Source organism: Massilia sp. IC2-477 (genome assembly GCF_020707265.1).
GTDB lineage: Bacteria > Pseudomonadota > Gammaproteobacteria > Burkholderiales > Burkholderiaceae_D > Telluria.
The window spans coordinates 625,708-681,435 of record NZ_JAJFEQ010000001.1 but is presented as its reverse complement, the minus strand read 5'-3'; the positions used below and the strand labels follow the sequence as shown (position 1 = coordinate 681,435).

General features: G+C 65.5%; 53 protein-coding genes and 1 riboswitch (2 of these 54 cut by a window edge). Of the genes, 20 read left to right on the top strand and 33 right to left on the bottom strand.

All coding sequences use genetic code 11. The features are described from left to right. The 5 genes in view from kdsB to LK542_RS03055 are tightly spaced (at most 31 nt apart) and all read right to left on the bottom strand, a layout consistent with a single transcriptional unit that may run on beyond the window. A protein-coding gene (gene kdsB, locus LK542_RS03075) for a 3-deoxy-manno-octulosonate cytidylyltransferase (RefSeq protein WP_227810750.1) crosses the window boundary here: on the bottom strand, positions 1–676 show its 5' portion. The gene continues 77 nt to the left of window position 1, outside the view; 676 of the gene's 753 nt are visible here — the first part of the coding sequence; its start codon is at positions 674–676; its stop codon lies beyond the left edge, outside the window. A gap of 4 nt (positions 677–680) precedes the next feature. Next, positions 681–851: a Trm112 family protein gene (locus LK542_RS03070; RefSeq protein WP_227800500.1), complete on the bottom strand. Its 171-nt coding sequence runs from the start codon at positions 849–851 to the stop codon at positions 681–683. Continuing rightward, on the bottom strand, positions 832–1,860 hold the full coding sequence (gene lpxK / locus LK542_RS03065; RefSeq protein ID WP_227810749.1) for a tetraacyldisaccharide 4'-kinase: 1,029 nt from the start codon (positions 1,858–1,860) through the stop codon (positions 832–834). Before lpxK ends, LK542_RS03070 begins: the two co-directional genes overlap by 20 nt. Before the next feature lie 31 nt (positions 1,861–1,891). After that, on the bottom strand, positions 1,892–2,335 hold the full coding sequence (locus LK542_RS03060) for a biopolymer transporter ExbD (RefSeq protein ID WP_227810813.1): 444 nt from the start codon (positions 2,333–2,335) through the stop codon (positions 1,892–1,894). Further along, positions 2,335–2,943, bottom strand: coding sequence for a MotA/TolQ/ExbB proton channel family protein (locus LK542_RS03055; protein ID WP_227810748.1), 609 nt, complete (start codon positions 2,941–2,943; stop codon positions 2,335–2,337). Before LK542_RS03055 ends, LK542_RS03060 begins: the two co-directional genes overlap by 1 nt. 1,247 nt (positions 2,944–4,190) lie before the next feature. Between LK542_RS03055 and xseA the strand changes: the two genes are divergently transcribed. The 3 genes from xseA to LK542_RS03040 all read left to right on the top strand — a co-directional run bounded on the left by xseA (position 4,191) and on the right by LK542_RS03040 (position 6,751). Further along, positions 4,191–5,564 carry an exodeoxyribonuclease VII large subunit gene (xseA, locus tag LK542_RS03050; RefSeq protein ID WP_227810747.1) on the top strand — a complete coding sequence of 458 codons (1,374 nt, stop codon included), beginning with the start codon at positions 4,191–4,193 and terminating at the stop codon, positions 5,562–5,564. Between the two features lie 89 nt (positions 5,565–5,653). Next, positions 5,654–6,232 carry a superoxide dismutase gene (locus LK542_RS03045; protein ID WP_227810746.1) on the top strand — a complete coding sequence of 193 codons (579 nt, stop codon included), beginning with the start codon at positions 5,654–5,656 and terminating at the stop codon, positions 6,230–6,232. A gap of 153 nt (positions 6,233–6,385) precedes the next feature. Continuing rightward, the gene (locus LK542_RS03040) at positions 6,386–6,751 is read left to right on the top strand and encodes a VOC family protein (protein ID WP_227810745.1); all 366 of its coding nucleotides are present in this window, start codon (positions 6,386–6,388) and stop codon (positions 6,749–6,751) included. 2 nt (positions 6,752–6,753) lie between these two features. On the opposite strand, the gene LK542_RS03035 is transcribed toward LK542_RS03040, so the two are convergent. After that, positions 6,754–8,154, bottom strand: coding sequence for a S9 family peptidase (locus LK542_RS03035; RefSeq protein WP_227810744.1), 1,401 nt, complete (start codon positions 8,152–8,154; stop codon positions 6,754–6,756). A 327-nt stretch (positions 8,155–8,481) separates the two neighbouring features. Here LK542_RS03035 and LK542_RS03030 point away from each other — a divergent pair, with 327 nt between their 5' ends. Both LK542_RS03030 and LK542_RS03025 read left to right on the top strand, forming a co-directional pair. Further along, positions 8,482–10,893, top strand: coding sequence for a TonB-dependent receptor (locus LK542_RS03030; RefSeq protein ID WP_227810743.1), 2,412 nt, complete (start codon positions 8,482–8,484; stop codon positions 10,891–10,893). Between the two features lie 26 nt (positions 10,894–10,919). Next, complete coding sequence (locus tag LK542_RS03025) at positions 10,920–11,675, top strand: GDSL-type esterase/lipase family protein (protein WP_227810742.1); 756 nt, start codon at positions 10,920–10,922, stop codon at positions 11,673–11,675. A 13-nt stretch (positions 11,676–11,688) separates the two neighbouring features. Here the strand turns inward: LK542_RS03025 and LK542_RS03020 are convergent, their stop codons facing one another. Next, on the bottom strand, positions 11,689–12,582 hold the full coding sequence (locus tag LK542_RS03020; RefSeq protein WP_227810741.1) for a LysR substrate-binding domain-containing protein: 894 nt from the start codon (positions 12,580–12,582) through the stop codon (positions 11,689–11,691). Positions 12,583–12,672: 90 nt separating this feature from the next. On the opposite strand from LK542_RS03020, the gene LK542_RS03015 reads away from it, so the two are divergent. Further along, positions 12,673–13,743: a tartrate dehydrogenase gene (locus LK542_RS03015; RefSeq protein ID WP_227810740.1), complete on the top strand. Its 1,071-nt coding sequence runs from the start codon at positions 12,673–12,675 to the stop codon at positions 13,741–13,743. Between the two features lie 119 nt (positions 13,744–13,862). Here the strand turns inward: LK542_RS03015 and LK542_RS03010 are convergent, their stop codons facing one another. Further along, positions 13,863–15,848: a S9 family peptidase gene (locus LK542_RS03010; protein WP_227810739.1), complete on the bottom strand. Its 1,986-nt coding sequence runs from the start codon at positions 15,846–15,848 to the stop codon at positions 13,863–13,865. A 204-nt stretch (positions 15,849–16,052) separates the two neighbouring features. Here LK542_RS03010 and LK542_RS03005 point away from each other — a divergent pair, with 204 nt between their 5' ends. Beyond that, positions 16,053–16,742, top strand: a complete 690-nt coding sequence (locus LK542_RS03005) for a response regulator transcription factor (protein WP_227800487.1) — start codon at positions 16,053–16,055, stop codon at positions 16,740–16,742. Between the two features lie 201 nt (positions 16,743–16,943). On the opposite strand, the gene LK542_RS03000 is transcribed toward LK542_RS03005, so the two are convergent. The 3 genes from LK542_RS03000 to LK542_RS02990 form a co-directional block, all read right to left on the bottom strand. Next, positions 16,944–17,642 (bottom strand): hypothetical protein, encoded by a 699-nt coding sequence (locus LK542_RS03000; RefSeq protein WP_227810738.1) that lies wholly within the window; start codon positions 17,640–17,642, stop codon positions 16,944–16,946. After that, on the bottom strand, positions 17,642–18,496 hold the full coding sequence (locus LK542_RS02995; RefSeq protein ID WP_227800485.1) for a MipA/OmpV family protein: 855 nt from the start codon (positions 18,494–18,496) through the stop codon (positions 17,642–17,644). Before LK542_RS02995 ends, LK542_RS03000 begins: the two co-directional genes overlap by 1 nt. A 70-nt stretch (positions 18,497–18,566) precedes the next feature. Continuing rightward, on the bottom strand, positions 18,567–19,790 hold the full coding sequence (locus tag LK542_RS02990; protein WP_227810737.1) for a protease complex subunit PrcB family protein: 1,224 nt from the start codon (positions 19,788–19,790) through the stop codon (positions 18,567–18,569). 324 nt (positions 19,791–20,114) lie between these two features. Here LK542_RS02990 and LK542_RS02985 point away from each other — a divergent pair, with 324 nt between their 5' ends. From LK542_RS02985 to LK542_RS02970, 4 genes are read left to right on the top strand one after another with little or no spacing between them, the layout of a single operon-like run. Then, positions 20,115–21,416 carry an ATP-binding protein gene (locus LK542_RS02985; protein ID WP_227810736.1) on the top strand — a complete coding sequence of 434 codons (1,302 nt, stop codon included), beginning with the start codon at positions 20,115–20,117 and terminating at the stop codon, positions 21,414–21,416. 19 nt (positions 21,417–21,435) lie between these two features. Continuing rightward, positions 21,436–21,981 carry a lipopolysaccharide transport periplasmic protein LptA gene (lptA, locus tag LK542_RS02980; protein WP_227810735.1) on the top strand — a complete coding sequence of 182 codons (546 nt, stop codon included), beginning with the start codon at positions 21,436–21,438 and terminating at the stop codon, positions 21,979–21,981. Beyond that, on the top strand, positions 21,978–22,283 hold the full coding sequence (locus LK542_RS02975; protein ID WP_227800481.1) for an antibiotic biosynthesis monooxygenase: 306 nt from the start codon (positions 21,978–21,980) through the stop codon (positions 22,281–22,283). Before lptA ends, LK542_RS02975 begins: the two co-directional genes overlap by 4 nt. Continuing rightward, positions 22,280–22,864: a DUF6151 family protein gene (locus LK542_RS02970; RefSeq protein WP_227810734.1), complete on the top strand. Its 585-nt coding sequence runs from the start codon at positions 22,280–22,282 to the stop codon at positions 22,862–22,864. The genes LK542_RS02975 and LK542_RS02970 overlap by 4 nt, the downstream gene beginning before the upstream one ends. A 3-nt stretch (positions 22,865–22,867) precedes the next feature. Here the strand turns inward: LK542_RS02970 and LK542_RS02965 are convergent, their stop codons facing one another. The 4 genes from LK542_RS02965 to LK542_RS02950 form a co-directional block, all read right to left on the bottom strand. Further along, positions 22,868–23,224: a hypothetical protein gene (locus tag LK542_RS02965; protein ID WP_227800479.1), complete on the bottom strand. Its 357-nt coding sequence runs from the start codon at positions 23,222–23,224 to the stop codon at positions 22,868–22,870. After that, entirely contained in the window at positions 23,221–23,883 is a 663-nt protein-coding gene (locus LK542_RS02960; protein WP_227800478.1) for a thiol:disulfide interchange protein DsbA/DsbL, read from the bottom strand. The genes LK542_RS02965 and LK542_RS02960 overlap by 4 nt, the downstream gene beginning before the upstream one ends. Positions 23,884–24,129: 246 nt before the next feature. Next, entirely contained in the window at positions 24,130–25,017 is an 888-nt protein-coding gene (locus LK542_RS02955) for a cobalamin-binding protein (RefSeq protein WP_227810733.1), read from the bottom strand. Further along, complete coding sequence (locus LK542_RS02950) at positions 25,017–26,999, bottom strand: TonB-dependent receptor (RefSeq protein WP_227810732.1); 1,983 nt, start codon at positions 26,997–26,999, stop codon at positions 25,017–25,019. Before LK542_RS02950 ends, LK542_RS02955 begins: the two co-directional genes overlap by 1 nt. A 65-nt stretch (positions 27,000–27,064) precedes the next feature. Next, a riboswitch (cobalamin riboswitch) is annotated at positions 27,065–27,302 on the bottom strand. A gap of 123 nt (positions 27,303–27,425) precedes the next feature. On the opposite strand from LK542_RS02950, the gene LK542_RS02945 reads away from it, so the two are divergent. Genes LK542_RS02945 through LK542_RS02935 form a run of 3 tightly spaced genes read left to right on the top strand, consistent with a single transcriptional unit; the run spans position 27,426 to position 31,406 of the window. After that, positions 27,426–29,642, top strand: a complete 2,217-nt coding sequence (locus tag LK542_RS02945; RefSeq protein WP_227810731.1) for a M1 family metallopeptidase — start codon at positions 27,426–27,428, stop codon at positions 29,640–29,642. Continuing rightward, on the top strand, positions 29,639–30,556 hold the full coding sequence (locus LK542_RS02940) for a hypothetical protein (RefSeq protein ID WP_227810730.1): 918 nt from the start codon (positions 29,639–29,641) through the stop codon (positions 30,554–30,556). The genes LK542_RS02945 and LK542_RS02940 overlap by 4 nt, the downstream gene beginning before the upstream one ends. 49 nt (positions 30,557–30,605) lie before the next feature. After that, complete coding sequence (locus LK542_RS02935; protein WP_227810729.1) at positions 30,606–31,406, top strand: class III extradiol ring-cleavage dioxygenase; 801 nt, start codon at positions 30,606–30,608, stop codon at positions 31,404–31,406. A 138-nt stretch (positions 31,407–31,544) separates the two neighbouring features. On the opposite strand, the gene ylqF is transcribed toward LK542_RS02935, so the two are convergent. The 5 genes from ylqF to LK542_RS02910 form a co-directional block, all read right to left on the bottom strand. After that, positions 31,545–32,492, bottom strand: a complete 948-nt coding sequence (gene ylqF / locus LK542_RS02930) for a ribosome biogenesis GTPase YlqF (protein ID WP_227800472.1) — start codon at positions 32,490–32,492, stop codon at positions 31,545–31,547. A gap of 270 nt (positions 32,493–32,762) precedes the next feature. Beyond that, positions 32,763–33,950: a hypothetical protein gene (locus tag LK542_RS02925; RefSeq protein WP_227810728.1), complete on the bottom strand. Its 1,188-nt coding sequence runs from the start codon at positions 33,948–33,950 to the stop codon at positions 32,763–32,765. 28 nt (positions 33,951–33,978) lie between these two features. Next, positions 33,979–34,854 carry a hypothetical protein gene (locus LK542_RS02920; RefSeq protein ID WP_227800470.1) on the bottom strand — a complete coding sequence of 292 codons (876 nt, stop codon included), beginning with the start codon at positions 34,852–34,854 and terminating at the stop codon, positions 33,979–33,981. Between the two features lie 120 nt (positions 34,855–34,974). Next, on the bottom strand, positions 34,975–35,868 hold the full coding sequence (locus LK542_RS02915; RefSeq protein WP_227810727.1) for a hypothetical protein: 894 nt from the start codon (positions 35,866–35,868) through the stop codon (positions 34,975–34,977). 74 nt (positions 35,869–35,942) lie between these two features. Then, positions 35,943–36,872 carry a histone deacetylase family protein gene (locus LK542_RS02910; RefSeq protein ID WP_227800468.1) on the bottom strand — a complete coding sequence of 310 codons (930 nt, stop codon included), beginning with the start codon at positions 36,870–36,872 and terminating at the stop codon, positions 35,943–35,945. A 165-nt stretch (positions 36,873–37,037) separates the two neighbouring features. Between LK542_RS02910 and LK542_RS02905 the strand changes: the two genes are divergently transcribed. The 5 genes from LK542_RS02905 to LK542_RS02885 all read left to right on the top strand — a co-directional run bounded on the left by LK542_RS02905 (position 37,038) and on the right by LK542_RS02885 (position 42,925). Continuing rightward, positions 37,038–37,958 (top strand): MoxR family ATPase, encoded by a 921-nt coding sequence (locus LK542_RS02905; protein ID WP_227810726.1) that lies wholly within the window; start codon positions 37,038–37,040, stop codon positions 37,956–37,958. Positions 37,959–37,963: 5 nt separating this feature from the next. Beyond that, positions 37,964–38,950, top strand: coding sequence for a DUF58 domain-containing protein (locus LK542_RS02900; RefSeq protein WP_227810725.1), 987 nt, complete (start codon positions 37,964–37,966; stop codon positions 38,948–38,950). Further along, entirely contained in the window at positions 38,947–40,968 is a 2,022-nt protein-coding gene (locus LK542_RS02895; protein ID WP_227810724.1) for a DUF3488 and transglutaminase-like domain-containing protein, read from the top strand. The genes LK542_RS02900 and LK542_RS02895 overlap by 4 nt, the downstream gene beginning before the upstream one ends. Beyond that, positions 40,965–42,140, top strand: a complete 1,176-nt coding sequence (mltB, locus tag LK542_RS02890; RefSeq protein WP_227810723.1) for a lytic murein transglycosylase B — start codon at positions 40,965–40,967, stop codon at positions 42,138–42,140. The genes LK542_RS02895 and mltB overlap by 4 nt, the downstream gene beginning before the upstream one ends. 449 nt (positions 42,141–42,589) lie before the next feature. Next, positions 42,590–42,925 (top strand): hypothetical protein, encoded by a 336-nt coding sequence (locus LK542_RS02885; RefSeq protein ID WP_036216124.1) that lies wholly within the window; start codon positions 42,590–42,592, stop codon positions 42,923–42,925. A 152-nt stretch (positions 42,926–43,077) separates the two neighbouring features. On the opposite strand, the gene cysM is transcribed toward LK542_RS02885, so the two are convergent. Both cysM and LK542_RS02875 read right to left on the bottom strand, forming a co-directional pair. Then, positions 43,078–43,980: a cysteine synthase CysM gene (cysM, locus tag LK542_RS02880; RefSeq protein WP_227800463.1), complete on the bottom strand. Its 903-nt coding sequence runs from the start codon at positions 43,978–43,980 to the stop codon at positions 43,078–43,080. 253 nt (positions 43,981–44,233) lie between these two features. After that, a complete protein-coding gene (locus LK542_RS02875) occupies positions 44,234–45,625 on the bottom strand; it encodes a M20/M25/M40 family metallo-hydrolase (RefSeq protein ID WP_227810722.1) in 1,392 nt (463 codons plus the stop codon). A 47-nt stretch (positions 45,626–45,672) separates the two neighbouring features. On the opposite strand from LK542_RS02875, the gene LK542_RS02870 reads away from it, so the two are divergent. Continuing rightward, the gene (locus tag LK542_RS02870; RefSeq protein ID WP_307728884.1) at positions 45,673–46,104 is read left to right on the top strand and encodes a DUF2200 domain-containing protein; all 432 of its coding nucleotides are present in this window, start codon (positions 45,673–45,675) and stop codon (positions 46,102–46,104) included. Positions 46,105–46,164: 60 nt separating this feature from the next. On the opposite strand, the gene LK542_RS02865 is transcribed toward LK542_RS02870, so the two are convergent. The 11 genes from LK542_RS02865 to pheA form a co-directional block, all read right to left on the bottom strand. Beyond that, entirely contained in the window at positions 46,165–46,521 is a 357-nt protein-coding gene (locus tag LK542_RS02865) for a helix-hairpin-helix domain-containing protein (RefSeq protein WP_227810720.1), read from the bottom strand. A 99-nt stretch (positions 46,522–46,620) separates the two neighbouring features. Then, a complete protein-coding gene (gene rfaE1, locus LK542_RS02860) occupies positions 46,621–47,598 on the bottom strand; it encodes a D-glycero-beta-D-manno-heptose-7-phosphate kinase (protein WP_227800459.1) in 978 nt (325 codons plus the stop codon). Beyond that, positions 47,598–48,773, bottom strand: coding sequence for a lipopolysaccharide assembly protein LapB (gene lapB / locus LK542_RS02855; RefSeq protein ID WP_227800458.1), 1,176 nt, complete (start codon positions 48,771–48,773; stop codon positions 47,598–47,600). Before lapB ends, rfaE1 begins: the two co-directional genes overlap by 1 nt. A 32-nt stretch (positions 48,774–48,805) precedes the next feature. Then, positions 48,806–49,123, bottom strand: coding sequence for a lipopolysaccharide assembly LapA domain-containing protein (locus LK542_RS02850; RefSeq protein WP_227800457.1), 318 nt, complete (start codon positions 49,121–49,123; stop codon positions 48,806–48,808). Between the two features lie 189 nt (positions 49,124–49,312). Beyond that, positions 49,313–49,618 carry an integration host factor subunit beta gene (locus tag LK542_RS02845; RefSeq protein WP_027864826.1) on the bottom strand — a complete coding sequence of 102 codons (306 nt, stop codon included), beginning with the start codon at positions 49,616–49,618 and terminating at the stop codon, positions 49,313–49,315. Between the two features lie 19 nt (positions 49,619–49,637). Further along, positions 49,638–51,344 carry a 30S ribosomal protein S1 gene (gene rpsA, locus LK542_RS02840; RefSeq protein WP_227810719.1) on the bottom strand — a complete coding sequence of 569 codons (1,707 nt, stop codon included), beginning with the start codon at positions 51,342–51,344 and terminating at the stop codon, positions 49,638–49,640. Between the two features lie 317 nt (positions 51,345–51,661). Beyond that, entirely contained in the window at positions 51,662–52,324 is a 663-nt protein-coding gene (gene cmk, locus LK542_RS02835) for a (d)CMP kinase (protein WP_227800455.1), read from the bottom strand. Between the two features lie 42 nt (positions 52,325–52,366). Further along, positions 52,367–53,698, bottom strand: a complete 1,332-nt coding sequence (gene aroA, locus LK542_RS02830) for a 3-phosphoshikimate 1-carboxyvinyltransferase (RefSeq protein WP_227800454.1) — start codon at positions 53,696–53,698, stop codon at positions 52,367–52,369. Then, on the bottom strand, positions 53,695–54,597 hold the full coding sequence (locus LK542_RS02825) for a prephenate dehydrogenase/arogenate dehydrogenase family protein (protein WP_227810718.1): 903 nt from the start codon (positions 54,595–54,597) through the stop codon (positions 53,695–53,697). Before LK542_RS02825 ends, aroA begins: the two co-directional genes overlap by 4 nt. Continuing rightward, on the bottom strand, positions 54,598–55,701 hold the full coding sequence (gene hisC / locus LK542_RS02820; protein ID WP_227810717.1) for a histidinol-phosphate transaminase: 1,104 nt from the start codon (positions 55,699–55,701) through the stop codon (positions 54,598–54,600). It abuts the gene before it with no gap. Between the two features lie 25 nt (positions 55,702–55,726). Beyond that, positions 55,727–55,728: a 2-nt sliver of a prephenate dehydratase gene (gene pheA, locus LK542_RS02815; protein ID WP_227810716.1), read on the bottom strand. The gene runs 1,069 nt beyond the window's last position; a 2-nt sliver of its 1,071-nt coding sequence is all that appears in the window; its start codon lies beyond the right edge, outside the window; its stop codon straddles the right edge of the window (only 2 of its three bases are visible, at positions 55,727–55,728).

Below are 55,728 nucleotides of genomic sequence, written 5' to 3'. Positions count from 1 at the left end.
TGTGGACGGCGATCGGGTAGCCATGCCAGAGCACACGCAACTGTTCCAGCGCCTCGATGGTTTCGAGGGGCGAGCTTTCCAGCGCCGGATAGGCCTGGAGGAAGGCGTTGCTGTAAGCATAGAGACCAACGTGGCGCAACGGCGCATACCCTGCCGGCAGCGATTCCTTTGACGCGGCGAAGGCGTCGCGGTTCCAGGGAATCGTGGCGCGCGAGAAGTACAGGGCCCTGCCCGCCTTGTCGAGCACGACCTTGACCACGTTCGGGTTGAACACGTCCGCGACGTCGTGGATCGGATGGGCAACGGTGGCCATCGGCACGCCGTCGCGGATGCGCGCGGCGCAGGCGGCCAGCAGGCTTGGGTCAATCAGCGGCTCGTCGCCCTGCAGGTTGACCACGACTTCCTCAGGCGCCAGGCCCAGCTGTTGGGCGACTTCCGCGATGCGGTCGGTGCCCGAGGGGTGGTCGGCGCGCGTCATGCAGGCTTCGATGCCGTGCGCCTGGCAGGCAGCCAGGATATCCGGGTGATCGGTAGCAACGATGATGCGCGAGGCGCCCGATTCGCGCGCACGCTCGGCGACGCGCACGACCATTGGCTTGCCGCCGAGGTCGGCCAGCGGCTTGTTCGGCAGGCGGGTCGAGGCAAGGCGCGCCGGGATGATGACGGTAAAGCCCATCGAGTTACACCGGTTCGATCTTGCGCGCCTGGTCAGCCCACATGATCGGGATCCCGTCGCGAACTGGGTAGGCAAGGCGGTCCGGGCTGCAGGTCAGTTCCTGCGCCTTCTTGTCGTACTGGAGGGGGCCCTTGCACAGCGGGCAGACCAGGATATCAAGCAGTCGAGCGTCCACGACATTTCTCCACGATTTGTTCGGCCAGCGCGGGATCGATCCGCGCCGTCACCGGCACGACCCACAGCCGCGGGTCGTCCTTCAGGTTATTAAGTTGCCGACATTTTACTGCATCCTTCTCCGTGATCAGGATGACATCGGCGTCGACGCCGTCAAATGGGCGGTCGAGGAAGTCGTGGTGGTCGGGCAGCGGCAGTTCACGAAAGCTCAGGCCGGCGCCGCGCAGCATTGCGAAGAAACGCCCCGGATTGCCGATCCCGGCTGCGGCCACGATGCGCCGGCCCTGCAGGCGCGCCAGCGGCAGGCAGGCTTCCGGACGGTTCAGGGGTTCGGCGAAATCGCCCGCCAGTTGCATGCGGAAAGCTTGGCCGCCCACCGAGCGCGCTAGCTGCGGCGTGATCTCGGGCGCGTTCACGACGGTGAAATCGCGCCGGCGCGAAGGCGGCTCACGCAGCGGGCCGGCCGGCAGCAGCCAGCCGTTGCCGACGCCGCGGCCGTCGAACAGGACGATCTCAAGGTCGCGCCCCAGGGCGTAGTGCTGCAGGCCGTCGTCGGTGATCAGCACGTCGACCTCGGGGTGCGCGGCCAGCAGCGCCCTGCCCGCCTCCGCGCGCTTGCGTCCCACCACGACCGGACAGCCGGCGCGCGCAGCAATCAGGAGCGGCTCGTCGCCCACCTCGCGCGCATCGGACTGCGGCGTGACTTCACGCGCTGCGCTTTCCGCACCGCCATGGCCGCGCGAGATCACGCCGGGACGCATGCCGGCCCCGCGCAGGCTTTCCGCCAGCCAGATCGTCAGCGGGGTCTTGCCGGTGCCGCCGATAAAGATATTGCCGACCACGATCACGGGCACCGGCAGGCGCTCGCTCTTCTTGATGCCGAGGCGGTAGAGCAGCACGCGGACGGCGGCCAGCAGCCGGAAGATCAAGGCGAGCGGCAGCAGCGCCAGCGCCAGCGGGCCGCGGCGCAGCCAGGCGCGTGTGAGGGTCGATTCGAGCTTGGAAGACATGCGGGGGCGGACGCTTGCGCGTCCGCTGGTGTTATTTTTTGGCGCCGGTCTGGGCGGCGAAGGTCAGCTTGTCGTAGCCCGCCACGCGCGCCGCTTCCAGCACGTTGATCACCATCTGGTGCATCGCGAACTGGTCGGCGTTGACGATCACCACCGGGTCGTTGGCGGCCTGGCCGTTCGGACCGCCGCTGCGGGCCGCGTTCTTCAGGTCTTCAGCCAGGCCGGCGACGCTGTGGAAGGACACCGGCACATTGTTCACCGTGTAGTTGCCCTTGGCGTCGATCGTGACGTTGATCTCGAACGGGCGCTCCTGCACCTTCTCGGCGTCGGCCGTGGGCAGGGTGATCTGCAGTTCGGTGAACTTGCTGTAGGTGGTCGAGACCATCAGGAAGATGAGGACGACCAGCAGCACGTCGATGAACGGAATCAGGTTGATCTCCGGTTCCTCGCGCTGGCGGCCGCGGCGGAAGTTCATCATTTGCGGGTCCCGTGCACGACGTCGACGAATTTCACGGCCTGCAGTTCCATCTCGACGATGAAGCTGTCGACCAGGGCGCGGAAGTGGCGGTAGAACACCAGGGCCGGCATCGCGATGGCCAGGCCGAAGCCGGTGTTATACAGGGCCACCGAAATACCATGCGCCAGCTGGGCCGGATTGTTGCCGCCGGTCGGGTTCTGGGCGCCAAAGATCTCGATCATGCCGACCACGGTGCCGAACAGGCCCATCAGCGGGGCCAGCGAGGCGATGGTGCCGAGGGTGGTCAGGAAGCGCTCGAGGCCGTGGGCGACGCCGCGGCCGGCTTCTTCGATGGATTCTTTCATGACGTCACGCGGCGCGTCGACGTTGCGCAGCGCGGCGGCCAGCACGGTGCCGAGCGGCGAGTTGGTTTCGAGCTTGTCGATCACGTCCGGAGTGACCTTGCCCGCGCGGTGGACACGGATCACTTCATCGAGCAGCTGCTTGGGGAGGATCTTCTCGCGCCGCAGGTAGATCAGGCGTTCCACGATCAAGGCGACAGCGACGATCGAGGCGATCAGCAAGAGCCAGATGGGCCAGCCTGCAGCTTGGAAAATGGCGAGCAAGAGAAACTCCTGAGGTAAAGAAATCAATTCAGCAATGTAACAAGTTGCCAGCAGTGCGGCAAGTGCAGTCCGGAACTGTTCTGCACAAGTTCTGTGGATAAAAATGTGCGCAAGCGCCCTGGTTGAAAGCAAGGTCGTTGATTACAAAGGAGATTTTCCGCGTGCGCAAGAAAATGGCAGCGAGGATGGCAGCCGGGCTCGACTTTAGTTCTCCGTATTGATCCAGCTCAAGGGTTCGCAGTTACGAACAAATTCTGTGGACAAAATTGTGTGCAATGGCCTTAAGCGAGGCTTAAGTATCTGATTTACATAGGGAAAGTTCTAAGGCGTAAAAAACAGGCAGTGTTGCAAGCTGTACTCAGCAATGGGGTTATGTGCGGTTTCTCACATTTTTTGTGGACAAAAGTGTGAGCAAGGGCGCATTTCAGATGCTAAGTGATTGATCCAAAACAAAAAACCACTACTGCACAAAATTTAATCACTCAGCAATAAAACAAGGTGTTGTGCGCAACTCTGCGCTTGCATGCACTACTTATTTTGCCTCGAGAGCATGGAGGCAAAGAAAATTCACATCTGCACATTTTTTGTGGATAAAGATGTGATGAAGCCTGTACGGGTTCTCTTAAGCCATTGATTTCACAAGCTTTAGACGCCGCTGCTACCAAAACATGCACCATGGGCTTGTCCTAGGTTACTGGCGGCCCGAGCGTGCTTTCCACAGTCAGATTCGTGTTCCAATACTTCTGGACCGCAGCCTTGTTCACACTTTTTGTGGACAAAATTGTGCGCAAGGAGGGCAAGCCAACACTAAGCCATTGATTTGTAAGTGTAAACTTTCCACGCGTCATTTTTAAGCACCTGAGCTCGTGCACTTTCTTCATTCGCGTCCAGTCCTGAGTACCCTGCCTCTTATCCAGCACTACTCACATTTTTTGTGGACAAGAATGTGCCCAAGCCACGCATATGCATGCTAAGTCCTTGATGCGTAAGGGATGGGTAGGGGGAGCAAGTTTCTTGGGCAGTCTCCGGTCTTATGGATGAGTTGCCCACAGTTTTTGTGGATAAGCCCAGCCCAGGACGTGATGCCCCATCCGTAAGACCTTGATCCATAAGCCTTTTCAATAGAATGCATTGAAAAACGGCAACTTTGCATCGACAGTGGAAACTGCGCACGTTTGGCACGCCAGGCTTGTCGATTTCGTCAAGATATGACATAAGCATCAGCTTTGCCCGACAACGAAGCAGCCATGGAATACCGAAGCGACGCCGATCCCGCCTATGCCGCCCCAGCCGTCCTGAGCGTGACAGCCCTGAACCAGCAGGTCGCGCGCCTGCTGGAACGGAGTTTTCCACTGGTGTGGATCAGCGGCGAGATCTCGAATTTCACGCGCGCCAGTTCCGGCCACTGGTATTTCACGCTGAAGGACGATGCCGCCCAGGTGCGCGCCGTCATGTTCCGCAGCCGCGCCCAGTACGCCGGCTTCAATCCGCGCGAAGGCGACAAGGTCGAGGTGCGCGCCCTGGTGACCCTGTACGGCGCGCGCGGCGACTACCAGATCAATGTCGAGACCATCCGTCGCGCCGGCGTCGGCCAGCTGTATGAAGCCTTCCTGCGCCTCAAGGACAAGCTCTCGGCACAGGGCTTGTTCGACGCCGAGCGCAAGCGGCCGCTGCCGCTGTTCCCGCGCACCATCGGCATCGTCACCAGCCCGCAGGCCGCAGCCCTGCGCGACGTGCTCACCGCCCTGCGCCGCCGCGCACCGCACGTGCGGGTGATCCTCTACCCTGCCCCGGTCCAGGGCCAGTTCGCCGCCGACAAGATCGCCGAAGCCATCATGACCGCCTCCCGCCGGCAGGAAGCCGACGTGCTGCTGGTCTGCCGCGGCGGCGGTTCGATCGAGGACCTGTGGAGTTTCAATGAAGAGTGCGTGGCGCGCGCCATCGATGCCTGCGCCATTCCCGTGGTGTCGGGCGTGGGCCACGAGACTGACGTCACCATTGCCGACTTCGCCGCCGACGTGCGCGCCGCTACCCCGACCGCCGCCGCCGAACTGGCGGCCACGCCGCGCGCCGACTGGCTCGCCTCGCTCGAGAGCGACGCCCAGGACCTGCGCCGCGCCATGCGCCGCACGCTGTCTGAGGCCAGCCAGGGCCTGGACGGCTACAGCCGGCGCCTGTTGAGCCCATCGGCCCAGATCCGTCACCAGCGCGTGAAGCTGCTGTCGATGGCGGCCGCGCTGACGCACGCGGTGCGCACGCCTGTGAACCGCCAGAGCCTGGTGCTGGCCCAACTGCAGCAGCGCTGGATGCGCCACCGCCCCGACATGCGGGCGATGCGCGCGCAGTTGCTGGCCGACGGCCGCCACCTGAACGCCAGCCTGTGCAACGCTGTCAAACGGCGGCGCGACGCACTGGAGGCGCTGTCGGCCCAGCTGGAACTGCTGAACCCGCAGCGCACGCTCGAACGCGGTTATGCCATCGTCAGTAACGCCAAGGGCGAGGTGCTGCGCGACCCGGGCCAGATCAAGGCGCGCAACAAGCTGAGCGTGCGCCTGGCCGGTGGTACCGCCGTGATCGGCGTGTCCTCCGTGCAGGGTGCGCCGGGTGACGCACCTGAGTAACTGGCCAAGCATGCAACATCGCGCCATCCGGTTTAGAATAGCGCGGTTTTGGAACAAAACCCGTCCAACCAACGCACAAGGAATAGAACATGGAACATACCCTGCCGCCACTGCCGTATGCTAAGGATGCCCTGCAGCCGCACATCTCGGCCGAGACCCTGGAATACCACCACGGCAAGCACCACCAGACCTATGTCACCAACCTGAACAACATGATCAAGGGCACGGAGTACGAAAACCTGTCCCTGGAAGAGATCATCAAGAAGTCGACCGGCGGTGTGTTCAACAACTCGGCCCAAGTGTGGAACCACACCTTCTTCTGGAACTGCATGTCGCCGAACGGCGGCGGCGCGCCGACCGGCAAGGTGGCTGAAGCCATCAACGCCAAGTGGGGCTCGTTCGACAAGTTCAAGGAAGAGTTCAACAAGTCGGCACTGGGCAACTTCGGTTCCGGCTGGACCTGGCTGGTGCAGAAGGCCGACGGCAGCGTCGACATCGTCAACACCTCGAACGCCGGCACCCCGCTGACCACCTCGGACAAGCCGCTGCTGACCGCCGACGTCTGGGAGCACGCCTACTACATCGACTACCGCAACGCCCGCGCCAAGTTCCTGGAAGCGTTCTGGAACGTCGCCAACTGGGACTTCGTGAACCAGAACCTGGCCTGAGCCATCCTCAGCGCGTAGCTCTGCCAACAGCCCGCCCAGCGGGCTGTTGTCCGTTTACAAGGCCTTGTTCCCAGCTCTGGTACATTTCTGCAGGGCGCAATCATGAGGTATTGCGGCGCAGTCATATAAGCAGACTACTTCCTGGGAGAAGCAATGGGCATTCGGGGCGCAGACAATCAAATCGACAATATCGAGTTCAACGTCCTCGATATTGCTCGGAGCAAGAAGTTCTATGGCGAGGTATTCGGCTGGACTTTCGTCGATTATGGCCCTGCCTATACCGAATTCACAGACAAGCGGCTGACAGGCGGCTTCACGACGGGAGAGCCTGTCCGGCCAGGCGGCCCCTTGATCATCCTCCACTGTGAGGATTTAACACAGGCTGAAACCAGGATCAGGAACGCAGGAGGCCACATTAGCCGCGAGGTCTTTTCATTCCCCGGCGGACGACGCTTCCATTTCATCGATCCGGACGGCTATGAGCTCGCGGTGTGGTCGGCAGCGGACCCATCGGACTGACGCTATTTCATGCTGCCGCCTTGCCCGACCGTCGCCAGGATCCAGGCGCTGACCGTGTTCAGCGCAAGCGGTGCGATGCTCTCTTCGATCTCCGCGTATTCCGATGCGGCGCCGGTGCGTGCGGTCTGGAACAGGTGGTTCAGGGCCGGCAATTCTTCCACGACGGCGCGCGGGTTGTGCGCCAGCGCGGCGCGGATCGCGGACAAGTCCAGCTCGGCCGGCACCTGCAGGTCGCGCTCGCCGTTCAGGGCCAGGATCGGCTGGCGCACGGACTGCAGGACGGGGCCGGGTTCATGACGCAAGAAATTGTGGAACCAGGGCGTGGTGAATGCCCTGGCGCGGACCGCGGCCGTACCTGGCGGCAGGATGCCCTTGCGTTCGCCCTCCTCCATGACCTGGCGCGCCTTGTCGCCGGCCACCTCTGGCCGCGCCTCGGCCACAATCGCCGCGAACACCGCGCGGTTCAGCGCACGCTCCCGGTCCACTGCCTCGGCGGATGCGCCGGCAGCACTGGCCGCCAGGGCGAGCTGCTCGACCATCAGCAGCTCGCCGCGCACGCCGGGGCCCGCCAGCATCACGACAAACGCCAGCTTCGGATCGCGCGCCGCCACCATCGGTGCGATCATGCCCCCTTCCGAGTGACCGACCATGCCGATCCGTGTTGCGTCGACTTCGGGACGGGCGCGCAGGAAGGCGACCGCCGCCTCGGCATCGCTGGCGAAATCGTCGGTCGTCGCGCTCTGGTATACGCCACCCGATTTGCCGACGCCGCGCTTGTCGTAGCGTAGTACCGCGATGCCGCGGCTGCTCAGGTGGTCGGCCAGCACCAGGAACGGCTTGTGCCCGAGGATCGTCTCGTCGCGGTCGATGGGGCCGGAGCCGTGCACCAGCACCACCGCCGGAAACGGGCCCTTGCCGCGCGGGACCGTGAAGCTGCCGGCCAGCGCATGGCCACCGCCTGCCGGATTGGCGAAGCCGACATCGAGGCTGGTGTAGCTCGCCTGGCGCGCGGCGATCGCTTCCAGCTGCGGACGGCGCAGCTGGCCCGCGGTGGCCTCGCTGCGCTCCAGGCGCAGGGGCACGGTCTGGCCGTTCTGGCTCCAGCTACCGATCCAGGCCTTGTCCTGCTCGCTCCAGCGCGCCGTGAAGCCGGCGTTCAGCGGCAGCAGCTTGAAGCCGAGCTGCTCTGCGCCGACCTCGAGCTGATCCACTTTCGTCGTGAAACCCTGCTGCGGCACCTTGAGCGTGCCTTCCCACTTGCCGTCCGCCGTCTTGCCGAACTGGAGGAACAAGCGCAGGGAATTCGCGATGCTGCCCTTCCAATGGCCGCTGGCGTCAACCGCGTGAGCGGGACTTGCAGCCAGGGTAAAGGCGGCCACCAGGCCCAGGAGTGTCGATTTCATCCGTGGTCTCTTTCTTGTGCTTCGATGGCGCCAGCTTAGCCCGGCACCCATCCAGCCTCAACAAGAATCGGACGAATTCCAGGTCCACACGCTAGTACGAAACTTGTTGACAAGAAAAGCAGTTCGTACGATCCTCGCTAAAACGTTGCAGTAAATCGTTTTAGTAAGCGTGTTGGCTGAGGTGCTGTATGCGCCTCGTTCGTGAAGTCACCCGCATGCATATCACATGCAAAAAATTTTCCCTATTTACTAAAACGTTGCAGTACAACGTTTTATAGGCTTATTTGCATTCTGCTGTCGTCACAAAACCAAATAATGGAGACAACCATGGCAGTCCAGCAGCGATATCCGCAACTCCGCACCTCCCTCACACCGATCGCCGCCGCCCTGGCGATCCTGCAGTTCGCCACACCCGTGCACGCCCAGGAAGCGCCCGCCCCCGCCGATGCGCCGCAACTCGAAACGGTGGTCGTCTCGGCCAACCGGCGCATCGAGAAGCTCGAAGACGTGCCGATGTCGATTTCCGTGTTGACTGAAGAGGCGCTCACGCGCAACAACGTCCGCGAGTTCGACGATATCGTCAACCTGTCGCCTGCCCTGACGATCTCGCACGGCACCCAGGTGGGCACCAACAGCATCAACATGCGCGGCATCGGCACCACCTCGAACAACATCGGCATCGAAGGCGATGTCGCGATCATCGTCGACGACATGCCCTATGCCCAGGCACAGCAGGCGTTTCGCGACCAGGCCGACGTGGCGCGCATCGAGATCCTCAAGGGCCCGCAGAGCACGATGTTCGGCAAGAGCGCGATTGCCGGGGCCGTGGTCATTACCACCAAGCCGATCGGCGCCGGTCCGATGAAAGGCAAGCTGTCGCTGTTCAAGAGCAGCGACGACGAATACCGGGTCGCCACCTCCGTCAGCGGGCGGGTGTCCGAGAAGCTCGGCTTGCGCGTGTTCGCCAGCAAGACCAATTTCCCGGGCCTGTTGCATAACCTCACTACCGACAGCATGCAGAACGGCTCGGGCGGCAAGACCTTCTTCGCCAAGCTGCAATGGCAGCTCACCCCGGACCTGGACGTGCAGATCTCGCCGCGCTACGACCATTCGCTCAGGACCGGCAACACGGCCGCGATCACCTCGATCGGACCGGGTGTCGGCTACCTGTACAACAGGAACTACACGGCGCTGTCGAACATCCAGGTACTGCGCGGGATCGCCGTCACCCCGTTCAACACGACCATCCGCAACGACTCCCCGACCGGTCTGGATGCCTCCGACCGCGGCGTCGGCGTGCGTATCAACTACCAGTTCCCGGAAGCCTCGCCGCTGGCCGGCCATGCGCTCACCTCGATCACTTCGATCGACAAGAACCGCTCGAACGATTTCCGCGACAACGACAACATCGACCTGATCTCCACCTTCTACCAGGTGGACCATTCGGGCAAGCCGTCCGGCATCGCCGAGCCGCCGATGATCAACGGGACCCTGGACACCAAGATGTCGAGCCAGGAACTGCGCCTGACCTCACCCGACAGCGGCGCGCTGCGCTACCTGGTCGGCCTGTGGCTGGCGCGCACCAGCGTCGACCGCTACTACCTGCGCGGCAATCCCTTCGTCAAGGAGACCAACTGGACCAACTACCACACCACCTCGGCCAGCCTGAACCGCGCGATCTACGCCAACGGCAGCTGGGACTTCATGCCGCGCCACACCCTCACGGCGGGCCTGCGCTTCACGCGCGAGTCGAACGATTACATGTTCCACACGATCGACAGCCTGTCCTCGAGCGCGCCCAACAATGTCCACACCGGCTCGCACCTCTACACCGCCCCACGCCATCACGAGAACTACGTCACCGGCAAGCTCGGTTATGGCTACAAGCTCACGCCGGAGACGATGGTGTACGGCACCGCGTCGACCGGCACCAAGGGCGTGGCCTACGACATGACGAGCGGCGCCAACAACGTCAACGTGTTCAAGCGCCTGCCGCTGGCGCCCGAGGAAGCCACCAGCTTCGAGGCCGGCTTCAAGGCCAACCTCTGGAACAACCGGGCCACGTTGAACGTGGCGCTGTTCAAGACCAGCTTCCGCGACTACCAGACCTCGGCCACCGAGCGCTTCTCGGACGGCAGCCAGGCCAGTGTCCTGTACAGCATCCCGAAGGTGCAGACCCAGGGCTTCGAGCTGGACGCCACGGCGCTGCTGGCGCGCTCCTTCCTGCTGACGGCGAACCTGGCCTTCACCCGCGCCACGGTGGAGGAATGGACGCAAGGTCCCTGCTATAGCGGCGCCACCGACTGCACCGTGCCGAACCAGCTGGTGCCGGGCGCCTTCCTGCGCGACGCCAGCGGCGGCATGATGCCGAATTCGCCGAAGTGGAAGATGAACCTGGGCGGCGAATACACGCTGCCGCTGGCGATGCCCTACAGGATGGCCATCAACGCCAACTGGCGCGCCCAGTCCAAGGTGCAGGGCGCGATCAGCCAGGACCCGAGCCTGCAACGGCCCGGCCACGGCATCGTCGACCTGGGCGCGTCGATCGCCGACAGCCGCGGAAAATACAAGTTTTCGGTCGGGGTCAAGAACCTGTTCGACCATCATTACGCGGCCGGTAATGTCGGCTCCTTCCTGAACTTCCGGCAGGTGTCGGGGCCGGACATCCGCTCGTATGGCTGGCAACCGGCGCGTGACGCGTTCCGCTATTACACTGCCCGGCTGGACGTGAATTTCTGAAGCGTTTTAAACAAGGAACCCATGAGATGAGTGTCACCACATTGCGCCGCCTTGCCTTTATCCTGTGCCTGGCAAGCTGCCAGGTATTCGCCCAGGGATACCCCGACGAGAACCCGTCGCTGCCGTACGCAAAACAGGACGACGGCAAGTTCCTCAGGAAGCACGGGGTCAACCTGGCGCGTGCCAAAAGCGGACCGGTCGGGCTGCTGTTCATCGGCGACTCGATCACCGACAACTGGCGCAAGGCGCCGCACATCTGGGACGCGTACTACGGCAAGTACCAGGCCGCCAACTTCGGCATCGGCGGCGACCGCACCCAGCATGTCATCTGGCGCATCGAGCACGGTGAGCTGGACGGGATCGCGCCGAAAGTCACGGTCCTGATGCTGGGCACGAACAACAGCCTGCATAACAGCGCAGCCGAGATCGCGGCGGCGAACCGCAAGATCATCGGCATGATCCGCACCCGCCTGCCGCACACCAAGGTGCTGCTGCTCGGCGTATTCCCGCGCGGGCCGCGCGACCGTTTCGGCGGACCGGTCACGCCTGCGCTGGTGGCGGAAGCGGCCACGCGGATGGCCACGATCGACGCATTGAATAGCGAGCTGGCGAAGATGGACGACGGCAAGACCGTGCGCTACCTGGACATCTCCAGGGCGTTTCTCGGCCAGGACGGCAAGATCCCTTTCTCCATCATGCCCGACCAGCTGCATCCGGGCGCCGCTGGCTATCAGATATGGGCGGATGCCATGCAGCCGCTGCTGGATGAGATGATGAAGTAAGTGAAGCACACCCTCACCCCTGCGCCAGGTGCCGGCGCAGGAAGTCCACGCATGCCCCCACCCTGCTGGAACCGGCCAGGCGCTGCGGATACACGGCCCACACGCTGGCCGGCTGCGTGTACTCGGGCAGCACCTGCAGCAGCCTGCCATCGTCCAGGTAGCCCTGCGCATCCCACAGCGAACGGAGTACGATGCCGGCGCCTTCGACCGCCCAGCGCAGTGCGATCTCGCCGTGGTTGGTCGACAGCGCGCCCGAGACCCGTACGGTCTCCTCGCCGTTTTTCCCGTGCAGGCGCCAGCTGCCGAGCGGGTGGTCGCGTTCCTTGATCGGCAGGCACTGGTGGCCGGCCAGTTCCTTCAAGGTCTTGGGCATGCCGTGGCGGGCGATGTAGGCTGGCGCCGCGCACAGGATGCGGTGGTTGTCCATCAGCTTGCGCGCCACCAATTGCGGCGGGATGGTGTCGCCGATGCGCACGTCCAGGTCGAAGCCCTCGGCCACCGTGTCAACCAGGCGGTCGAACACCTCGAAGCGGATCTGCAGCTTCGGGTAGCTGGCCGCCAGCTGCGCGATCACCGGCGCCACCGCGATGCGCCCGAAGCCGAAGCTGCTGCAGATGCGCAGCTGGCCGGCAGGCTCGCTGCGCCGGTCCGACAGCGCATCGAGCATGTCGTCGAGCTGCTCCAAGATGCGCAGGGCGCGGCCATAGACCTGCTCGCCGTCCTCGGTGATCACCACGCGGCGCGTGCTGCGTTCGAACAGGCGCACGCGCAATCCGTCTTCCAGCACCCCGATGCGCTTGCTGACGAACGCGGGCGACATCCCCAGCTCGTCGGCTGCCCCGGAAAAGCTGCCCTTGCGGACCACGGCCACCAGCACCCGCAAATCGGCGTTCTCAATATTGTTCACGATTCGTGTTTAATGAAGCTACGGTGCGGACGATTATAAACGGAGTGTTTTCTTGATAAGCTGATGCAAGTCGATTATCGGAGAAGCACCATGAAGACACACAAGATCGCCGTCATCGCCGGAGACGGCATCGGCAAGGAAGTCATGCCGGAAGGCTTGCGCGCCCTTGAGGCGGCGAGCAAGCGCTTCGGCATTGGGCTGGAGTTCGTCCACTTCGAATGGGCCAGCTGCGACTACTACCTCCAGCACGGCAAGATGATGCCGGACGACTGGAAGCGGCAGCTCGACGGTTGCGAGGCGATTTTCTTTGGCGCCGTCGGCTGGCCGGACACGGTGCCCGACCATATCTCGCTGTGGGGATCGCTGCTGAAATTCCGCCGCGAGTTCGACCAGTACGTGAACCTGCGTCCGGTGCGCCTGATGCCCGGCGTTCCCTGCCCGCTCGCGAACAAGCAGCCGGGCGATATCGACTTCTACGTGGTGCGCGAGAACACCGAAGGCGAATACTCGGCGGTCGGCGGGCGCATGTTCGAAGGCACCGAGCGCGAGCTGGTGCTGCAGGAAGCGGTCTTCACCCGCCACGGGACCGACCGCATCCTGAAATATGCCTTCGAGCTGGCCCAGCGTCGCCCCAAGAAGCACCTGACCGCCGCCACCAAGTCGAACGGCATCGCGATCTCGATGCCCTACTGGGACGAGCGCGTAGCCGCGATGGGAGAAGCCTATCCCGAGGTCCGCTGGGACAAGTACCACGTCGATATCCTGGCCGCGCGCTTCGTGCTGTCGCCGGAACGCTTCGACGTGGTGGTGGCCTCGAACCTGTTCGGCGACATCCTGTCCGACCTCGGGCCGGCCTGCACCGGCACGATCGGCATTGCGCCCTCGGCCAACCTGAATCCGGAGCGCAGCTTCCCTTCGCTGTTCGAACCGGTGCACGGCTCGGCGCCGGACATCTACGGCAAGAACATCGCGAACCCGATCGCCATGATCTGGTCCGGGGCGATGATGCTGGAGTTCCTGGGCTACAAGGATGCGCACGATGCGGTCGTGAGGGCGATGGAGCATTGCCTGGTGAACGGGCCGCGTACGCCAGATATGGGTGGGACGGCGAATACGACCGACGTGGGGAAAGCGATCGCCGGATACCTGGAAAGCGCCTGAGTTTCGTAGGGTGGGCGGGGTGATTTCGGGCAATGCCCGGAATTACGAACGCCCACCCGGTCGCACATCACCGCGTGGGCGGCATAGCCGCCCACCCTACAGCGACGGACGCCGCAGTGTTATTTCAGCAGATAGGTGTTAAAGAAGTCGATCGTCGAATAAAACAGATAATCGGCATTCGCCTTCTTGCCAAAGCCGTGCCCTTCATCGTTGGCCGTCATGTACCACACCGGCGTGCCGTTCTTCTTCACCGTGGCCACGATCTGGTCCGCTTCCTGCCAGGGCACGCGCGGGTCGTTCTTGCCCTGCACGACGAACAGCGGCTTCTTGATCTTCGCCGCGTTGTTGGCCGGCGCCGTCGCCTCCATCCACTTGCGCATGTCGGGATCGCGCTCGTCGCCGTACTCCACCCGACGCAGGTCGCGCCGGTAGCTTTCGGTGCGCTCGAGGAAGGTGACGAAGTTCGAGATGCCGACGATGTCGACCGCCGCCGCAATGCGGTCCGCGTACATGGTCGATACGGCGAGGGTCATGTAGCCGCCGTAGGAGCCGCCCGCCACCGCCACGCGTGCGGCGTCCATGTCGGGCTGGGTGGCGATCCAGTCGAGCAGCGCGCCGATGTCCTTCACCGAGTCTTCCCGCAGTTTGCCGTTGTCCAGCTTCAGGAAGCTCTTGCCGTAGCCGGTCGAGCCGCGCACGTTCGGGTAGATGACGATCAGGCCCATCTCGTCCGTGTAGTAGTTGTTCCGGCCCAGGAAGCCAGGCGTCGACTGCCCTTCCGGCCCGCCGTGGATGTTGATCATCACCGGCCGCTTGCCCGGGAATTTCGCGGCATCGGGACGGTAGACGAAGCCCGAGATGCTGCGGTTATCAAAAGACTTCCAGCGCACCAGGGACGGTTCGACGAAGCGGTTCATGTCGACATCCATCTTCTCGTGCTGGGTCCAGCGCGTGACGGCGCCCGTCTTCGCATCGACGCTGTACACCTCGGACGGACTGCGCGCCGAGGACAGCGACAGCGCCAGGTTGCGGCTGTTGCGGTGCCATTCGATGCGGCCGATGACGCCCATCGGCAGCTTCGGCTGCGCCAGCTGCTTGTGGTCGCGCGTGCTCATCATGCGCAGCACGCTGCTGCCGTCTTCGTTGGCCACGAAGGCCAGCAGCCTGCCGTCGTCGGACAGGTCGATCTCGTCGATGTCCCAGTTGATGTCGGGCGTCAGCACGGTCTCCTTGCCGCTCGCCAGGTCGAGGTAGACCAGGCGGCGGAATTCGGAACCGCGGTCGCTGGTCGTGTAGACACCTTTGCCGTCGCGCGAGAACACCGGGTCGCTGTAGGCCACCTTCTCGCCGCCCTTTTGTGTCAGCAGCCGGCTCTTGCCGCTCGCGACATCCATCAGCCACAGGTAGGTCTCGTTGGCCGACACGTACTCGAGGTAGGCCAGCTGCTTGTCGTCCTGCGAGAACGAGAACGAGCCCCAGCCGCCGCCGGGCAGTTCGGCCAGCACACGCGCTTGCTCGGGCTGCGCCGGGTCGACGATGCTGATGGTCGAGTTGATCTGGTCGTTCGAGCCCTGGCGGCCCACCGGCACCGTCACGTACAGCAGCCGGCCTGATTTTTTCGCCCAGGCGGTGTCCTGCACGCGCCGGTTGTCGGGCGTGATCGGGATCGCCTCCTGGCTGGACGCCTTCATGCCGACGTCGCGTCGGTAGGCGCGGAACACCTCGTTGCCGCCGCTGTCGCGCCCGAACACGTAGAACTTGCCCTGGCGCGGCTCGTACTGGGCGCTGCGCACCGGCTCGGCATAGTCGGTCATCAGCTCCAGCGGGGCGCCGGGCTTCGCCACGCGGAACAGCTGGGGCGTGTTGTTGTGGCGGCGCGAGACGATCATTTCGAGCTTCGTCGGGTGCCAGGCCGCGTACGAAGTCGGCTTGAACTCGTTGTACTTCGCCACCTGGGCAGCCAGGCTGGCGCGTATCGGCGGAACGTTTTCCAGCACCATCGCGGCCGGCGGCGCGACGGTGGCTTCCTGGGCCATGGCGGCGCCGGCGGCGAAGAAGATCGAAGCGAACAGGGTCAGCCCGAGCGGGCAGCGTACAGGTCTCATCCAGTAATCTCCAATGGCTTGGGTTTGTGCTTGGGACAGCAAATCAACTCTACTCCGGCAGAGTGCGACGAACAAGGAGTAAGATATTCCGGCCGAGTATTCATCCAGCATTGTCATCAAACTGTACGCAAATGTCCCCCCTTTGTAGGGGCTGTGCTTACGAGCAACGAGTCTTATACAATCTCGGACTAAGGAGAAACAAGCATGTACCGAGTGATGTTGGTGGAAGACGATGCGCGTTTGGCGGAGCTCGTCACCGAATACCTGTCCGGCTATGAATTCGCGGTGGACCTCGTCACCCGCGGCGACCAGGCGCTGGAACGATTCAAGGCGCTCTCGCCCGACGTGGTCGTGCTCGACCTGATGCTGCCGGGCCTGGACGGCATGGTGGTGTGCCGCCAGATCCGCGAGATGTCCGAGGTGCCGATCCTGATCCTGACCGCGCGCGAGGATTCCTACGATGAAGTATCGGGTCTGGAACAGGGCGCCGACGATTTCGTCAACAAGCCGGTGCAGCCGCGCGTGCTGCTGGCGCGCCTGCGCGCGCTGATGCGGCGCACGGCCCAGGCCAAGGGCGGCCTCGACACCCGCGTGCTGCAGTTCGGCGCGCTGCGCATCGTCACCACCGACCGCAGCGTCGTGTGGCGCGGCGAGCCCTGCGTGCTGTCGAATACGGAATACAAGCTGCTGCTGGTGCTGGCCGAAGCCGCCGGCCGCGTGCTGTCGCGCGACGCCCTGCTCAAGAAGATGCGCGGGATCGAGTTCGATGGCCTGGACCGCAGTATCGACAACTGCATCTCGAAGCTGCGCCGCAAGTTCGAGGATGCGGAGTCGGAAAAGATCAAGACGGTGTGGGGCGAAGGCTACCTGTTCTCGCCTTCGGCGTGGAATTAGCTGGTAGGTCGGTAGGGTGGGCGGGTCTCCCGCCCACGCGGTCAACGATCGCCAGCACGTCTGCGGCGGTTCGTGCAACAGCTACCACCGCGTGGGCGGGGGAACCCGCCCACCCTACAAAACTGATTGGTGGTCCGTAAGGTGGGCGGATCGTGATCTGGTCCACAGGACCAGATCACCCCGCGCGGTCAACGAAAGCGGCTATTCGAACAGGGGCACGATGGCCAGCGGCGCGCTGTAGGTGATCAGCTGCGCCTGATCGGGCCCGAAGCGGTAGTTCACGGAAGGCAGGTCGGCGTCGACATCGCCTGCGAAGGCCGGCGCCAGGCTGACGCCCAGGGCCTGCTCGCCTTCCGCGCGGCGCAGCTTGACCGAGGTCTCGACGCCTTTGCGCGGGAACACCATGCGCACCCCGACGCACTGGCGCGAACGCGCGCCGGCATCCACGTAGCGGGCGTAGGCGAGCGCCTGTTCGCAGGCCGTGCGCAGCTCGGCGGTGTCGTAGATGTTGTCGGCCTGGGGCGCGATCGTCACCCGGGAGCGCAGGCCGAACGGGCCGATCCGGCGGTTCGGCGCCAGCACCGCGTTTTCATCGTAGGCCGCCTTCACCAGCGGCAGCACACCCCGCCCCAGCGCGTCGAGCGCGAGGCTGGTCTGGACCGTCTTCCCTGTCAGGACCAGCTGCACGCCCTCGCCCAGTGCGCCCTTCTCGCGCGGCACCAGCTGCAGGTGGTTCTGCAGCAGGCTCTTGGCGCCGCCATATTTTTCGAACACCACCACCGCGCGGTAGGCGTCGCGGTAGCTCGCCCACTCCGACGCGGGCGCGAGCGCCTGCGCCACGGCCAGACTGGCCGAGCTCAGGAGCATTACGCATGCGGTGGCGTGTGCGAGTCGCATCATCAGAACCGGTAAGCGAAGGCGGTCGAAACCGTCACATTGGTGGGCCGCTCGACGAGCGGGCTGCGGCGCGCGTCACCCGCCAGGCGGGTGGCTTGCACGCTGGAGGTCAGCATCCACGAAGGCGACAGCGCCCAGTTCCAGCGCGCGCCGATGCGCACGTCCTTCACGCCGCCGTCCGGACGGTAGCTGCGGTGGCCGGTGGTGGCGGCCTCGCGCGCACTGACGCCGAAATAGCTCTGCTGGTAGGCGCGGTTGGCGAAACTGACGCCGGCCGACACCGACACCGTATGGTGCGGGGCCAGCTGCATCGCCAGGCGCTGGACGCCGATCTCGCCGCGCACGCCGTTGCGGTCGTTGCCGGCGCCGGCCAGCACGCTGCTGGTCAGGCGCCATTCGGGGGCCAGGTAATAGTTGAAGAAGGCGCCGGCCTCGGGACGCGCCTTGATCTCGTCCATGCCGGCCAGTGGATTGTCAGACCGGAAAGTTTCGAGGACCTTGGTGGGCGCAAGGGTCGAGCTGGGCCCCGCCTCGACGCCGCCAACGCGGCCGCCGGTGCCCGATTCGGTGCGGCGCGGATGAACGGCCAGCAGCGGGCCGTATTCGACCGTGGGGCTGGAGGACAGGTGCATCCCTGCGCTCATGCCCGAAATGAACACGCCATTGCTCCACTGGACCTGGAGCACCGGCAGTACCGACGTCTTCCTGCTGTCCGCCCCCTCGTACCGCGGCGCCGACACGACGCCCAGCCCCGCATACATATCGCGGCTGCCGTCGGGCATCGGGTTGGTGGTCGGCGTCTGCGCGCTTGCGGCGCTGCCCGAGACTGCCAGGACCAGGGCGAAAAGCTTTTTCATGTGTTCAAGGCTCGAGAGTTCGGCGATCGAATATTTTACGTCGAGCAAGCCGAACTCTCACGCATTGTTACTATCGGGATCGAATTTCCGACACGAATTCTACCGGCGCCTCGCTGCGGTTCACGACTACCAGGTGGGCCGGGTAGACGATCGCCTGGCCGCAGACGGCGCCCGAGCCCGGCTCGATATCGGTAATACCGACCTTCAGCTTGCCGTCCTGGAAGCCCACGCTGGCGATCCCGCCACCGTAGCAGAGGTTCGGCTTGGGACCGCGGAACACCCCGATCACCATCTTCTGGCTGAAATCGACCTTCGGCAGGGCCACGCCGGCGCCGGCATGCTCGGCCCACAGGGCGGCCCAAGCCGCCTCGTCGCGAACCACGACGTTGCGCTGGGTGTGGAGATTGGTGCGGACTTCCCTGCCGATCGTTTCAAGGTTGAAGTACGGCGAGTTGATCCTGCGGAACTCGACCGGGACATCGACTTTCGGCACGGCGACGACGCGCATCGGCTGGGTGACGACCGCCAGGCAGGTTGCCACCGGCGACATGTCGCGGTATTCGTACTCGACCAGCAGCTTGCCGTCCTTCGCACCGACATACACGACGTCGAAGGTACCGCAGTCGATCTTGCCGTTGCCCGCGAACACGGCCACCAGCATATTGTTCGTGAAATCGAATTGCGGCGCCGCGATCCGGGTCTTGCTGTGTTCGGCCCACAGGGCGCTCCAGGCGGCCGCGTCCTTGATCACGACTTCGCGCGGGGTCTCGATGTTCGAGAAGGCGTCGCTCACCACGGTCTTGAAGGCGACCGGGCTGCCCGACTTCGGCAGGAAGCTGACGCGCTCGACCTTGTGAGCGGCGCCGAGGCCGAGGTCGGCCTTGTCCAGGTTCTTCGAGATGGTGTCGAACAGCGGACGCAGGCTTTCGTCGCTGCAGCTGGTGCGCGGGCCGGCGAAGCTGTCGCTCGACGTGCACAGGACGGCCTGCGGCGTCGGCCCCATCAGGCTCACGCTCCAGGAAGCGTCGTAGCAGCCGTAGTCGGCGCGGTCCGACACGACATACTTGCTGTCGACGACATACAGATTGTTGCGGGTCGATGCGCAGTCTGCTTCCTGCGCCATCTTGATGTACTCGGAAACGACCGGAACGCCGCCATTCGGTTCGCCGACGGCGATCCCCTGCCCTGCCTGCTGGTTCTTCATGACGGCGGTGTCATCGCCACCGCCACCGCAGGCTGCCAGGGTCATGCCGACCACGGCGGCAGTGACAACAGTGCGTCCAACCATGCTCATCTTGTTCTTCTCCAGACTAGCCGGTGCTGGCTGCGCACCGATCGTTTCCTTGGGAATAAAAAAACCCGCCGACACTCGCATATCAGGCGGGCAAACGGAAAACCAGATAAACCAAAACCTGATGTATGAGCATAGTAAGAATTCCCCGGATTTCATTCCCCCTCGATCTGTCGAGGAATTGTCATCAATTTGTAAGGCAGTGGAAAGCTATCCAAAGTGGTATCAAAGAGGTACAACATTGCTGATTGCTCCTATACAATGCAGCCAAGGAGAAACTATGTATTGCGCAGCAATCCGTAACCGCCAGTCATGCAGGATGGGCACGTGAACCGGATCTTCTTCCGCTTCTTCGTGCTGGTCATGCTGTCGATCACGGCGGCCACCTTCGTGATCTACTTCGCTTTCAGCCGGCTGTTCGGGGATCCGCTCGAGGACATCGCACGCCGCCAGGCGGCTGCGCAGATTTTCCTGCTCGAACAATATGTCGACCAGGCCCCGCCCGACGAGTGGCTGGCCCGCCTGAACAATGTCCGGATCGTCTCCGACGTGCGCTACGACCTGATTCCCCTGGCGGAGGCCCGCAATGCCTTGCCGGGCGGGCGCCGGGTCCAGCTGGACAACGGCGAGATCGTGCTCGACGCGGCCAGCCGCAGCTTCTACCGGCGCGTCGACCTGGAGGGCGAGCGCTACATCGGCAGCCACGAAGAAGTGCTGCGCGCGCAGAACCTGCCGGTCGACATCGACCAGGCGCTCAAGATGGAAGCATTGCGCTACGTGATCGTGGCGGTGGCCCTGCTGGTGCCGATCGCGCTGTGGTCGCGCACGCACTGGCAGGGATTGCAGTCGCTGTCGCGCGTGGCCGACGAATTCGGCAGCGGCAAGCTGACCGCACGCGCGCTCATGAAGCCCTCGGCCGCGGTCTATCCGCTGGCCGAACGCATCAACCACATGGCCGAGCGCATCGAAGACCTGCTGGAAGCGCAGAAAAGCCTGCTGCACTCGGTGTCGCACGAGCTGCGCACCCCGATCGCGCGGCTGGAGTTCGGCCTCGAGCTGCTGGACGCCCGCGCCAAGGACCCTGACCTGAGCAAGCGCGTGCGGGCCATGGAAGGCGACCTGCGCGAACTGAATTCGCTGGTCAACGAACTGCTCGACATGAGCAAGCTGGATAGCGCCCGCAACCTGCAGGCCGAGCCGGTCATGCTGGCCGAGGTGCTGCAGGAATGCACCCAGATGCTGCCGCCCGCGGAGCACACGCTCGAGTGCAGGCTGGACGAGGAACTCGGCGAACTGGAACTGGACCGGCGCCTGCTCGCGCGTGCCGTCTGCAACCTGCTGCGCAATGCCCAGAAGTACGCCAGCGGCCGCATCCTGCTGGCGGCCACCCGCACCGAGGGAGGCGTGGAGATCACGGTGGACGACGACGGCCCCGGCATCCCGGAAGAAGAGCGCGAAAAGGTGTTCGAGCCGTTCTACCGCCTCGACCGCAGCCGCGACCGCGCCACCGGCGGCTTCGGCCTCGGCCTGTCGATCGCGCGCAAGGCGGTGGCCCTGCACGGCGGCAGCCTGCGCGCCGACAGCTCGCCGCTGGGCGGCGCGCGCTTCGTGATCCACCTTCCCACCTGACAGGAACCCGACACCGCCCATGAAACGATTCCTGCCGGCCCTGCTTCTCGCCGCAACCCTCCCGGCAGCGGCCGAGAAGGCCGACGTCTACAGGCAGACCACCATCAAATGCGATGAATGCCGCTTCGACAGCGTCACCGGCAAGGCGAACATGGCCGGCAATATCATCATCACGCGCGGCACCCTGCGTATCGAGGCCGACCGTGGCGAGGCGCTGCGCTCGCCCGAGGGCTACCAGAGCGCCGCCGTGCAAGCCGATCCGGGCCGCAAGGTGCGCTTCCGCCAGAAGAGCGACGGTCCGGGAGAAGTGTGGATGGAAGGCGAAGCCAGTCGCGTCGAATACGACGAGCGCAGCGGCATGGTCAAGCTGTTCGACGAGGGCCGGGTGCGCCGCGTCGTCGACGGCACGGCAGGCGACGAGATCCAGGGGGACGCCATCATCTACAACCTGCGCACGGAAATGATCGACATCCGCCCGCTCGCTCCAGGCAGCCGCGGCACCATCATCCTGCAGCCCAAACGCAAACCGCCGGCAGCCGCCGTCGCCACCACGGAGAAACCATGATCCTCGAAGTCGCCACCCTCGACGTGCGTCCCGGCCAGGAAGAAGCATTCGAAGCCGCTTTTCGCCAGGCTTCAGGCATCATCGCGGGCATGCCGGGCTACGTGTCGCACCAGCTGCAGCGCTGCCTGGAACGGCGCAGCCGCTACGTGCTGCTGGTGAACTGGCGGACGCTGGAAGACCACACGGTGGGCTTTCGTGGTTCGCCCGGCTACCAGGAGTGGAAGGCGCTGCTGCACCATTTCTACGATCCGTTCCCGACGGTCGAGCATTATTCGATGATCCTGGATGGAGGCCCACTATGACAATCACATTGCGTTGCCGCTGCGGCCAGCTGCGCGGCCAGGTCGACAGCCGGCGCGTGGCCGCGCGCGCGGTCTGCTATTGCAAGGACTGCCAGGCCTATGGCCACTTCCTCGGCACCGGCGTGCTGGACGCCGCGGGCGGCACCGAAGTGGCCGCCACCCTGCCGGCGGCGGTGCGCTTCGAGGCCGGCCTCGAACACCTGGCCTGCATGTCGCTGGGTCCCAAGGGCCTGTACCGCTGGTACGCCAGCTGCTGCCGCACCCCGATCGGCAACACGCCGCGCGACCCGAAGACGTCTTATGTAGGGTTGGTGCGAGCTTGCCTGGCGGAGTCCGACGAACAGCTCGCGCGCGAGCTGGGCCCCTTGCGCTGCCGGGTCGAGACGCAATCGGCCACGGCGCCCGTGAAGTCAGGCGGCCTGAGCACGGCTGGCGTGGTGTTCAAGGTGGGAGTGATGCTCGTAAAGGCGCGCCTGGGAGGCGGCTATCGGGAGAACCCCTTCTTCCGGTCCGCCGCTGGCGAACCGGTGAAGGAGGTGCAGGTATTGTCGCTGGAAGAGCGCAAGGCGCTGACCCCGTAGAGCTCAGCGTTCGGCCTCGCGCCGGGCGGGATAACGCGAGACGTATTCGTATTCTCCGCGCACGTGCGTGACCCCGACCCACAGGTGTTCCCACCAGTGTTCGCGCGAGCGCACGGTTTTCAGGCAGGTCTTGTCGACGCCGCCCTTGAACAGCGGGTCGACGCACTGGTTGGTCATCAGGGCGTAGCGCTGGTTCTCGGCATTGACGAGGGCGATCGCCAGCCAGATGGCGATCCCCGCAAAGAAGATCGCCAGCCCCCACGCCACGTGGTTCACGTAGCTGGTCTCAAACAGGTCGTCCTCGTTGGGCCGGGACCCATCGTACATCTTGAGGACTTCGCGTTCGACGTCATTGCTCATTTCGAGGCGGCTGCTTTCTTGACCAGTGCGTCCATGACTTGGGTGGTTGCCTGCATGGTCGGCTCCAGGCCCTGGATCTTGTTCGATTCCGAGACCTGGCCCGGCGACACCACGTACTTGCCATCGATGATGATGGTCGGGGTGCTGCTGACCTTGTAGTTCTTCGAGATCGCCTCGAGGCGGCGCAGCTTGGTGGTCACGCCGAACGAGTTCCAGGTTTCCATGAACTTGGCGCGGTCCAGGCCATTCTTGGCGGCCCACTCGATGATCGCGTCATCCTTCATCAGGCGCTGGCGCTGGACGTGCACGGCCTGGAACACGCGCGGGTGGTATTCCTCCAGCTTGCCCATCGCCTCCAGGGTCAGGAACAGGTGCGCTTCCGGATCGGCCGGGCCCTGGAACGGCAGGTGGATGCGGCGCATGACGATGTTGTCGCCCTGCTTCTTGATCCACTGGTTCAGCGTCGGCTCCAGCGCGTTACATGCCGGGCAGTGGTAAGCGAAGAATTCGATGACCTCGACCTTCTTGCCCGTCGCCTGCACCGGCTGCGGCGCACTCAGGGTCTGGTAATCGACGCCGTTCTTCGGGTCGGCAGGCGACGCGAACGCGGTGCTGGCGACCATGGTGGCGGCGATGAGGGCGAAACGCAGAGAACGCATAGGTATCCTTCCAGAATAGATTGAGCAAACGCCGGGAGATTACCACTTTTTTGGGTCCCCTTACGGGGGAAGGCGGGAATTTTGCATTTGCTTACGGGTTTAACGAGGGCGATACGGGGAATTGTTAAGTTGGTGGCTAAGCTGCAAACTTGGATCCCGGCCTGCGCCGGGATGACGGTTTTAAAGCTAACACAGCAAGCAGAACGTCGTTCCGGCGCAGGCCGGAACCCAATTTCCCTGCCGAAGTCACTTCGGCCTGCGCTGCCGCACCCCTTCCAGCATCTCGCACAACTGCGCAGCTCCCTCGATGGTGCGCGGCCCCGGACGGGTCAGCAGTTCGCCGTTTACCGTCAGCAGATTGCCGCGCTTGACGGCCGTCATCGTCTTGTACGGCTCCCACAGCTTCAGGCCCGGGTTGGCGGGATCAATGCGCTTGCCCGCCATGATCGCTTCCGGGTCGGCCGCCAGCACCGCTTCCAGGCTGACTTCCGGCGCCACCACTTTCAGCGCGCCGAACACGTTGCGTCCGCCGCAGACGCGGATCGCATCGCTGGCGATCTGGGCGTCGTTGAGGGTGTACAGCGGCTGATCCCAGATCTGGTAGAACACCGTCACAGGGGCGCGGCCTGCGTAACGCCCTTCCAGCGCGGCCAGCCTGGTGCGCAGCGCCGTGGCTGCCCCGGTGGCGGTAGGCCCCGTGCCCAGCAGCTGGCCGAGGCGCTCGACGTTGTCGGCCACCTGGGCCAGCCGGCGCGGCTCGCTGTGGAAGACCGGCACGCCCAACGTTTCGAGCTGGGCGATCTGGCGCGCCGTGTTCCCGCTGTGCCAGACCACGATCAGGTCGGGCTTCAGGGCCAGCACCCGCTCCATGTCGATCACGCTGTTGCTGCCCACCAGCGGGATTTTCTTCGCCGCTTCCGGGTAGTCGCTGTAATTCATGGCGCCGACCACCTGCTTCCCACCGCCGGCGGCGAACAGCAGCTCGGTGGCGTGGGGCGCCATCGAGATGACGCGGCGCGCCGGCTGCTGCACCGTGACGCGGCGGCCGGCGTCGTCGACCACGGTCACCGCGGCCTGCACACTGCCGGCCGCCAGGGCCAGCAGTGCTGCTGCGTAAGCCAGTCGCGCGCGCATCAGAAGTCGTAGCGCAGCGACAGCTTCAGCTGGCGGCCATCGCTCGGGTAGATGCCCGAGCGGCAGCCGAAAGCGTTACTGTAGTACTGGCGGTCGGCCAGGTTGAGCGCGCTGAAGGCCGCTTCCCAGCCGCCCACGCGATACGCGTAGCGGGCGTCGAGCGTCGTGTAGGACGGGATGCGCGCGCCGCAGCTGTTGGTGAAGTCGCTGCCGTAGCGCTGGCTGTCGACCCACTGGGCGCCGAGGTCGGCGTTGTGGCCGCCGCGGGTCCAGCCCAGGCGCGCGGTAACGACGTTCTTTGGCACCAGTACCATCTCGCGGCCGGCGTTCGGACCGGCGGTGAATTCGGCGTCCACGCGCTGCCACTGGGCCGTGAGGCGCAGGTCCTGGCTCAGGGCGTACTGGCCTTCCACCTCGACGCCCTGGCGCCGGGTCGGGTCGAGGTTGGTGTTGGCGCCCCAGCCGATGGTCGGGTCGTAGAACATCTCGTTTTCCAGGCGGTGGCGGAACAGGCGCGCGCTCAACTGGCGGCCGGCCGGGCCCGCGGTCACGCCCAGTTCGAGGTCGCGCGAGGTCTGCGGCGCCAGCACTTCGGGACCGGCACGCAGGCTGTTCTCGTCGACGTTGGCGATGCGATAGCTGCGGCCTGCCCTGGCGAAGGTCGTGACTCCGGGCAGCACATCGAAGCTGCCCTCGACCGACCAGGCGTTGATCGACTGCTTGCGGTGCTCGTTCACCACCGGCGGGAAGGCCAGCGGGTCCGAGTAGTCCTTGGTGAAGCGCTCGTGGCGGCCGCCGATGGCCAGGCGCGCATTGTGCGGGGCGTTCCACAGGATTTCATTGCGCAGGTAGACCGCCTTCGCGTCCTGCTCGGCGTCGCCCAGCGAAAAATCGGAGCTGGTCTGGCGCTCCCAGCGCACCAGATCGATGCCCGCGACCAGTTCGTTGCGCTTGTCGCCGAAGCTGGCGGTGTGGCGCAGGCGCGGCGAGAACTGGGTCTGGCGCGCGTCATAGGCCGAACGCGACGCCACCTTCGTGCCGCCCATCATGTAGAAGTAGTTGGCCTCGACTTCGCGCTCGCGGCGCGACAGCTCGGCGGCCAGCTCGAGGCCGCCGATGCGGTGCTCGACGAAAGCGGTGATGCGGTCGGTGTCGAGGGTGCCGAAATCGTCCGGGGTCAGGGTCTGGCGCGGGATCGAGAGGAACTGGGCTTCGCTAAGCGAACCAGGGAAGCGCGCGTCCTGTTCCGAGCGTTCGAAGCGCAGGCCGGCGCGGCCGGCGCCATAGTTGTACTGCACGCCGCCGCTGGCGGTGTGCTGCTTGAAGTCGCTGTTCTTGCGGTAGTTGTCGGTGCGGCGGTCGGCCACGGCGATGTCCACGGACAGCGGGCCGGCGCCGTGGCTGAGCGAAGCACGCAGGTCGCGCGCGCTGAAGCGCCCTGCTTCGGCAAACAGCGAACCGTGGGTGCCGTCCTGGGCGCCGCGGCGCGTGATGATGTTGATCACGCCGCCGGTCGCGCCTTCGCCGTACAGCACGCTGCTGCCGCCACGCTGGATCTCGATGCGCTCGACGGTATCCACCGGAATGCTCGACAGGACCGCGTTCGCCAGTTCATTCTCGTTCAGGCGCACGCCGTCGACCAGGATCACCAGGTTCTGGGCGCTGTTCGAGCCGAAGCCGCGCAGGTCGAGCGCGAAGTCGGGCGAGGCGTCCAGGCTCTGGCGCCCGTAGACGCCGCCGATCTTGCGGATCGCGGCATTCACGTCGGTGGCGCCGGCGCGGCGGATATCCTCGGCGGTGATGACGGTGGCGCCGATCGGCGCGGTGGCGGCCTGCGCCGGGAAACGCGCGCCGGTGACGACGATCGAGGGCAGCGCTTCCTGGGCGAGAGCGTTGGCGGCAAGGACGGACAGCGACAGAGCGCAGGCCAGCGCGAGCGGCTTGATGGCCGGCGCACTGCGTGGAACGGCAGCAAAATTCATGTTGGATGTTCTCGGTAATGGCGCCGGCCTGCGTCCCCGCAGGCCGGAGTTCAACGGAAGCGCCTTGGCACTCCCACCTGTCTGGCCGGTATCCGGGCTTGCAAGACGAACCGCTCCACCTTCCTATGCGTTGGCACAGTGGTTTTCGGAGCGACCTGTCATCGTCATGAGGACGATGACGCTTGTTGACCGTTGCGGGGGCAGCACACCTCGGCGCGGGCGCGTAGCGACCTTGCCTCGTGTTTCCCGTTTAACTGCGCATGAGCAGAAGCATGCGCGGGCACCAGAACCCCGAGATTATAACCTGACAAGCTTTTCGGGCATTTCGTCGCCAAATCCGGGCTTCTATCCTAATCGCTTGGAAATGAGCCAAGCTTCTCGATATAGTCGCGCTCATACCAAAACGACATCGACAGGGAGTCTTGCATGAGGATACAAGGAAGCCGGCACCGCTTGCGCGGGCTGCTTGTCGCGGCATTGCTGGTCGCCGGCGGCACGGCGGCCTGGTTCGCCCAGGCGGACGCACCGCTCGACGTGGCCGCACCTCCACTCGACGGCATCGCACTGGCCGCACCCGACGCCGCCGCTGTCAGCGTCCCCAGCAGCCCGGGAGCATGGGGCGGCATCCGCGGCGGCGACCAGCCGACGCTGTCGGACCGGGTGGTGAGCTACCGCATCGCCGCGACGCTCGACCCGGACAAGCACGTCGTCACCGGACGGCAAGCGCTCACCTGGCGCAACCGCAGCGCGGTCCCGGTGCGCAGCGTCTACCTGCACCTCTACATGAACGCCTTCGAAGGCGAAGGCAGCACCTTCTTCACCGAGCAGCGTCGGCGCGGCGAGGGATTCCGGAGCGGCGTCGGCACCGGCGATGGCGAATGGGGCCACATCGCCCTGCGCAGCGTGAGCCAGGGCGGGAGCAGCGTGCCGTGGCGATTCGTCCAGCCCGACAAGGGGCCGGCCACCGACCACACGGTGGTGCGCCTGGACCTGCCGGCGGCGGTGGCGCCCGGCGCCTCCACCACGCTCGACATGGCCTTCAGCACCCAGCTGCCGCGCGTGATCGCGCGCACCGGCTACTTCGACAGCTTCCACCTGGTGGCGCAATGGTTCCCCAAGATCGCGGTGCTGGAACTGCCGGGTGAACGCGGGGCGACCGCGCCGCGCTGGAACGCGCACGAATTCCACATGGAGTCCGAGTTCTACGCCGACTTCGGCAGCTACGACGTGAGCCTCACCGTCCCCAAGGGCTATACGGTGGGCGCCACCGGCGAGCTGCAGGGGCCGCCCGTCGAGAAGAACGGCATGCTGACGCATCGCTACGTGCAACACGACGTGCACGATTTCGCCTGGACCGCGGACCGCCGCAGCGCCAAGCCGCTGGTGGAAACCTGGACCGGCCCGGGCAGCCCGACCGTCAGGGTCGAGGTGATTTATCCGCCCGAATACGAAGCCAGCGCCAGGCCGGCGATGAAGGCGGCCAAGGATTCGCTGGCCTATTTTTCGCGCACGCTCGGCCCCTACCCCTACCGCACGCTCACCGTCGTGATCCCCCCCTTCAACGCGGAAGAAGCCGGCGGCATGGAATACCCCACCTTTGTTACCGCCTCCGGTTATGCCGAGGTGGCGCCGAAGTCGCTGTCCGCATTTGAGCTCGACGCCGTGACCGTCCATGAATTCGGGCATGGCTACTTCTACGGCATCCTGGCCAGCAACGAGTTCGAAGAACCGATGCTCGACGAGGGCCTGAACGAATTCTGGAGCAACCGGATGCTGCGCGGGCGCGGCCAGATGATCCATCCGGCCCCGGGCTGGCTGAAGCGCATCGGGGTCGATCCGACCTTCGCTCCTTTCGACTTCGTCCGCCTCGCTTCGCCGCGCGACCGGCCTGCCGATGCGCCCGGCGCCAACGCCTGGCAGCGCCTGCAGGGTATCGGCCCGGTCTACAACCGCAGCGCCCTCGTCATGCGCGACCTGGAACAGCGGATCGGCAGCGAGGCGATGGAGCGCGGCTTCAAGGAATACTACCGCCGCTGGAAGTTCCGCCATCCGAGCATCGCCGACCTGCGCGAAGCCCTGGCCGACGGCAGCGGCGAACGCGCCGCCGTCGAAGAAGTCTTTGCCCAGCAGGTCTATGCGACGGCCCGGATCGACGACAAGGTCTTTAAGCTGACCAGCGAAGAAGAACTGCCGCCGGCAGGCACCCGGCTTGAGGGCGGCCGGCGACTGGAGGAGACGCAGGCGGCGGTCGACAGGCGCGTGGCGAAGCTGCGTGAAGACTGGAAGAAGGCCAATCCGGGAGCAAAGGAAGGCAGCGGCCCCTTCCCCTGGCGCACCGAAGTCACCGTGCGCCGCGACGGCGCCAGCGTGCCGCAGACGCTGGTGGTGCGCTTCGCCGACGGCAGCAGCGAAACGGTCGAGTGGCGCGCGGCTTCGCCCGCGGAAAAATGGCGCAGCTTCAGCTGGGTCAAGCCGGCGCGCGCCGTGTCGGCCGAGATCGACCCGCGCCGCAGCCACTACCTCGACGTCAACAAGCTCGACGACAGCCGCAGCATCACCCCCGACCGCGGCGCATCCACCCGCTGGAGCAGCGACGCGGCCGCGTTCATCCAACTGATCCTGTCTTTCCTGGCCACCGTATGACGACCACTACCGCTCCCCTGGCGCCGCAGGCGGCGTCCGTTTCCCCTGCCGCCACCCGCGGCAGCCTCCTGCGGGCACTGCGCCCTGCCCTGCAATGGCGCCTGATGCTGCTCTGGCTGGTGGCCCTGCTGCTGCCGACGCTCGCGGCCGCGCTGCCGGTCTGGGTGATGCTGGGCGATGCGCTCGATCGCACAGTCGGCGCCCGCGCGCTGGCGCGGCGCCTCGACCTGGTGGCCATCACCGACATCATGAGCCTGCACAGCCAGCACGCCTCGGCGCTGGCCGGCGGCGGCACCGTGGCGCTGGTCTTGACGCTGCTGCTGTCGCCGCTGCTCACTGGCGCCGCCATCACCGCGGCGCGCGCTCCGGCGCCGCCCGGCTTCGCGGCCCTGGCGGCCGGCGGCGTGCACGAATACGGGCGCCTGCTGCGCATGTTGCTGTGGGCCGTCGTGCCGCTCGGCGTGGCCGGCTTCCTGGGCGCGATCGCGGGCGGCGCCGCCGACGAACACGCGGCCAGCAGCGTGCTTGCATCGTCGGCAGGCGATGCCGCGCTGGGCGCAGTCCTGGTGACCGGCCTGCTCCTGCTGCTGGCCCACGCCACGCTGGACGCCGGCCGCGCCGTGCTGGCGCTCGACCGCCGCCGCAAGTCGGCGGTGCTGGCCTGGTGCGACGGCCTGGGAGTGCTGGCGCGCCGTCCGCTGCCCGCCTTCGGCCTCTGGTTCGGCATCACCCTGGGCGGGCTGGCGCTGGCCGCGGCGCTGGCGGTAGCGCGCCTGAACGTGCCAGCGCTGGGCGCGGGCAGCTTCCTGGGCGGCCTGCTGCTGACCCAGCTGGCCGTGCTGGCGCTGGCCTGGATGCGCTGCGCGCGCCTGTTCGCCCTGATGGAAGTGGCGAGAAGCGGCGCCGCACGCTGAATCGCGCCATCGGCTACCATGGGTGCTTCCACGTATCGACGGAGCACCCATGCGCCTTCCTACCTATTTCGTATCGCACGGCGGCGGCCCCTGGCCCTGGATGAAGGACCAGTATGGGCCTGCCTATGCCGAGCTGGAAGCCTCGCTGGTAGCGATCCGCCAGGCGCATGGCGAGGCCGTGCGCGCGGTGCTGGTCGTGACCAGCCACTGGGAGACGCCGGGCTTCATGGTGTCATCCGGCGGCGCGCCCGGCATGATCTACGACTACGGTGGCTTCCCGCCGCATACCTACCAGGTGCAGTACCCGGCGCCCGGCAACCCGGCGCTGGCGCAGCGCGTCGCCGCCCTGCTCGGGGCTGGCGGCCATCCGGCCGGGCTCGATGCGGAGCGCGGCTTCGACCACGGGACCTTCTCGATGCTGTACCCGGTGTATCCGAAAGCGCGCATGCCGGTGGTGCAGCTGTCGCTGCGGCGCGACCTCGACCCGCAGGCCCACATCGAGGCCGGCCGTGCGCTGGCGCCGCTGCGTGACGAAGGGGTGCTGATCCTGGGCAGCGGCCTCTCCTTTCACAACCTGCGCCAGTTCGGCCCAAGCGGCGCGGCCGCCTCCAAGGCCTTTGACGGCTGGCTGCAGCAGGCGATGACGCTGGCGCCGCCCGAACGTACGGCGGGGCTGCTGCGCTGGGAAACCGCGCCCATGGCACGCGCCGCGCATCCGCGCGAAGAGCACCTGCTGCCGCTGATGGTGGCGATGGGCGCCGCCGAACAGGAGCCGGCGGCGTGCGTGTATCACGAGGAGGATTTTTTCGGGTCCTTGACCGTTTCGAGTTTCCGCTTCGGGGGTTCGTAGGGTGGGCGGGTTTTCCCGCCCACGCGGTCAACTGAAGGTGCTGTCCCCCGCGCGGCAATTCAGTCGCTAACGATCACCGCGTGGGCGGAGAATCCGCCCACCCTACAACAGCGTTCAGGTTTCGTGGTGTGGTCGGGTTCAGGTCCCGCGCTTGCCGCGCATCGCCTCTTCCGCCTTCAGCGCCGCCTTTTCTTCGGCGATGCGCGCCTTTTCCGCCATCTCGGCGGCATGACGCGCCAGCGCCGCAGTACGCGTTTCCGGCGTCTCGAGGCTGATCCGTCCCAGTGCGCCGGTGCGGTAGTCGTGCAGCAGCACGTGCGCCGCCTTTTCGTAGTCGAATTCGCCGCCGCGCACGCGGAAACCGCGGCGCTGGGCCACGTGCTCGATCACGGCGATGCCGTCCAGGCCCTCGGTCTTGAAGCCATAGCGCGCGCTCAGGAGCTGCGGGTAGCGCTCGAGCAGCAGGTTGGCGAGGAATTCCGCCACTTCTTCTTCGATCAGCGCGTTCGAGCCGACCGCGTGGCTGGCGGCCAGCATCAGGCCGTCGCTCGCCATCGCGATCTTCGGCCACAGCATGCCGGGGGTGTCGACCAGCACGATGTGCTTGCCGAGATAGAGCTTCTGCTGGGTCTTGGTCACGGCCGGCTCGTCGCCCACCTTGGCCACGCGCTTTTTCAGCAGCGCGTTCATCAGGGTCGATTTGCCGACGTTCGGGATCCCCATGATCATGATGCGCAGCGGCTTGGTCGGCACGCCGCGGTGCGGCGCCAGCGACTGGCAAATGTCGGGGATGCGCGCCACGTCCGCCGGCTTCTTGGTCGTCATCGGGTAGGCGGTGACGCCTTCCTGGGCGTCGTAGAAGGCCTTCCAGGCCGCCGTGGCCGCTGGGTCGGCCAGGTCGATCTTGTTCAGGATTTTCAGGCAGGGACGCTGGCGGAACTTGCGCAGCTCCTCCACCAGCGGGTTGCAGCTGGCCTCGGGCAGGCGGGCGTCGAGGACTTCGATCACCAGGTCGGTGTTCTCCATCTGCTCGGCGGCTTCCTTCTTGGCCGCGTTCATGTGCCCCGGGAACCATTGAATGGACATGCTTGTGCTCTCTTTATCTTCGATCAGGGCGCTATTTTACGCTGCTGGCGGGCGCGCGAAGAAACAGACCGCCCGGATCGACCGGCCTGTTGATGCAGTGCAACGCATTTGCGTGGCGCCGCGGCACACTGAAATTTTCGCCCGGAGAATCACATGCATCAGCTACCGAAGACATCGCTGGGACGCTGGGTCGCGTTCGGCATGCTGTGCGCCATGGTCGGCGCCGCCTGCCTGGTCGAACGCTTCCCGCTGCTCCAAGGCTGAAATCGCTTACTGCGGGGCTGGCGTACAGGCGCTGGCCGGCAGCGGCTGGCCGGGATCGAAAGCGGACAGCTGGGCGCGCGCGGCATTGCGGTCTTTCTCGTACTCGGTGAGGTAGCGCGCCCGCTCCTCGCTTTCCCACTCGGCGTCCGACACCCGCGTCAATCCCTGCATGCGGCTGGCGAACACCCGTCCTTCCAGGCGCGGCAGCAGCAGGCGGTCCGGGTCCACGTTCTCGCGCAGCAGGTAGCCGTCGACGTCGCGCAGCCGCAGGGGCAATGCGGGCTTTTCGTCGGTCAGCAGCTTGCCGAACACGGTCAGTTTCACCTCGCGCGTGCCTACCGCGAGGACGTCGTTGAAGCTCGCCAGCGCGAAAGGCCGGCCGGCCGCATCGTCGACCCGGCCCGTCACCACATAACGGCCCGGCTGGCGCACTTCGAGGCCGAGGTAGAACTGGAGCGAGCCGTTTTCCATTGCTTCGCGCACCTGGCCGGTCCAGCTGGCCGGCAATACCGGCGTGTGGATCACGTCGAACAGGACGAAGCCGCTGCGCCCGCCGGCCGTGTAGCGCACCTCGGTGCGGATGGTGCCGTGAAAGCCGGCCAGGCCGGTCTGGGCGGGCGCCAGCACGCCGGCGTAGGCCTGGTCGCCGGCCACCGGGTCGGCCCCGCCGCCATCATCCGCAAAGGACAGGGCCACCTGCGGCGTGGGCCGGCTGCCGCCGTAGGTCATGCCCTGCGCCACCGCGCGCGTGACCACCAGCGGCACGGTTTCGCCCTGCGGTGTCACCGCGCGCAGCGAGAAGGCGGCCGACTCGCCGGCGGCCAGGTAGACGCGCGACTGCGAGGTCTGCAGGAAGACATTGGTGTTGCTGCCGCCTCCTTCGACCCGCATCGGGTTCATCTCGGTGACCGGCTGGTTCGGCTGCATCTGGTCCGGGTTCTGCGCGGCCGGACGCGACTCCACCGGGTACTTGCTGCCTTCGCGGTAGCTGCAATAGGTGTGGTCGGTGAGCTGGACGTTCTCGAGCAGCTGGCGGCGGCGCTCGGCGCGTTCATCGGGAATCGCCAGCGCGCTGGCGGCCGGCACCTGGCCGAAGAACTGCGGTCCGGCGGGCGCTTGTCTGGCGGTGGCCCCGGGCGGCGCGGCGTCCTCGCCGCGCCCGAACCACAGGGCGAGCGCGACGCAGAGCGCCACGCCCACACCGATCAGTGGTTTTGTGTACCTAGAGGGCACTGTTCACCACGGCGCTGCGCACGACGCCCACGATGCCGCCCCAGTTGCCGTTGGCGTAGTGGTTGTAGGCTTCGCTGTCGTCACGGAAGACCACCGAGTGGTAGCTCCACTTGGTGCTGCCGCCCTCGTTGGCCGCGGTGCCGAGCGTCAGGTCGTTGCAGAACCAGTCGCTCGGGTTGCAGTAGGACCCGCCGGAGCTGCCCGCCACGCCGCCGGTGCTGTGGTAGGCGACGGCTTCGTCGTCCTGGCCGGGCAGGATGCCGGAATAGGCCGTGCCCTTGGCGGCGGCGTACATGTAGAACCAGACGTTGCGGGTGGTGTTGTGGTTGTACATGGCGCGCGCGGTACTCGTCTTCAGGTCCTGCACCAGCGGTTCGGAGGTGGTCCAGGAGCCGGCGTCCGACAGTTCCGAGCCGCCGCCCGCGCCGGACGCGGCGCGCACCCACTTGATGTTCCAGCCGGTCTGCGAGCTGCCGTCGCTGTTGCCGCATACGCCGGTACTGCCCGGGCTGGCGTTCTTCTTGAGGCGGGCCGAGCCGCCGTAGTTGGCAAGCGTGTAGCCCATCATCAGGTCACCCGCGCTGTGGGTGACGACATAGCACCAGTTGCTGCCGGTGCAGAAGCAGTCGAGGGCGTCGCGCACCCGGCCGCTCTGCGAAGCGATGCTGCTGCGGCCGTCCCAGTTGACGGCCTTCTTGTTGACGCCGGCCGCCGTCGTGGACGGGCCCCAGTAGGTGAAGTCATTGTAGTTGCCGATCGCCCCGCCGCCGGTGCGGCCGTTGATCCAGAGGGTGTAGTTGGCGGCGGACGCCCAGCCCGTCGACAAAAGCAGGCACAGCGCACACAGAATGCGGATTGCTTTCACTGTCGTCTCCTATCTCATTGTGTACCGTATGCATATACGGCTGAGTTCGACACTACGCCCGACATGGGGGCGTGTCAAACCACACACTTCAGGAGTGTTGCGAAGCCGCCCGCCCCCGGTTTACTGGGCCGTATTCACCACCGCGTTCCGGACCACGCCGACGATGCCGGCCCAGTTGCCGCGGGCGTAGTGGTCGTAGTCTTCGCCATCGTCGCGGAAGGCCACCGCGTGGTAGTTCCACTTGACGCTGCCGCCCTGGTTGGGCTCGATGCCAAGCCGCAGGTCATTGCAGAACCAGTCCCCCGGATTGCACAGCGAGCGGCCGGAACTGCCGGCCACGCCGCCGGCGCTGTGGTAGGCCACCACTTCGTCGTCCTGCCCGGGCAGCGCGAAGGAATACAGCGTGCCCCTGGCGCCCGCGTACATGTAAAACCAGATATTGCGGGTGACGTTGTGGTTGTACATGGCGCGCGCGGTCGAGGTCTTCAGGTCCTGCACCAGCGGCTCGGAGGTGGTCCAGGAGCCGATGTCCGACAGCTCGCTGCCGCCGGCCGCACCCGCTGCGGCGCGCACCCACTTGATGTTCCAGCCGGCCTGGGTGCCGCTGCCGTTGGTGGGGCTGTTGCCGCATACGCCGGCCGCGTTCGGGCTGGCGTTCTTCTTCTGGCGGATGGTGCCGCCGTAGTTGGCCAGCGTATATCCCGTCAGGAGATCGCCGGCGCTGTAGGTGACGAGGTAGCACCAGTTGTCACCGGTGCAGAAGCAGTCGAGCGCGTCGCGTACCCTGCCGCTCTGCGAGGCGATGCTGCTGCGCCCATCCCAGTTGACGGCCTGCTTGTTGACCCCGGCCGGCACCGAGGATGGGCCCCAGTAGCTGAAGTCGCGGTAGTTGCCGGGCGTGCCGTCGGGGCCGCTGCCCGCGCGGCCGTTGATCCAGAGCGTGTAGTTGGCGGCGGCTGACATGCCCGACACCAGGAACAGACACAGCGCAAGCAGGGTGCGGAAGGGTCTCACGGTCGTCTCCTCGATGGATGAGTAATGAGACCTTAGATGCGCGCGGACGCGCCGCGTTCCCTGCCGCAGCGCGCCTATTCCAGGTCGGCCAGCACCTTCAGGTGGGCCACCACGCTGCGCCCCAGCGCCGACAGCGCGTAGCCGCCCTCCAGGCAGCTGACGATGCGCCCTCCGGCGTACTGGCGGGCCACGGCCACGATCTGGCGCGTGATCCAGGCGTAGTCGGCCTCGACCAGGCCGATGCCGCCCATGTCGTCCTCGCGGTGGCCGTCGAAGCCGGCCGACACGAAGATCATCTGCGGCCGGTGCGCGTGCAGCGCGGGCAGCCACAGGTCCTGCACCAGCTTGCGAACGGCCTCGCCGTCCGCGAGGGCGGGCACCGGCACGTTGACACTGGTGGCGGTGATCGGCTCCGGGTCGCAGTAAGGATAGAAAGGATGCTGGAACAGGCTCACCATCAGCACCCGCGGGTCGTGGCGGAAGGCGTCGGCGGTGCCGTTGCCGTGGTGGACGTCGAAGTCGACGATGGCCACGCGCTCCAGCCCGTGCACGTCCAGCGCATGGCGCGCGGCGATGGCGACGTTATTGAAAAAGCAAAAGCCCATCGGTTCGGTCGGCGTGGCGTGGTGGCCGGGCGGGCGTACCGAGCAGAACGCGTTGTCGACCTCGCCCGCGATCACGGCGTCGGTGGCCGCCACCGCGGCGCCGGCCGCGCGCAGCGCCGCCTGGTAGCTGTGGTGGCACAGGATGGTGTCGCCGTCGAGCGGATAGTAGTCGCCGGCGGCCGGCACGTTGTCGCGCACCAGCGCCACCGCGCCCGGACTGTGGTTGCGCAGGACGTCTGCCAGGTCGGCCAGGGGCGCGCTGCGCTGCTCGAGCAAGCCATCCAGGCGTGCCAGGATCAACTGGTCGTCGATCGCCTGCAGACGCGCCGGCGACTCCGGGTGCCAGTCGCCCATCTCGTGCCGCAGGCAGTCGGCGTGGCTGTAGATTGCTGTACTCATCGTTCTCGCTTGTGTCCCTGCTCATCCATCGCACACCTTCGGGGCCGTTCTCGCATAGAATCGATCCCATGGTTTGTTGCCGACGGAGTATGAAGCTTGCCAATGGCGCTAATCTACCATGGGAGCCTACTTAGTCGCACCGAACAGTTCACCGGAACCCCAACCATGTTCAATCAATTGCATGCCGCCGCACGCCAGGTCAGCCAAGTCGTGGTCGGCAAGGACCAGCAGGTCCGCCTCGCCATCACCTGCCTGCTGGCCGGCGGCCACCTGCTGCTGGAAGACCTGCCCGGCGTGGGCAAGACCACGCTGGCGCACGCGCTGGCGATCTCGCTCGGCCTGAAATTCAACCGCGTCCAGTTCACCAGCGACCTGCTGCCGGCCGACGTGGCCGGCATTTCGGTGTACGAGCGCGAAAAGAACGACTTCGTGTTCCACCCGGGCCCGATCTTCACCCAGGTGCTGCTGGCCGACGAGATCAACCGCGCCACGCCCAAGACCCAGTCCGGCCTGCTGGAGGCGATGGAAGAGCGCCAGGTGAGCGCCGACGGCGTCACCCGCCCCCTGCCGGAACCCTTTTTCGTGATCGCGACCCAGAACCCGGCCAACCAGGTCGGCACCTTCCCGCTGCCCGAGTCCCAGCTCGACCGCTTCCTGATGTGCCTCTCGCTGGGCTACCCGGACGCCGCTGCCGAGCGCGCCCTCCTGATGGGCGAAGACCGGCGCGCCATGCTGCGCGCCCTGCAGCCTGCGATGCAGCCGGAGCAGCTGGCCCAGGCCCAGCGCGCGCTGAAGGAGATCCACGCCTCGCCGGCCCTGGTCACCTACGTGCAGGCGCTGGCCCAGGCCTCGCGCCAGAACGGCATGTTCGCCGAAGGCCTGTCGCCGCGCGCCGCGATCGCCCTGCTCCAGGCCGGCCGCGCCTGGGCCGCGCTGGAGGGACGCGACCACGTGATCCCCGAAGACATCCAGGCAGTGCTGGTGCCGGTCTGCGCGCACCGCCTGCGCCCGCTCAAGGCGGCGCACGGCGCGGCGCTGGCCAGCCGCGACCTGGTGCTGCAGTTGCAGAAATCGGTCCCGGTCTGAGCTCGATGGGATTCCGCGGTTGGGTCAGGCGCACCACCGGCAACTGGCTGCCGCGCCGCGGCACGCTTGATGCCGGCGAAGTGGTGCTGAGCCAGCGCCGCGTGTTCATCCTGCCCACCCGCGCCGGGATCGGCTTTGCCCTGCTGCTGCTGGTGCTCTTGATCGGCTCCATCAACTACAGCCTCGGCCTGGGCTTCGCGCTGACCTTCCTCGCGCTGTCCTGCGCGCTGGTGGACATGGTCTTCACCTACCGTAACCTGGCCCACCTGGCCCTGCAGCAGGGCCGGGTGCCGACCGTGTTCGCCGGCCAGGAGGCGCAGTTCGAGCTGCACGTTGCCAACCGCAGCGCGCTGGCGCGCTACGGCGTCTGGATCGACTTCGCCGACATCAAGGAGCCGCGCCACGCCACCGACATCGCCGCCCACGGCAGCGCCAGCGTGCTGCTCGGCGTCGCAACCACTGCGCGCGGCTGGCTGCAGCTCGAGCGCGTGGTGCTCTCCACCCGCTTTCCGCTTGGCCTGTTCCGCGCATGGAGCTACTGGCGTCCCGCCACCCGGGCGCTGGTCTATCCGCGCCCGGAAGAAGGCGCGCCACCGCTGCCGGTGTCGGGCAACGCCGTCGGCAGCGGCCGCGCTGCCGGCAACGACGATTTCGCCGGCGTGCGCAGCTACCAGGCGGGCGACTCGCCGCGCCAGCTGGCCTGGCGCCAGATCGCCCGGCTCGACCCGGCGCTCGGCGGCCAGCTCGTCACCAAGCATTTCGAAGGCGGCGTGGGCGACGAACTGGTGCTCGACTTCGCCCAGCTGCCCGCGCATCTCGACCTCGAGCTGCGCCTGTCGCGCATGACGCGCTGGGTGCTCGATGCCGAGCAGCGCGCCCTGCCCTATGCCTTCCGCCTGGGCGGCATCCGGCATGACGCCGGCAACGGCGCGGCGCACCAGGCGGCCTGCCTGCGCGCGCTGGCGCTGTACGGTATCGAGGAGGCGGCATGAGCGCATTGCGAAGCGCCCTGCGTTCCCTGCCAAGAGATAAGGCCGACACCCTGCTCCTGCTGGGCAGCGCACTGCTGGTGCTGGCGCCGCACGTGAGCCACCTGCCGCTGTGGGTGACGCTGCTGTGCGCCGCCACCCTGCTCTGGCGCGCCGTGATCACCCTGCGCGGCAAGCGCATGCCTTCGACCATGGTGCTGCTGCCGATCGCAGCCGGCGCGATGGCCGGCATCCAGGTCAGCTACCAGACCCTGCTCGGGCGCGACGCGGGCGTGGCCATGCTGGTGCTGCTGGTCGCCTTCAAGATGCTGGAGATGCACGCACGGCGCGACCTGTATGTCGTGATCTTCCTGTGCTTCTTCCTGGTGCTGACCAACTTCTTCTACGCGCAGGGCATCGGCACCGCGCTGCTGATGGTGGTGGCGGTGCTGGCCCTGTTGACCACCCAGCTCTCGTTCCAGTTCACGGGCGCGGTGCCGCAGCTGAGGGCGCGCGCGGGCATGGCGGCGAAGATGCTGCTGTTCGCCGCGCCGCTCGCGGTGGCGCTGTTCTTCGTGTTCCCGCGTCTCGGCAGCCCGCTGTGGGGCATGCCTGGCGCGGGCGGCAACAGCGGCGGCAAGTCGGGCCTGTCGGACCGCATGGCGCCGGGCCAGATGTCGAACCTGGCGATGTCGGACGAACCGGCCTTCCGGGTGCGTTTCGAGGGCCAGGTGCCGCCCAAGGAGCAGCTCTACTGGCGCGGGCTGGTGCTGGACGCGTTCGACGGCCTGGCCTGGACCCGCGGCGGCTCGATTCCCACCAAGTCTGGCAACTCGCTGAGCGTGCGCGGCCAGGCGCAGCGCTACGAGATCACGCTGGAGCCGTCGGAAACGCGCTGGCTGTTCACGCTGGAGATGCCCGGCCACATGCCGGAGGTGGCGGGCTACCGCGTGCGCGCCTCGCACCAGCTCGAACTGAGCACCGTGCAGCCGCTGACGCAGCGGGTGCGCTATTCGATGATCTCGTATCCCGACTACGCGCTGGATGGCCGCACGGCGCTGGACGACCCGAGCCAGTGGCTGCTGCTCCCCTACGGCTACAACCCGAAGGCGCTGGCCGCCGGCCTCGCGTTGCGCCGCGAACCGCTGCCCGCGCGCCGCATCGAGCAGGTGCTGCGCCAGTTCCGCGAACAGCCCTACCGCTACACGCTCGAGCCGCCGCTGCTGGGCCGGCACTCGATCGACGAATTCCTGTACGGGACCCGCGCCGGCTTTTGCGAGCACTATTCCGGCGCCTTTGTGTTCCTGATGCGCGCTGCCGGCATTCCGGCGCGCGTGATCACCGGCTACCAGGGCGGCGAACTGAATCCCATCGATGGCTACGTGACGGTGCGCCAGTCCGACGCCCACGCCTGGGCCGAAGTCTGGCTGCGCGGCCGCGGCTGGGTGCGGGTCGACCCGACCGCGGCGGTGGCGCCGGAGCGGGTGCAGCGCAACCTCTCGGCCGCGGTCGATCCGCCGGCGCCCTTCGGCATCGACGCGCTGCGCGGCATGCCGCTGTTCGATGGCGGCGGCAACGCGCTGCTGGGACGCCTGCGCGACGCGATCGGCGCCGTCAACAATGGCTGGAACCAGTGGATACTCAACTACACGCCGGAACGCCAGCGCGGCTTCATGCAAAGCCTGCAATCGGGCTTCGCCAACTGGCGTGTTGTCGCCTTGCTCATGGCGGGCGCGGCAGTGTTGCTGCTGGCGAGAATTTTGTATCTCCGCAGGGAAATTGATCCTATCGAGGCGGTATACTCCTCCCTATGCAAGCGCCTTGCCCACCTGGGCCTGGCACGCGCAGCGGACGAAGGGCCCACCGCCTATGCGGCCCGGATCGCGGCCACGCAGCAGCTGGCGCCGCCATCACGCGAAGCCGCCGCCGAGATCTTGCGCCGCTACAGCGCCTGGCGCTATGCGCCGCCCCAGCCCGCGTCGGCCCCGCATGGCCGCCAGCTGGCCGCTACCTTGAAGAGATTACTGTCGCAAGTTAGATGAAAGCTATCGTTTCTTTGTTTGCCGCGCTGGCCCTCGCTGCTGCCCCGATCGGGTACGCCGGAGCCGCCGCGAAAGATCCCCACGCCCGCACCACCACCAAAGCCAAGGCCAAAGCCAAAGCCAAGAAAGAGAAGAACGGCAAGCGCGTGTCGATCAAGTCGACGCGCGTGCTGAAGGCCGCCCCTGCCGCCGCCGTCATTGACTACGACGGCGAGCACCACAACTTCCTCGAATGGCAGGGCGTGCGCTCCTTTATCGACGAGATGGTGGCGCGGCAGGGTTTCGAGCGCAGCTATCTCGAAGGCCTGTTCGGCCAGGCGCGCTTCATCGATTCGGCGGTGCAGCTGGTCAAGCCGGCCCCGCCGGGCAAGCCGAAGAACTGGCAGGCCTACCGCGAGCGCTTCATCGAGCCGATCCGCATCGCCGCCGGCGTGCGCTTCTGGAACGAGAATGCCGAAGCGCTGGCGCGCGCCGAAGCGGCCTATGGCGTGCCGGCCGAGATCATCGTCGGCATCATCGGCGTCGAGACCATCTATGGCCGCGATACCGGCAAGTTCCGCGTGCTCGACACCCTGGCGACGCTCGCTTTCGCCTATCCGGAAACGCCGAACCGCGACAGCCGCATGGCCTTCTTCCGCAGCGAACTGTCGAACACCCTGATCTTCGCACGCGAGCACAAGGTGGAGCCGTTCTCGCTGCTGGGCTCCTTCGCGGGCGCCGTGGGCATGCCGCAATTCATGCCGGGCAATATCCTGAAATATGGCGTGGACTTCAATAACGACGGCCAGATCGACCTGCGCACTTCGCCGGAAGATGCGATCGGCAGCGTGGCCAATTTCCTGATCCAGCACGGCTGGAAGCCGGAACACCGCGGCAGCCCGGCCATCCCGGCGGACGTCTCACCCAACCGTGCCTGGGAACCCCTGCTCGAGCGCGGCCTGGCGGCGACCTTGCGTCCGGAAGAACTGCGCGCCGCGGGCGTGGAACCCACTGCCGCGCTGCCGGCCGAGCGCCTGTACGGCCTGGTCGACCTGCAGAACGGCGCCGAGGCGACCGAGTACTGGGTCGCCAACGATAACTTCTTTGCCATCACCAAGTACAACCGCAGTTATTTCTATGCCATGTCGGTGATTGAGCTGGGCAAGGCCGTGCGGGCCTCGCGCGGCGGTTGAGCATTGCCGGGCGGGAAATTTTGTATCGAGTTGTAACGAGTTTCCCGCGTTTAGGGCTCTGCGGAGCCCTGTTCCACTCCTGATACTCCCCCGGGGTATCCTTCGCTTTCTCGCAGATTCTCTGCAGAAACATCCGTCCTGCTGCCATACCCCCACTTTTCTTGGCATTCTGTCAGCGTTTTTCATACCGTGCGGCATCAAAGCCTGCTTGGGCTTACACTGGCGCTTAACCAAAAAACAATTATTATTTCCGTGAGTTTGTGAGAGAATTGCATTGCAGCTATTGTTGCGATGAGACAACAATACTGATGAAGTTAATCTGATTTTTATTGCTATCGAGTATCAGATTAGAAATTAGTTGTACAATTGAATAGAAAATTACGAAATACCGAACCTTGGAGCCGAGCGCCGCATGGGGCTCCGTCCAACCCAAAATAGGATATTGAATCATGACCAACCAAGTCGGCATTGATATGAACAGCGATTCGGAGTCCGATGAACTCCTGCAGTACAACCCGAATCGCCTGCTCGACACCCTGATCGAGAACCTGCGCCTGAAGAACGACGCAGCCCTGTCGCGCGCCCTGGAAGTGGCGCCGCCGGTGATTTCGAAGATCCGACACCACCGCCTGCCGGTCGGCGCATCGCTGTTGATCCGCATGCACGAGGTCAGCGACCTGTCGATTCGCGACCTGCGCTACCTCATGGGCGACCGTCGCGCCAAGTTCCGCATCAGCGACAAGCAGTTCAAGCCGAAAGAAGGCGCCGCCCCGAAAGAGGCGTGATCTGCCGGGGCCGCGCGCCCCAGTGGACGCTGGCGCCGCGCAGGCGCTGATTTCTCCTTCGCGCTGATGCGCGTTTCGAGGCTGCGTCCCGACAGTTGCAGAAAGTAAAAAGCCATCCGTCAGGATGGCTTTTTTTTGCGCGGATCCCTAGCTCAGGCGGGGAACACGCCCGTCGACAGATAGCGGTCGCCCCGGTCGCACACGATGAACACGATGGTCGCGTTTTCCACCGTCTGCGAGATGCGCAGCGCCACTTCGCAGGCGCCGGCCGCTGAGATGCCGCAGAAGATGCCCTCTTCGGCCGCCAGGCGGCGCGCCATCTGCTCGGCCGCGGCCTGGCTCACCGGTTCGACCTGGTCGACACGCGCCTTGTCGTAGATCTTCGGCAGGTAGGCTTCCGGCCACTTGCGGATGCCGGGGATCGAGGAGCCCTCTTCCGGCTGGGCGCCGATGATGCGGACCGCCTCGTTCTGTTCCTTCAGGTAGCGCGACACGCCCATGATGGTGCCGGTGGTGCCCATGGCGCTGACGAAATGGGTGATGCGGCCTTCGGTGTCGCGCCAGATTTCCGGCCCGGTGCTCTCGTAGTGGGCGCGCGGGTTGTCGCCGTTGGCGAACTGGTCGAGGATGATGCCCTCGCCGTTCTTTTGCATCTGCTCGGCCATGTCGCGCGCGTATTCCATGCCGCCCGACTTCGGCGTCAGGATGATCTGGGCGCCGTAGGCCGCCATGCTTTGGCGGCGCTCGATCGACAGGTTGTCGGGCATCAGCAGCACCATCTTGTAGCCGCGGATGGCGGCGGCCATCGCCAGCGCGATGCCGGTGTTGCCGCTGGTGGCTTCGATCAGGGTGTCGCCCGGCTTGATCTGGCCGCGCTCTTCGGCGCCGCGCAGCATCGACATGGCGGCGCGGTCTTTCACCGAGCCAGCCGGGTTGTTGCCTTCGAGCTTGCCGAGGATGATGTTGTTGCGGGCGGCAGCATCCGCGCCGGGCAGGCGCACAAGCTGCACCAGCGGGGTATTGCCGATCGTGTCTTCAATGGTCTTGTAAGCCATTCCTTGCTCTTTCGCGATTTCTCAAACCGCTATTCTAATCCGGTCCGCAAGGTGGCGTATTTGTCGGGGCCGCTTGTAGGGTGGTGCGGCTCTACCCGGCAGCATGAACAGCCATCAGCGCTGACGCCGCCCACGCGTTCAACGCCCGTTCGAGCAGACGCTTCCGCTGCTCGAATCGTGCCTGAACGCGTGGGCGGCCTTCACGTCGACGATGAATCGACGCGCGCGGTGTAGCCGCAGCACCCTACAAAAATCAGCGCTGCGGCAGCGGATAGGTCGCGACGCTGACGTTGCCGTCCTTGTCGACCGCCTGCACGCCGAAGAACACATTGTCCTTCGACAGGTCGACCGTGGCTTCAAGGACCTTGCCGACCCACTTGGCACCCTGCCAGTCGGACGCGGTGGTATCGCGCCAGACGATGCGGTAGCCGGCGACGTCCGGTTCCGGATTCGCCTGCCACACCAGGGTCGAATCGTTGGTCAGCTTGTCGGTGCGCAGCTTGACGTTCTGCGGCGCAGCGGGGGCCAGCGCCAGCGAGGCCAGCGTCGCGCCGTTCACGCGCGCCACCTTGGCGATGTAGTCGTAGTCATTAAAATCCACCAGGTCGCCGTACACCTTGCCGTTTTCGGTACGCAGGTCCTGGTGCTGGTGCGCGAAGTCCTCGGCCGGCTCGGTGAAGCGCAGCGCGGCGTAGCCCTGCTCCAGGAAGGGCATGTGGTCGCCGCCGCGCAGGTAGCGGTCGGCGCGGTGGATCACCGACACCTTGAAGCCCTTCACGTAGCGCTCGCCCTGCTCCTTGGTGTGGCGAGCCAGCTGGCGCGAGAGCGAATCGCTGTCGCCGCCGGTGGACACCAGCTGGCGCACGGTCTCGCTCATTTCCTTGGTGGCCGGAATGCTCTGCGCAAACAGGCGCACCTGCTTGTTGTCGACCGTGCCCTTGTCCGAACGCGAGCTGCCGATGATGTCGTTGGTGAACATGCCGGCCACGTTCAGGTTGTTCTTGCGCGCCTGCTCGGCCCAGTGACGCGCGCCCAGCAGGCCCTGCTCTTCCGCGGCCACGGTCATGAACACCAGCGTCGCGTCGAACTTGTACTTGGCCATGACGCAGGCCAGTTCCATCACGGCCGCGGTGCCGGAGGCGTCGTCATTGGCGCCCGGAGCATCGGCGGTGTAGTTCATTACGTCGCTGACGCGCGAATCGTAGTGGCCGCTGACCACGTACAGGCGGTCCTTCGAGGCGTCCTGGGTGCCCGGCAGCGTGGCGACCACGTTGACGATTTCGGTCGGGCGCGAGATGCGTGCCGACACCGGCGCGATGTGGCTGTCGAACGCGACCTGCAGCGGGGTACCGGCGCCGCAGCGTTCCAGTTCGCTCTTGATCCAGCGGCGCGCGGCGCCGATGCCGCGGGTCTCGGATTCAGTTTCCGACATCGTGTGGCGGGTGCCGAAGCTGACCAGCTTGTCGACATAGGCCTGGATGCGCTTGGGCGAGACCTCGGCGACGATCTTGCTGATCTGGGCTTGCTGGCGCTTCAGGTCCGGGCTGGCCGGGGTGGCCTTGGCGCTTGGTGCGGCGGCAGCGGAACCAGCGGCGGCGGCCAGCAGCGCGGCCAGCAGGGAGGAAGAAATGCGGGCGTGAGGCATGAGTACCTTTCTAGTCGTGGTGTGCGAAATGACATGCACATCTTCTCATGCGGATTGCTTGGTGTCAGTCAATACATGGTGTAAGGTATCGCCACCCATCCCTTGATGAAAGTGCATCCATGTCCGAACACCGCATCTTCGGGACACCGTTCGCCAGGGTGTATCCGATGTATATCAAAAAAGTGGAAACGAAGGGTCGGACGAAGAAAGAGTTGGACCGGATCATCTGCTGGCTGACGGGATACGACCAGGCCGGACTGCAGCAGCAGATCGAACTGAACGCCACCTTCCGGGACTTCTTCGACGGGGCGCCGGCCTTCCACCCGAATGCAGCGCTGATCAAGGGTGTCGTGTGCGGCATCCGCGTCGAGGACATCGAGGATCCCCTGATGCAGAAACTGCGCTACCTGGACAAGCTGGTCGACGAGCTGGCGAAAGGAAAGGCCATGGACAAGATCCTGCGTCAATCTCCAGCCTGAACGAGGCCTGCGGCGTTGAGCCTGAATGAAAAACCCGCGTCGCCGCGGGTTTTTTTCGCCTTACATCGCCGCCTTCTGTTCGGCCGGCGCCGCCTTCTTGTCCGTCTTGGCCGCCGTCTTGTCCTTCGCCGGCTTGGCAGCCGCCGCTTCCATCGGCTTGCCATTCACGGTCAGCCCGGCCTCCGACAGCTTCATGGCCTTCTTGCCCTTGACGCCCTTGATGCGGTCCTGGAAGTCGGCCCAGTCCTTGAACTCGCCCTTGGCGCGTTCGTCGAGGATCATCTTCGACATGCTCGGGCCGACGCCCTTGACGCCGTCCAGCGCGGCCGCGTCGGCCTTGTTGACGTCGACCTGGGCAAAGGCGATACCGGTCGAGGCGACCAGTGCGGCAAGGGCAAGCATCAGTTTCTTGATCATTGATTGTTCTCCGTAGGTTCGCTAAATGGACGGCGGCGCCATCCATCCAGCACTAACGGGGCCCACCGGCTGTCGTTGACGAGCTCGGTTTGATCAAGATCAAGCGGGGAACAGTTCCTCGCGGGTGACGGTCGCCGTACCCAGCTTGCCGACCACGATGCCGCCCGCGCGGTTGGCGGTGGCCAGGGCCGCATCCAGCGGGGCGCCGGCGCCCAGCATCGCGGCCAGGGTGGCGATCACGGTATCGCCCGCGCCCGAGACGTCGAACACTTCGCGCGCGTCGGCGTGCACGTGCAGCACCTCGTTCTCGCTGTACAGGCTCATGCCCTCTTCCGAGCGTGTCACCAGCAGGGCCGTCAGGCCCAGCTCGGCGCGCAGGCGCTGCGCCTTTTCGGTCAGCTGCGCCTCGGTTTTCCAGCCGCCCACGACGCGCTGCAACTCCGAACGGTTCGGGGTCAGGATGCTGGCGCCGCGGTAGGGCGTGAAATCGTCGCCCTTGGGGTCGACCAGCACGATCTTGCCGGCCGCGCGCGCCTCCTTGACCATCTCGGCCACGTTCGCCAGCGCGCCCTTGTTGTAGTCGGACAGGATCACCACGTCATAGCTTGGCAGCAGCGCGCGGAACTGGTCGAGCTTCTCGACCAGGACGGTCTCGGTCGGCGCATCTTCGAAGTCGATGCGCACCATCTGCTGCTGGCGGCCGATGACGCGCAGCTTGATGATGGTCGAGATCGCATCGTCGCGCTTGAGGTAACTGTGAATGCGCGATTCGCGCAGCAGCTTTTCCACTTCCTCGCCGGCTTCGTCCTGGCCGGTCACGCCCAGCAGGCCGGTGTGGGCGCCCAGCGCGGCGGCGTTGCGCGCCACGTTGGCGGCGCCGCCCAGGCGTTCTTCGCGGCGCTCGATGCGCACCACCGGCACCGGGGCTTCCGGCGAGATGCGCGAGACCTCGCCGAACCAGTAGCGGTCGAGCATGACGTCGCCCACCACGAGCAGGCGCACGCTGGAAAGGTCGGGGGCCGCCTGCAGGCGGAAGCTGTCTGCCGCCAGCAGGCGGCTTGGGGTCATGTCGTTCATTAATTCATCACGTTCAGTTCTTCGGTACGGCGCGGCGGGTAGGTCTCCCAGCGACTGCAGCCCGGGCACTGCCAGTAGAACTGGCGCGCCTTGAAGCCGCACTGGCTGCACTGGTAGCGCGCCAGCTTCTGGGTGTAGCGCTGCACCAGGTTCTTCACCATCGACAGTTCTTCCCAGACATGGGCCGGGGCGTCCATCAGGCGCGCCTCGAGCAGCTTGTCCAGGCCCAGCAGGGTCGGATTGCGGCGCAGTTCCTCGACCACCAGCTGTTTGGCAGCTTCCACGCCGTCGAGTTCGATCACGGCCTTGAACACCACCTCGATCAGGTCAATGGACGAAGCTTCGGCCAGGTAGGAGCGCAGCAGGTTGACGCCTTCCTGTGGTCTACCGACCTTGCGGTAGCCGTCCATCAGGCGTCCGGCCACCAGGGCCACGTGCGGCACGCTCTGGTGCTCGACGCGGCGCCAGGTCATGATGGCCGCCTCGGTGTCGCCCTGGGCCAGCTGGGCGTCGCCAATCAGGATGGTGGCGCGCACGCTGGAGCGGTCGGCCTGCAGGGCCTTGTCCAGCAGCTGCATGGCGTCGCTCGGCTGCAGGTGCACCAGGGCGTCCTGCGCCAGCTCGCAATAGAACTGGGCGATTTCCTTCTGGCGCGCACCGGCGCCGGACTCCTGCAGGCCGACGGCCACGTCGATCGCGCGGCGCCATTCTTTTTCGCGCTGGTAGATCTCGAGCAGCGCGCGCCGGGCCTGTACCTCGAACGGCGTATCGACCAGCAGGTTGAAGGTTTCCTCGGCGCGGTCGAGCAGGCCGGCCTTCAAGTAGTCCATGCCGAGTTCGTACTGGGCGTGGGCCTTTTGCTCAAGCGGCAGGTCCGGGCGCGCCAGCAGGTTCTGGTGGACGCGGATGGCGCGCTCGGTCTCGCCGCGGCGGCGGAACAGGTTACCGAGAGCGAAGTGCATGTCGGCCGATTCCGGATCGAGCTTGACGATCTCGATGAAGGAATCGATGGCCTTGTCCGGCTGGTCGTTGAGCAGGTGGTTCAGCCCCTTGAAGTAGCCGCGCGGCAGGGTGCGCGATTCGGAGACCAGTTCGTTGATGTCGACGCGGGCGGCGATCCAGCCGAGGCCGAAAAAGAATGGGATGCCGAGCAGCATCCAGATTTCGAATTCCATGTGTTCTTGTTGTTTGAGGCGCTCAGAAGAGCTTATTGGGCCAGTTTTTGCGCCGGGTTCACGGCATCCGGGGTCGGCTGGGCGCTGCCGGTACCGGCGGCGCTCTGCAGGGCCTGGATGGTGTTCTTGTGCTGCGAAGTCTGGCGGCGCTGGCGGAACACGGTCGGCGCCAGGGCCAGGATGCCGAGTGCGGCGCCGGCGATGAAGAAGGCCAGCAGCATCAGCACGAGCGGGCCGCGCAGTTCATAGTTCAGGAAGAAACGCAGGTCGACTTCCTGGGTGTTCTTCAGGGCGAAGCCGAAGAACAGGACGAACAGGACGATTCCGACGAGGGTCGAGACAAATTTCATCAGCAGTGCCCGCTGGAAGGAGTGGCAAATAAGTGCACAAAGGCGCAGTGTCGCATATCCAACATGATATTTCAAAAGGCGCGTGGGTGCTGAGATGCAACATAACACGGTGGAGGGCTACGCCCGACCCACGAAAAAAAACGGCATCCCCGAAGGGACGCCGTTTTGGTCTGCACGCGGCAGACGACTTCAGTCTTCAATGATCGGTTGCCCGACCATCGCGTCCACCCGCTCGCGCAACTGCTTGCCTGGCTTGAAGTGAGGCACCCGTTTTTCGGGCACCATCACCTTGTCGCCGGACTTCGGGTTGCGGCCGATGCGGGGTGGCCGGCTGTTCAGCGCGAAGCTGCCGAAACCGCGGATTTCGATGCGCTGCCCCGTTGCCAGGGCATTCGTCATCGCATCCAGGATGGTCTTGACAGCGAACTCGGCATCTTTCGCCACCAGCTGGGAATAACGCTCAGCCAGGCGGTTGATCAGCTCGGACTTGGTCATCTGGTCGCCTCAGGAGGTCTTAGCCCTTGTTGTCGAACTTGGCCTTCAGCAGTGCGCCCAGGCTGGTGGTGCCCGAAGCTGCGCTGTTGTCCGAAGCCAGTTTGCTCATTGCTTCCTGGGTGTCGGCGCTGTCTTTCGCCTTGATCGACAGCTGGATGCTGCGAGCCTTGCGATCGATGTTGATGACCAGAGCTTCGACCTTGTCGCCCACTTTCAGGTGGGTGCCAGCGTCTTCCACGCGGTCACGCGAGATTTCCGAAGCGCGCAGGTAGCCTTCGACTTCTTCGTTCAGCGCGATCACGGCGCCTTTCGGCTCAACCGATTTCACGGTGCCGGTGACCAGAGTGCCCTTGTCGTTCAGCGAAGCGAAGTTGTTGAACGGGTCGCCTTCCAGCTGCTTGACGCCCAGCGAGACACGCTCGCGCTCGACGTCGATTGCCAGCACGACGGCTTCCAGCTCGTCGCCCTTCTTGAAGCGACGCACGGCTTCTTCGCCGGCTTCGGTCCAGGACAGGTCCGACAGGTGCACCAGGCCGTCGATGTTGCCCGGCAGGCCGATGAACACGCCGAAGTCGGTGATCGACTTGATCGAACCCTTGACCTTGTCGCCCTTCTTGTGGGTCATGCCGAAGTCGTCCCATGGGTTCGCCTTGCACTGCTTCATGCCCAGCGAGATACGGCGACGCTCTTCGTCGATTTCCAGGACCATGACTTCGACTTCGTCGCCCAGCTGCACGACTTTGTTCGGGGCCACGTTCTTGTTGGTCCAGTCCATTTCCGACACGTGGACCAGGCCTTCGATGCCTTGTTCCACTTCGACGAACGCGCCGTAGTCGGTCAGGTTGGTGACTTTACCGAACAGGCGGGTGCCTTGCGGGTAACGACGCGACAGACCGGTCCAAGGATCGTCGCCCAGCTGCTTGACGCCCAGCGAGACGCGGTTCTTTTCCTGATCGTACTTGAGGACCTTAGCGGTGATCTCTTGGCCAACCGACAGAACTTCCGACGGGTGACGCACGCGACGCCATGCCAGGTCGGTGATGTGCAGCAGGCCGTCGATGCCGCCCAGGTCAACGAACGCACCGTAGTCGGTGATGTTCTTGACGACGCCGGTAACCACGGTGCCTTCTTTCAGGGTTTCCATCAGCTTGGCGCGCTCTTCGCCCATCGATGCTTCGATGACGGCGCGACGCGACAGGACGACGTTGTTACGCTTGCGGTCCAGCTTGATGACCTTGAATTCCAGGGTCTTGCCTTCGAACGGGGTGGTGTCCTTGACCGGACGGGTGTCGACCAGCGAACCCGGCAGGAATGCGCGGATGCCGTTGGTCAGGACGGTCAGGCCGCCCTTGACTTTGCCGTTCACGGTGCCGGTGACGATCTCGCCCGACTCCATTGCTTTTTCCAGAGCCAGCCACGATGCCAGGCGCTTGGCCTTGTCGCGCGACAGGATGGTATCGCCGAAACCGTTTTCCAGCGATTCGATGGCCACGGAAACGAAGTCACCGATCTGGACTTCCAGTTCGCCCTGGTCATTCTTGAATTCTTCGACCGGAATGAAGGCTTCCGACTTCAGGCCGGCGTTGACGATCACGAAATTGTGATCCAGGCGCACGACTTCAGCCGAGATGACTTCGCCCGAACGCATGTCTTGACGCGACAGCGATTCTTCGAAAAGGGCGGCGAAGCTTTCCATGCCGGTATCTTGATTGGTTGCAGTAGACATAAAGGTTATTACTCGAGTTAGCCCAGCAGGCCGGCGATAGTGCGGACTGAACTGGGGTTAGGTTGAAACACACCTGCGATGGCGGAATTGCCGTCGCAGGCACCCTACAAGGACGATGTTCTGTTGCAAAGACCGTTTTGGCCACTTGCCTCAGAACGTCGTCCCGGCGAAGGCCGGGACCCAAGTTTGTTTGCATGTTCGCGGCGATGACTCAAGCCAACTAGACGCAAGGAAAATTGGATTCCGGCCTGCGCCGGAATGCCGGTCTTTGGGCTGGCTAATCCAGCCCTATTCCCGTCATTTCAAACTTTTAAACCTCACGCATGCGCATACCAGGCAAGTACCTGCTCAACCGCTTCCGCAGCCGTCATGTTCGAGGTATCGAGCAGATGCGCATCCTCTGCCGGGACCAGGGGAGCAATCGCGCGCTTGGTGTCGCGCTCGTCTCGTTCCTTCAAATCCTTCAGCAGATCGTCCATATTAGCAGAAAATCCTTTGTCAATCAATTGCTTATACCGGCGTTGCGCCCGCGCCTCGACGCTTGCGGTCAAGAAAACTTTTAATTTCGCTCCGGGAAAGATCACCGTCCCCATATCGCGCCCGTCGGCCACCAGGCCGGGGGTCTCGCGAAAGCCCAGCTGCAGGGCATACAGGGCCTGGCGTACGCTCGGCAGTGCGGCGATCTTCGATGCCATGTTGCCGACCTCTTCCGCGCGGATGGCCCCGGTGACGTTCTCGTTGTTCAGGAAAATATCCCCGCCCACGAAGCGCGCCGGCAGGTGCTCGGCCAGCTTGGCGATCCCGTGTTCGTCGCGCAGTTCGACGCCGCGGCGCAGGGCCTGCAGCGCAGTCAGGCGGTACAGGGCGCCCGAGTCGAGCAGGTGAAAGCCCAGGCGCTCGGCGACCCTGGCGGCGACGGTGCCCTTGCCGGAAGCGGTCGGGCCGTCGATGGCAATCACAGGTATTGGATTATTCGGCATAGTGTAGGGTGGGCGGCTGTGCCGCCCACGCGGTGTCATTGTTCAAAACAGTTCGTTCTTGGCGATGCCCGCGAAGGCCTCGAAGTATTCAGGGAAGGTCTTGGCGACGCACTTCGGATCGTTGATGCGCATCGCGTTGCCGCGTCGCGCCTTGCCGTCCAGCGAGGCGAGCGAGAAGCACATCGCCATCCGGTGGTCGTCGTAAGTGTCGATGGTAGCCGGTTTCAACTGTTCGGGCGGCGTGATACGGATGTAGTCCGGGCCCTCCTCCACCTCGGCGCCGACCTTGCGCAGTTCGGTCGCCATGGCAGCCAGGCGGTCGGTTTCCTTCACGCGCCAGCTGGCGATGTTGCGCAGCGTGCTCGGGCCGTCGGCGTACAGCGCGGCCACGGCGATGGTCATGGCGGCGTCCGGGATGTGGTTGAAGTCGGCATCGATCGCCTTCAGCACGCCGTTCGAACGCGCCTCGATCCAGTTGTCCCCGCGCGTCACGATAGCGCCCATGCGCTCCAGCGCATCGGCAAAGCGCACGTCGCCCTGGATGCTGTGCTCGCCCACGCCTTCGACCCGCACCGGACCGCCGGCAATCGCGCCGGCCGCCAGGAAGTAGGACGCCGACGAGGCATCGCCCTCGACGTGGATGCTGCCCGGCGAGGTGTAGCGCTGGCCCGGGTGGACCGTGAACGAGGCCCAGCCGTTCTGCTCGACCGTCACGCCGAAACGGCGCATCAGGTTCAGGGTGATCTCGATGTAGGGCTTGGAAATCAGCTCGCCGACCACGTCGATCGATACCGCGTGGGTGGTGGCCATCAGCGGCGCCGCCATGAGGAGCGCGGTCAGGAACTGGCTCGACACATTGCCGCGCACGGCGATGCGGTTGGCGTGGATGTGGCCACGGCGGATGCGCAGCGGCGGGAAGCCCTGCTCTCCCGTGTATTCGATCTGGGCGCCGACTTCGTTCAGCGCGTCGACCAGGTCGCCGATCGGGCGCTCGTGCATGCGCGAGACACCGTGCAGCGTGTAGTCGCCGCCGATCACGGCCAGCGCGGCGGTCAACGGACGGATCGCGGTGCCGGCATTGCCCATGAAGAGGTCGGCCTCATGCTTCGGCAGCACGCCGCCGTTGCCATGCACGACCACGGTGCGCTCGTCGACTTCATCCCACTGGATGCCGAGCGAGCGCAGCGCGCCCAGCATCACCATGGTGTCGTCCGAGGCCAGCAGGTCGTGGATGGTGGTGGTGCCTTCGGACAGCGCGGCCAGCAGCAGCGTGCGGTTCGAGATGCTCTTGGAGCCTGGCAGGCGCACCGTGCCCTCGACGTGGATCACGGGTTCGAGGTCGATGTGCTGGGGGTAGTGTTTAGACTGCGTCATTCTGTATCCCGGTGTTGCGGTGGCGGCGAGCCGGCTTCGATCGCCTCGATCCATTCGCGTCGCGCACGCTGCGCGTTGGCGAACACGGATTCGAGGCCGCGACCGTCGGCGGCTGCGAGCGTCGCCCGCAATGTAGTCAATTGTGCCAGATATGCATCCAGCTCGGTGAGCAGCGCATCACGGTTGGCCAGGCTGATGTCGCGCCACATTTCCGGCGACGAGCCGGCGATGCGCGTGAAATCGCGAAAGCCGCTGGCGGCGTACTGGAACAGCATGTCGGCATGCGGCTTGGCGGCGATGTCGTCCACCAGCGCATAGGCCAGCAGGTGCGGCAGGTGGCTGACCGCGGCGAACACGCGGTCGTGGTCTTGCGGACTCAGGGTATGGATGAGCGAGCCACAGGCACGCCAGGCGCTTGCCACGCGTTCCACCAGCGCCGGGTCGTTTTCCGGCAGCGGCGTCAGCACGGTCTTCTTGCCGCGGTAGAGCTCCGCGCGCGCCGCGTCCGGACCGTTCGATTCGCTGCCGGCGATCGGGTGGCCAGGAACGAATTGCCCGATGCGCTCGCCTAGCACCCCGCGCGCTGCAAGAACCACGTCGCACTTGGTGCTGCCGGCGTCGGTGATGATGGTCTGCGGCTCGAGGAATGGCAACAGCGAGGCCAGGATCGGCCCGGTCTGCCCTACGGGCGCCGCCAGGAGCACCAGGTCGGCGCCGCGCATCGCCTGCTCAGGCATGTCGCAGACCTCGTCGACGATGCCCAGCTCCAGCGCGCGCGCCATCGCCTGCGGATCGCGACCGAGGCCGGCCACGTGGCGGACCGCGCCGGCTGCTTTCAAGGCCAGCGCAAAGGAACCGCCGATCAAGCCGACGCCGATGACGACGAGGCGTTCAATCATTCAGCTCAACACCTTCTTGAGCGCCGCGATGAAGGCCGCATTCTCTTCCGGCAGGCCGATCGAGATGCGCAGCCACTGGTGCAGGCCGTAGTTGCCGACCGGGCGCACGATCACGCCCTGCTTCAGCAGCGCCAGGTTGACACGTGCGCCGGCCTGCTCGTCGCTCCCCACCTTCACCAGCACGAAGTTGCCGAACGAGGGCACATATTCCAGGCCCAGTTCGTCGAAGGCGGCGGTCAGCTGCTGGTAGCCTGCCGCGTTGTTCTGCGCGCCCTTGTCCAGGAAGGCCGTGTCGTTCAGCGCGGCGATCGCGGCCGCCTGGGCCAGCGAGTTGACGTTGAAGGGCTGGCGGATGCGGTTCATCAGGTCGGTCACCGCCGGCTGGGCGATGGCGAAGCCCACGCGCAGGCCGGCCAGGCCATAGGCCTTGGAGAAGGTGCGCGAGACGATCAGGTTCGGGTACTTGCGCACCCACTGGCTCGATTCGAACTGGTGCTCGGGCGCCAGGTATTCGTTGTAGGCCTCGTCGAGCACCACCACGACGTTGGACGGCACTTTCTGCAGGAAGGCTTCGATCTGCGCGGCAGGGATGAAGGTGCCGGTCGGGTTGTTTGGATTGGCGACATAGACCAGGCGGGTGTCGCTTTCAATCGCCGCAGCCATGGCGTCGAGGTCATGGCCGTATTCCTTGGCAGGCACCACGATGGCGCGTCCGCCCACACCCTGGGTTGCCAGCGCATAGACGGCGAACGAGTACTGCGAGTACACCACGGATTCACCCTTCTGCACGAAGGCATGCGCGGCGATTTCGAGGATGTCGTTGCTGCCGTTGCCCAAGGTGATCCAGTCGGCCGGGACGTCGTAGCGCTTGGACAGTGCGGCCTTCAGTTCGAAGCCATTGGCGTCCGGATAGCGGCCAAGGTCCGCAGCGGCCTGCGCCATCGCGGCGCGGCTCGATTCCGGCACGCCGAACGGGTTTTCGTTAGACGCCAGCTTGACGATCTTGGCTTCGTCGAGACCGAACTCGCGGGCGACTTCAGCGATGGGTTTGCCGGCCTGGTAAGGGGCGATGGCGCGGACGTAATCTGGACCGAATTGCGACATAAATGTTCTCGAATAAAAATGGAAATC

Excerpts from the sequence above, each read along its gene's own strand:
- LK542_RS02905 (WP_227810726.1), top strand. The coding sequence starts at position 37,038 with ATGTTCAATCAATTGCATGCCGCCGCACGCCAGGTCAGCCAAGTCGTG.
- LK542_RS03015 (WP_227810740.1), top strand. The coding sequence starts at position 12,673 with ATGAAGACACACAAGATCGCCGTCATCGCCGGAGACGGCATCGGCAAG.
- LK542_RS02935 (WP_227810729.1), top strand. The coding sequence starts at position 30,606 with ATGCGCCTTCCTACCTATTTCGTATCGCACGGCGGCGGCCCCTGGCCC.
- LK542_RS02850 (WP_227800457.1), bottom strand. The coding sequence starts at position 49,123 with ATGAAATTTGTCTCGACCCTCGTCGGAATCGTCCTGTTCGTCCTGTTC.
- lpxK (WP_227810749.1), bottom strand. The coding sequence starts at position 1,860 with ATGTCTTCCAAGCTCGAATCGACCCTCACACGCGCCTGGCTGCGCCGC.
- LK542_RS02870 (WP_307728884.1), top strand. The coding sequence starts at position 45,673 with ATGCGGATTGCTTGGTGTCAGTCAATACATGGTGTAAGGTATCGCCAC.
- LK542_RS02900 (WP_227810725.1), top strand. The coding sequence starts at position 37,964 with ATGGGATTCCGCGGTTGGGTCAGGCGCACCACCGGCAACTGGCTGCCG.
- LK542_RS02965 (WP_227800479.1), bottom strand. The coding sequence starts at position 23,224 with ATGAGCAATGACGTCGAACGCGAAGTCCTCAAGATGTACGATGGGTCC.
- LK542_RS02970 (WP_227810734.1), top strand. The coding sequence starts at position 22,280 with ATGACAATCACATTGCGTTGCCGCTGCGGCCAGCTGCGCGGCCAGGTC.
- LK542_RS03040 (WP_227810745.1), top strand. The coding sequence starts at position 6,386 with ATGGGCATTCGGGGCGCAGACAATCAAATCGACAATATCGAGTTCAAC.
- mltB (WP_227810723.1), top strand. The coding sequence starts at position 40,965 with ATGAAAGCTATCGTTTCTTTGTTTGCCGCGCTGGCCCTCGCTGCTGCC.
- LK542_RS03035 (WP_227810744.1), bottom strand. The coding sequence starts at position 8,154 with ATGAAATCGACACTCCTGGGCCTGGTGGCCGCCTTTACCCTGGCTGCA.
- LK542_RS02950 (WP_227810732.1), bottom strand. The coding sequence starts at position 26,999 with ATGAATTTTGCTGCCGTTCCACGCAGTGCGCCGGCCATCAAGCCGCTC.
- LK542_RS03060 (WP_227810813.1), bottom strand. The coding sequence starts at position 2,335 with ATGAACTTCCGCCGCGGCCGCCAGCGCGAGGAACCGGAGATCAACCTG.
- LK542_RS03005 (WP_227800487.1), top strand. The coding sequence starts at position 16,053 with ATGTACCGAGTGATGTTGGTGGAAGACGATGCGCGTTTGGCGGAGCTC.
- xseA (WP_227810747.1), top strand. The coding sequence starts at position 4,191 with ATGGAATACCGAAGCGACGCCGATCCCGCCTATGCCGCCCCAGCCGTC.
- LK542_RS02940 (WP_227810730.1), top strand. The coding sequence starts at position 29,639 with ATGACGACCACTACCGCTCCCCTGGCGCCGCAGGCGGCGTCCGTTTCC.
- LK542_RS03030 (WP_227810743.1), top strand. The coding sequence starts at position 8,482 with ATGGCAGTCCAGCAGCGATATCCGCAACTCCGCACCTCCCTCACACCG.
- LK542_RS02990 (WP_227810737.1), bottom strand. The coding sequence starts at position 19,790 with ATGAGCATGGTTGGACGCACTGTTGTCACTGCCGCCGTGGTCGGCATG.
- aroA (WP_227800454.1), bottom strand. The coding sequence starts at position 53,698 with ATGACGCAGTCTAAACACTACCCCCAGCACATCGACCTCGAACCCGTG.
- LK542_RS03000 (WP_227810738.1), bottom strand. The coding sequence starts at position 17,642 with ATGATGCGACTCGCACACGCCACCGCATGCGTAATGCTCCTGAGCTCG.
- LK542_RS02865 (WP_227810720.1), bottom strand. The coding sequence starts at position 46,521 with ATGATCAAGAAACTGATGCTTGCCCTTGCCGCACTGGTCGCCTCGACC.
- LK542_RS02845 (WP_027864826.1), bottom strand. The coding sequence starts at position 49,618 with ATGACCAAGTCCGAGCTGATCAACCGCCTGGCTGAGCGTTATTCCCAG.
- LK542_RS02895 (WP_227810724.1), top strand. The coding sequence starts at position 38,947 with ATGAGCGCATTGCGAAGCGCCCTGCGTTCCCTGCCAAGAGATAAGGCC.
- LK542_RS02960 (WP_227800478.1), bottom strand. The coding sequence starts at position 23,883 with ATGCGTTCTCTGCGTTTCGCCCTCATCGCCGCCACCATGGTCGCCAGC.
- LK542_RS02945 (WP_227810731.1), top strand. The coding sequence starts at position 27,426 with ATGAGGATACAAGGAAGCCGGCACCGCTTGCGCGGGCTGCTTGTCGCG.
- LK542_RS02825 (WP_227810718.1), bottom strand. The coding sequence starts at position 54,597 with ATGATTGAACGCCTCGTCGTCATCGGCGTCGGCTTGATCGGCGGTTCC.
- lptA (WP_227810735.1), top strand. The coding sequence starts at position 21,436 with ATGAAACGATTCCTGCCGGCCCTGCTTCTCGCCGCAACCCTCCCGGCA.
- LK542_RS03045 (WP_227810746.1), top strand. The coding sequence starts at position 5,654 with ATGGAACATACCCTGCCGCCACTGCCGTATGCTAAGGATGCCCTGCAG.
- LK542_RS02875 (WP_227810722.1), bottom strand. The coding sequence starts at position 45,625 with ATGCCTCACGCCCGCATTTCTTCCTCCCTGCTGGCCGCGCTGCTGGCC.
- ylqF (WP_227800472.1), bottom strand. The coding sequence starts at position 32,492 with ATGTCCATTCAATGGTTCCCGGGGCACATGAACGCGGCCAAGAAGGAA.
- LK542_RS02955 (WP_227810733.1), bottom strand. The coding sequence starts at position 25,017 with ATGCGCGCGCGACTGGCTTACGCAGCAGCACTGCTGGCCCTGGCGGCC.
- lapB (WP_227800458.1), bottom strand. The coding sequence starts at position 48,773 with ATGGAATTCGAAATCTGGATGCTGCTCGGCATCCCATTCTTTTTCGGC.
- rfaE1 (WP_227800459.1), bottom strand. The coding sequence starts at position 47,598 with ATGAACGACATGACCCCAAGCCGCCTGCTGGCGGCAGACAGCTTCCGC.
- LK542_RS02995 (WP_227800485.1), bottom strand. The coding sequence starts at position 18,496 with ATGAAAAAGCTTTTCGCCCTGGTCCTGGCAGTCTCGGGCAGCGCCGCA.
- LK542_RS02975 (WP_227800481.1), top strand. The coding sequence starts at position 21,978 with ATGATCCTCGAAGTCGCCACCCTCGACGTGCGTCCCGGCCAGGAAGAA.
- hisC (WP_227810717.1), bottom strand. The coding sequence starts at position 55,701 with ATGTCGCAATTCGGTCCAGATTACGTCCGCGCCATCGCCCCTTACCAG.
- LK542_RS02910 (WP_227800468.1), bottom strand. The coding sequence starts at position 36,872 with ATGAGTACAGCAATCTACAGCCACGCCGACTGCCTGCGGCACGAGATG.
- cmk (WP_227800455.1), bottom strand. The coding sequence starts at position 52,324 with ATGCCGAATAATCCAATACCTGTGATTGCCATCGACGGCCCGACCGCT.
- LK542_RS03010 (WP_227810739.1), bottom strand. The coding sequence starts at position 15,848 with ATGAGACCTGTACGCTGCCCGCTCGGGCTGACCCTGTTCGCTTCGATC.
- cysM (WP_227800463.1), bottom strand. The coding sequence starts at position 43,980 with ATGGCTTACAAGACCATTGAAGACACGATCGGCAATACCCCGCTGGTG.
- LK542_RS02885 (WP_036216124.1), top strand. The coding sequence starts at position 42,590 with ATGACCAACCAAGTCGGCATTGATATGAACAGCGATTCGGAGTCCGAT.
- rpsA (WP_227810719.1), bottom strand. The coding sequence starts at position 51,344 with ATGTCTACTGCAACCAATCAAGATACCGGCATGGAAAGCTTCGCCGCC.
- LK542_RS03025 (WP_227810742.1), top strand. The coding sequence starts at position 10,920 with ATGAGTGTCACCACATTGCGCCGCCTTGCCTTTATCCTGTGCCTGGCA.